Here is a 54,380-nt window from a genome sequence, read left to right on the forward strand (position 1 = left end):
GAGATCCCCGGCCTGATCGCGGCCTACGTCCATTCCGCGCGCTGCGCGGTCGAGGCCGGTTTCGACGCGGTGGAAGTCCACAGCGCGAACGGCTACCTGCTCGACCAGTTCCTGCGCGACAGCGTCAACGACCGCAAGGACGGCTATGGCGGCTCGATCGAGAACCGCGCCCGCCTGCTGGTCGAGGTGATGACGGCCGTGGCCGGCGCGATCGGTGCTGGCCGCACGGGCCTGCGCCTGTCGCCGGTGACACCGTCCAACGACATCGGCCAGGACAGCAACCCGCAAGCGCTGTTCGAGCATGTGGCGCGCCAGCTGGCGCCGTTGAAGCTGGCCTTCCTGCACGTGGTCGAAGGCCAGACCGGCGGCCCGCGCGACATCGCCCCGTTCGACTACGCGGCGCTGCGCCAGGCCTTCGGCGGCACCTACATCGCCAACAACGGCTACACCCGCGAGATGGCGATCGCTGCCGTGGCCGAGGGCAAGGCCGACCTGGTCGCCTTCGGCCGCGACTTCATCGCCAACCCGGACCTGGTGCGCCGCCTGAAGCTGAATGCGCCGCTGCAGAAGATCGACAGCGCCACGCTGTACGGCGGCGACGCCAAGGGCTATACGGACTATCCGGCGCTCGCGGCCTGACGACTTCTCGTCAGCGGATTTTCGAAGCCGTCCTGGCTTTAAATAAATCGCGGATGTTCACCTCGCGCGGCCCGGGGATCAGTTCGAAGCTGTCCCCGGCGCCCAGCACGCCGGGCCTGATCACGCTCAGGTAGAAACCGCACCAGCCGCTCTGCATCATCAGCTTGGCGGCCTGCTTGAAGCCCAGCACCGCATTGAGCTTGAAGCAGGGATAGCGCGGCTCGCTGACGGCGAGGTCGCAATCCGGGAAGCGCAACAGGTCGCCGACCCAGGCATCGCTCTCGGTCAGGCCCGCCAGGGTCAGGTTTTCGCCCAGGCTGCCGGGAGGCAGGTCCTGGCCCCAGTCGCCGGCGCGGGCCTGCGCGCGCACCGTCTGCCAGAACGGATAGTGTTCCGACGGATAGGCGTATACCGCCTTGGCCACGCCGCCGTGCACGTCCAAATCGGCCTGCTCGTCGCCCTCCAGCCCCAGCGGCTTCACCGTCACCGCGCCCTCGCGCGGCCGCTTGGCGATGCCGCTCATCACCGGCCCCTGGTCGGTCTGCAAGGTGCTGGCGCGGGCGGTGTTCAGGCTGAGAAGCTTCATCATTGCGTCGGATTGTCGCGTTGGCTGACAAGGCTGTGGGCAAGTTCGGAACAAGCGGGCACTTGTCCACAGTGCGGAAGCGCCCGGCAGAGTTGTTGTCGGCCCGCGTGCAGGCTCATGACTCTTGACCCACACGCTTGCACGCAAGGCAAGCGCTTGTCAGGCTTGAGAAAATCCGGCTTGTCCACAGAATGAGGCCCGGCCTATGACTACAACTACTCTTAAATAAGAAGAAATAGGAAGAGGAGTCGGGATGGTGAAATGCCGCTGCGCGGGCACGGCCGGCCCGTCCATGTCAAACTTCCGGCCCTTCCAGATTTCCGTTCCATGAGTTTTCCCACCCAAACGCTCTACAGCGCCTCCTGCGGCTTCGAGTCCGCCTGCCGGATTCCGGCGCTGCCCGAAGGTCACCGCAGCCGTGGCCTGCACGGGCACAGCTATTTCGCCACCGTGCGTGCGCTGCTGCCCGCGGGCTGGGCGCCGTTTCCGGGCGGTGAGGTGGAGGAACTGCGGCGTCGATTGGAAGAGGCCGTGGCGCCGCTGGACCATGCGCTGCTGAACGACACGGTCGAGCAGCCGACCGACGAGAACCTGGCTCGCTGGATCAGGCAACGCCTCACCTCGCTGGGCGTGCCGGGCATCCAGCAGGTGGGCATCCAGAGCACGCCGCAGATGGGCGTGGACCTGGACGCCGCGGGCGTCGCCCACGTCTGGCGCCGCTACCGCTTCCAGTCGGCGCACAAGCTGCCGAACGTGCCGCCCGGCCACAAGTGCGGGCGCATGCATGGCCATGGCTTCGAGGTGATCATCCATGCCAACCAGGATCTCGGCGAACGTGACGACATCTCGATCGACTACGACCACCTGGACGAAGTCTGGGCACCGTTCCATGCGCTGCTGAACTACCAGTGCCTGAACGGAATCGAAGGCCTAGAGAACCCGACCAGCGAGGTCATTTCGTCTTGGCTGTGGGAGCGGCTGAAGCCGCAGCTGCCGGAACTGTCCTGGATCACCGTCTACGAGACCGGCTCCTGCGGCGCCAACTACGACGGCGCCAACTACCGGATCTGGAAGGAACTGACCTTGGACAGCGCGATCCAGCTGAAGCGCGCGCCGGAAGGCAGCCCGCTGCGCGGCATCCATGGCCACACCTACACCTTGCGCCTGCACCTGAGCGCGCCGCTGGATGCGGTACAGGGCTGGACCGTCGACTTCGGCGACGTGAAGACCCTGTTCGATCCGATCTTCAAGGCGATCGATCACCGGCCTCTGTACGAGATCGCTGACCTGCCCGATGGCGACACGGCCAGCCTCGCTGCCTGGGTACTGGAGAAGGGCCGCGCGGCGCTGCCGCAGATCGATCGCGTGGACATGTACGAGACGCGTGGCTCGGGCTCGATCGTCAGCCTGGCTTCTTCTGAGGAACTCATCCCCGTATGACGTACGCCGTCAAAGAAATGTTCTACACCTTGCAGGGCGAGGGTGCGCAGGCGGGCCGGGCTTCGGTGTTCTGCCGCTTCGCCGGCTGCAATCTGTGGAACGGGCGCGAGGAAGACCGCGCCACGGCTGTCTGCACCTTCTGCGATACGGACTTCGTCGGCACCGATGGACACGGCGGCGGCAAGTTCGCCACGGCCGAGGCGCTGGCCGATGCCGTGGCGTCGAAGTGGCCGGCCCATGCCGGCGGCAAGCCCTACGTCGTCTGCACGGGCGGCGAGCCGCTGCTGCAGTTGGACAAACCTTTGATCGACGCGCTGCATGCACGCGGCTTCGAGATCGCTGTGGAGACCAATGGCACGCAGCCAGCGCCGGAGGGTCTGGACTGGATCTGCGTCAGCCCCAAGGCCGACAGCGAGATCGTGCTGACGAAGGGCAACGAGCTGAAGCTTGTCTGGCCCCAGCCGGCGGCCCGGCCCGAGCGCTTCGCCGGCCTGGATTTCCAGCACTTTTTCCTGCAGCCGATGGACAGCATCCTGAAGGCACAGAACACGAAGGAAGCGGTGGCCTACTGCATGGAGCATCCGCAGTGGCGGCTCTCGGTGCAGATGCACAAGGTCATCGGCATCGAGTAAGAGGATTGAGGAATGAAAAAGGGGCCCGCGAAGGGCCCCTTGTCATTTCAGCGGCTTGTGAGCCTCAAGCCATGTGAGCAGTGCGCTTGTCCAGCATCGCTTCCGGTTCCATTTCGGTCGGGTTGTCGAGCTGGCTCTTCATGCGCGCGACGTCCAGGTCGCCGGTCCACTTGGCGACCACGACGGTGGCCACGCCGTTGCCGACCAGGTTGGTCAGCGCGCGTGCTTCGCTCATGAAGCGGTCGATGCCCAGGATCAGCGCCAGGCCTTCGACCGGCACGTGGCCCACCGCGTTCAGCGAGGCGGCCAGCACGATGAAGCCGCTGCCGGTCACGCCGGAGGCACCCTTGGAGGTCAGCAGCAGCACGGCCAGCAGGGTCAGCTCCTGCATCAGCGACAGCGGCGTGTTGGTGGCCTGGGCGATGAAGATCGCGGCCATCGTCAGGTAGATCGAAGTGCCATCGAGGTTGAACGAGTAGCCGGTCGGGATCACCAGGCCCACGGTGCTCTTCTTGGCGCCGAGGTTCTCCAGCTTGGCCATCATTCGCGGCAGCACGGACTCGGAAGAAGACGTGCCCAGCACGATCAGCAGTTCTTCGCGGATGTACTTGACGAACTTCCAGATCGAGAAGCCGTGCGCCTTGGCGACGGCGCCCAGCACGACGAAGATGAACAACAGGCAGGTGATGTAGAAGCAGGCCATCAGCTGGCCCAACTGCACCAGCGAGCCGACGCCGTACTTGCCGATGGTGAAGGCCATCGCGCCGAAGGCGCCGATCGGGGCCAGCTTCATGATCATGCCGATGATCGAGAACAGAACGTGCGAGCTCTTCTCAATGAAGTCGAACACCAGCGTGCCGCGGCCGCCGAAGCGATGCAGCGCGAAGCCGAACAGCACGGCGATCAGCAGCACCTGCAGCATCTCGCCCTTGGCGAAGGCGTCGATGAAGGTGTTGGGGATGATGGCCATCAGGAAGTCGACCGTGGTGCCGAGCTTGCCCTTCTCGGTGAAGGAGGCGATGCCCTTGGTGTCGAGCGTGCTCGGGTCGATGTTCATGCCGGCGCCGGGCTGCACGACGTTGACAATGACCAGGCCGATGATCAGCGCCACCGTCGAGACGACCTCGAAGTACAGCAGCGCCAGGCCGCCGGTCTTGCCGACCTTCTTCATGTCCTCCATGCCGGCGATGCCGACGACGACGGTGCAGAAGATGATCGGCGCGATCAGCATCTTGATCAGCTTGATGAAGGCATCGCCGAGCGGCTTCATGTCCGCGCCGACCTTCGGATAGAAGTGGCCCAGCAGCACGCCGATGACGATGGCGGTCAGAACCTGGACATAAAGGGATTTGTAGAAGGGGGGTTTGGCAGCGGCCATGGAACGTCTCCGGTCGTTGTGCGATCTGCACCCATCTTCCGCTGCGATTGCACGCTTTGCGATACGGGGAATTGCATAAGTGGAATTGCCAACCTGGCATGAAAAAAGGAGCCCGAAGGCTCCTTTCGAGGGACGCGCCGAGCGCTTCGTCAGAAGGCGTAGCCGATACCGACCTGCACGGCCGTCGGGTTCAGCGTGGCGGGGATCGTCTGGCCAGTCGAGAGCTTGCCGGTGGTCTTGATGAAGACCTTCATCACCGACACGTCGGCCGTCCAGTGGCCACCCAGGTTCATCGCCGCGCCCAGCTGGATGCTGGCGCCGCCGGCGTTCTTCATCGACAAGGTCGTCGGGTTCGACGGCGTGCCGCCGGTCAGGCCCGACAGCGCAGCCGTCGCATGGGTATCGTAGAAGCGCGCGTAGGTGGCGCCAGCGCCGACGTAGGGGCGGAAGGTGCTCTTCGCATCGAAGAAGCGGTACTGCGCCAGCAGCGTGATCGGCAGCGACTTGACCGTGCCGAGCTTGCCAACACCGTCGATCGCGCCAGCGCCGACGACGTCATGCTTGAACGCCAGGCCGATCGGCAGGTCGATCGCAATGTTGTCGGTCCACATGTAGGTGATGCCGCCGGTGAACTGCGTGTCCTTGTGCACGTCGATCTTGGTGCCGGCCAGGCTGGGCGCGCTGAGGTCGCCGCTATCGACCTTGGGCGAGATCTGGGTCGCGCCCAGGCGAGCGATGAAAGTACCGGCCGATTGGGCCTGGGCGCCGGAGGCGGCGCAGGCCAGAGCCACGGCGGCAAGGCTGAGGAGAGTCGTTTTCTTCATGGATTTTTGCTCCTGAATGTCGCCGCGGCGATTACAGCCAGCCCTTGATGGACAGCGACTTGGAAATCAGCTGGGCGACCAGTTGATGGCCATAGGGCGTCGGGTGGAACTGGTTGGCGAAGGCGTAGTTCTTCCACCAGTCGGGGCTGCTGTGGCCAGATGCAGCCGACAGGTTTGCAGCGGTGCAGGCACGCCAGCCGGCGTAGGCCGTTGCCGGGTCGGTTGAATCGGCGGCCGGGCACAGCTCGGTAAACACGCCCTGAGCACCTTCGGTCGTGATGCCGTACTGGGCCGGGTTGGCGACCTGGTCGAGGAAGGCGTTGTAGAAGTCGACCACGACGACGCGGTCTTCGCTGGCGAACTTAGCCGCGAGTTCAGCGTTATAGGCTGCAAACCATTGCTGGAACAGACCCTCGGCCTGGGCAGCCGCGGTCGGCGTCATCGCGCCGAGGATCTTCTGGAATTGGGGCGTCTTGGTGACGGCCGGCAGGTTCAGGATTACGACGTGGGTGGCGCCCTTACCGAGCACATTGGTCGTCACCGAATTGGCGAACGCATCGGCCAGCGCCTTCATGTAGGCGCCGCCGATGGCTGCCGTGGTGGATGCGCCCCCGGCCAAGGCCGTTGCTACATCGGACGCAGGCAGCAGAGACGTCAGCAACGTGTACAGGGGAGTCGCGCTACCCGCCTGGGCCTGACTGAAGGCGGTCAGCAAGGCCGCAGCATCATTGCCGCCGCCATCAATCACGGCGAGGTCGGTCGCTGAGAAGCCCAGCGTGCCGGCCGTTGCCAGTTGCACCTGGATGCCGCGCGGATCGGCCGCAGACAGGCCGCTGCTCGCGCCATTGATTACGCCGCCGCCAATGGCAAAGTTCGTGCAGCCCGCCTTCGAATTGGCCGCGAAAGTCGTGCCAGTGAAAACATAAAAATTGCACAGTGCCGTGATGCCATAGCTGGCTGCCACGCGTTCGGGATAGACCTGCCCGTCCTGGACCGTGAACTTGCTGAAGCCCAGTGCTGCGCTGAAGGTCCCCGAGTCGGCCAGGCTGTCGCCGAAGACCTTGACCGAGGTGATGGCGGTGCGCGGTGTGGTGTCCGCGGAGCTGCCGCCGCCACAGGCGACGACTGCCAGGCTGGCAGCCAGCGCGAGCAGGCTGGATTTGAGATGACGCATCGGGTGTCTCCTGGGAATCAAATTAGTGCTGTCGGGAGAGAGCGATACCAGGTCGTTTGGAACCCTAGCGATCGCTACTGGTGCGAGTGTCGGGGGTTTTTGCCCCGTTGCAGCGCGTGAAAGTCCTTAGTTTGCACTGGTTTGTAGCGGCCGCGATACGTGAGGTGTCACGCGTGTGACAAGTGGTGCACGCCCGTGCGAACGTCGTTTCCGTGTCCAAAAGGACAAGGCTGTGGACAAGAAAAGGTCAACTGCCCTGTTTTCCACAGCGAATCTCGGTCTCCGCGACTTGTTGTTGTTTACTGCGCAGGCTGTGCAGGGCTTGACCCACATGCTTGTCGAGCTGGCAAGTGCCTGTCGCATCACGGGAAAATGGCCTTGTCCACAGCGGGCTGCGGGCTCTACTAAGACTATCTATTTAAAGAATTGAAAAGCATGGATATCGAGCAACTGCAGCAACGCCTGCGGGACTTCGCCGCGGAACGGGCCTGGCAGCCCTACCTGACGCCGAAGAACCTCGCGATGGCGATGGTGGTCGAAGCGGCGGAACTGGTGGAGATCTTCCAGTGGATGACGCCGGAGGAGTCGCAGGCCATCAAGGCCGACCCGCGCAAACATGAGCATCTGGGCGAAGAGATCGCGGACGTGCTGCTGTACCTGCTGCAGATTGCCGACTGCAGTGGTGTCGACGTCGAGGCGGCTGTCGAGCGCAAGCTGGCAATGAATGCCTTGAAGTACCCGCCGGGCATGCCCGATGCGACCGGTTGACCGAGCAGACAGAGGGCCGAAAAAATCGCGCTGTCAAGGGTGGCCGCTGTGGCATTTGGCGCGGCAAAATCTCGCCCTTCCCCGTTTTGATGCGTGTCTTCGCTTAGTTTTCCCGTATGAGTATTCAGGTTCGCCCCGCGACGTTGCGCGATGCCAAGGCCATTGCCCAGATCCATGTCTCGGCCTGGCAGGATGCCTACAAGGGCTTGCTGCCCGAAACTGCGCTGGACAGCCTGTCCGTGCAGAAGCGCCAGGCCTTCTGGCGCGAGGCCATCGATCTCTGCGAGCCGCAAGTGATGGTGGCGCACATCGACGGCGAGCTGATGGGTTTCGTCGGCTTCGATCGTTCGCGCGACAAGGGCACACCGTCCACGACCGGCGAAATCTGGGCGCTGTACGCCGATCCGGTCCACTGGGACAAGGGTGTGGGCCTGGCGCTGTGGGATGCCGCCCGCGACGGTCTGCAGGAAGAAGGCTGCACCAAGGTGACGCTCTGGACCTGGCTGCGCAACGAGCGCGGCCTGGGCTTCTTCGAGAAGGCAGGCTTCAAGCGCGAACTCGGCAGCGCCAAGACCACCGAGGTGGCAGGCACGCGGCTCGAAGAGCTGAGGCTGCAACGCTCGCTGGTGTAAGCCAGCGGGGTCGGGTCTTGCCTTCCCGATTCAGCGATTCCTCATTGGTGAGGAATTTTTCGCTCTGCTGAGGCGCTGACACCATCGGGCCACCTTGTTCGCTCGCTATATTGCGGGCGCACAACGGTGAACAAAATGATCAGAGGCCTGAGCGAAGGCATGTGGCGCGTCGTGTTCTACGAGCGCAAAGGTTTTCGGGTGGAAGTGGACCGCACCGGTCCGTGGTTGCCCAACAAGACGATGGCCCAGCATTGGGCCGATTGGTTCGGCGCGCGCGGCTATCACGTCGCCCTGCAGGACCAGAGCGGGACCCTGCAGCGCATCAGTGCCGGCCTGCCGGGCTGACGAATCCCCGGCGTTCCAGGGCCCAGCCCTCGGTGGCGTTCTTTTTCGGATGGCGCTGTACTCGCTGCGAGCTGGTCCACCCCTTCTCCGAGGCGCGCAGGACCAGGCTTTCGGCCTGAGCCGCGTTCAGCTGCAGCGCAAAACGGGTCCAGCGCTTCAGCACCAATTCCTGTTGCCAGGCATCTTCCAGGGCCCAGCGAACTTGCTGCGGGTCGGCCTGCTTGCTGGCAACGATCATCCGTGGCGCGAAGGCCAGTACGAAGCGGTCGAAATCGACCCGGCTCTGCTCGGTCGGCAGCAGCGCCTTCAGCCGCGCCAGCCGCGGGTGCCATTCGGGTGTCGAGAAATGGCGGGTCACCAGCGCCTGCAGCGCCTGGATCGGGTTGAACAGCCGCAGCCGGTTCGGCGGCAGCACGGTCATCGGCAATTGCGCGGCTTGCTCATGCGGCAGTTCGGTGACGAAGCTGCACAGCACGGCGATGCGCTGCCATTCGATCGGGCCGAGGCCGGCGATCTGCTGGATCGGGCCCAGGGCGACGCTCTGCGCGAGGGCCGTGGCACCGGCATGATCGTGCCCGGCCTTCGCGGCATTGGCGGCCCGGCTCAGCACGACGACGTTGCCTGCGGCGTAGCCGGCATCGGGGCGGACGCGGTCGATCGAGCGTGACTGGGCGTCGCCGCGGCGATCGTTCAACAGCTGGCGGGTGATGGGGCAGAAGGCGACGTCGATCTGCCGCAGGAAGTTCGGCGTGAGCTGCACGTCCTCGAAGCTGCGGCCGCGGGCCCAGGCATGCGTGCGCAGCTGCAGCCATAGCTGCGTGCAGCGCCGGGGCTTCAGTGTGCGCTTTTCGAATGATTGGCGGCCGGCCAGCCAGCCCTGGCGCAGCGGCGAGCCGACGAACAGGTGCTCGACCGGCGGGGTCAAGCCGTGCTCAGCGAAGGCCCGGCCGATGTCCCAGCCCAGGCCGGCATTGGCCGGCAGGGTCTGGACGGGCAGGGCCAGTTCGTACTGGGCCGATGCTGCGGTGATGGCTGCTGCTGCGATCATGGTTTGCTCCAGGTGGGCCGGCCGCCGATATCGGCGACTGTGTGGCACAGTCTGGCGCTCAGGTAGCTCAAGGCGTGAGCCAGTAAAAACGATGGATCGCACCGAACGTTTCTACAAGATCGAGATGCTGATTCGCTCGCGCGAGTGCGTGAGCTTTGCGGCCCTGCAGGAGGCGCTGGAGGTCTCGCCGGCGACGCTGAAGCGCGACCTGCAGTACCTGCGCGAGCGCATGGACGCACCGATCGAGTACGACGCCGATGCCAATGGCTATCGCTTCGGCAAGCAATGGGGCGGCAGCCAGCCGCACGAGCTGCCGGGCGTCTGGTTCAACGAGAAGGAGCTGCACGCGCTGCTGACGATGCACCAGATGCTTGCCGGCCTCGACGAGAACGGCCTGCTGAGCCGCCACCTGGCGCCGATGTTCGACAAGCTCACCGGCATGCTCGGTGCCGACGAGACCGAGGCGAAGGAGCTGACGCAACGCGTCAAGCTGATCAGCACGGCGCGGCGGCGCGTGCCTTCGGAGTATTTCGAGACGGTCGGCAGCGCGGTCGTCAAGCGCCAGCGGCTGCGGCTTGACTATCGCAAGCGTGGTTCCGCCAAGGCCGGCCCGCGCGTCGTCTCACCGCAGCGGCTGGTCCACTATCGCAACACCTGGTACCTGGATGCCTGGTGCCACCAGAGCGAGGGCTTCCGCCGATTTGCGCTGGACGCCCTGGAAGGCGCCGAGCTGCTGCCGGAGAAGGCCCGAACGGTGTCCACGAAGCAACTGGAGGCCGAGCTGGACCAGGGCTACGGCATCTTCGCCGGCAGCCAGGCGCGGCAGGCCTCGCTGGTGTTCAAGGCCGAGACGGCGCAATGGGTGTCGCACGAGGAATGGCACCCGGCGCAGACCAGCGAATGGCTGCCGGACGGCCGCTGGCGGCTCGACGTGCCCTTCATCGACTCGACCGAGCTGCTGATGGATCTGCTGCGCCATGCCGGGCAGGTCGAGGTGCTGGCGCCGGCGGACCTGCGGCGTGCCTACGCCAAGCGGCTGCGTGACGCGGTGGACGAGCTCAGTTAGTGCTCGGGTCTTCGTGGCGCTTGAGCCGCTCGCTCTGCCAGTAGACGTCGTCACCGCCCAGGCCGTCGAGGTTGGCGCGGTTCAGCACGCGGGCGAGGACGAACAGCAGGTCCGACAGCCGGTTCAGGTACTGGCGCGGGGCGGCGTTGATCGTCTCGCTGTGGGCCAGCGTGATCACGGCGCGTTCGGCGCGGCGCGCCACCGTGCGGCCGACGTGCGCGATCGCGGCGCTGCGCGTGCCCGCCGGCAGGATGAATTCCTTCAGGCGGGGCAGGGCGGCGTTGTAGTGGGCCAGCGCTTCGTCGAGACGGAGCACGGCTGCGGCCTTCAGCAGCTCGTAGCCCGGCATCGACAGCTCGCCGCCGAGGTTGAACAACTCGTGCTGGATCAGCACCAGCAGCTCGCGGATGTCGTCCGGCAACGGTTCCGCCAGCAGCACGCCGAGCTGCGAGTTCAGCTCGTCGACGTCGCCGATCGCCTGGATGCGCAGGTGGTCCTTGGGAACGCGGCTGCCGTCACCGAGGCCGGTCGTGCCGTCGTCGCCGGTGCGGGTTGCAATTTGGGAAAGTCGGTTGGCCATGCCCCGCATCTTGCCGCAAAGCGGCGGCCAGGCGCGTTCAGGCCCGACGGCCGCTGCGATGGAAGGCAGGTCGGCGCTGCAGCGTCGGGTGGTGGTGGGTGCCGGCGTGACGGGGAGCGGGAACACGCAGCACTGGCGGCTCCGAGGGTGGCGTAGGGGCCTCGAACAGGCTGCGCAGCCACAGCAGCAGCGCATCCCATCGCAGTGCGCCGAGCACGGCCAGCACCACCGCCGCCAGCAGGATCGTCATCGCGCCATGATCAGCAGCCATGATGTTTCTCCTTCTTGCCGAGGAATCCATCGTGTCACCGCGGGTCCTCGCCTGCAAGGGCTTGCTGCAGAATCAGACCCAGTTTTCCTGGAGAAGTACGCCATGACCGCAGCCGCCCTCGAGATCTCGCCCCGTCCGATGCCTGAATCGATGCTGGCGGCGCTGAAAGCCCGCTTCGGCGAGCGCTGTTCCACGGCCCTGGCGGTGCGCGAGCAGCACGGCCGCGATGAATCGGTGTTCGACGTGCCGCCGCCAGAGGCGGTGGTGTTCGCCCAGAGCAACGAGGACATCGCCTTCGTGCTGACGCAGGCGCACGAGCATCGAGTGCCGGTGATTCCCTACGGCGCCGGTTCCTCGCTGGAAGGCCATCTGCTGGCGGTGCAGGGCGGTGTCAGCCTGGACCTGTCGCGGATGAAGGAGATCCTGCGCGTCAATGCCGAGGACCTGACGGTGACGGTGCAGGCCGGCGTCACCCGCAACCAGCTGAACAACGAGCTGCGCCACCAGGGCCTCTTCTTCCCGATCGATCCCGGCGCGGATGCCAGCCTCGGCGGCATGGCGTCCACCCGTGCCAGCGGGACGAATGCGGTGCGCTACGGCACGATGCGCGAGAACGTGCTGGCGCTGACGGTGGTCACGCCGCAGGGCCAACTGCTGCACACCGGCAGCCGTGCGCGCAAGAGCAGCGCCGGCTATGACCTGACGCGGCTCTACGTCGGCAGCGAAGGCACCTTGGGCGTGATCTGCGAGGTGACCTTGCGGCTCTACCCGCTGCCGGAGGCGGTGTCGGCGGCCGTCTGCTTCTTCCCGAGCATCGACGCGGCGGTGCAGACCACGATCCAGATCATCCAGCTCGGCGTGCCCATCGCGCGCTGCGAACTGCTCGATGCGAACACGGTGCGCGCCGTCAATGCGCATGACCGACTGGGCCTGCGCGAAGCGCCGATGCTGCTGATGGAGTTCCATGGCACCGAGGCCAGCGTGGCCGAGCAGGCGAGCCTGGTGCAGGGCATTGCGCGCGAATTCGGCGGCGAAGACTTCGAATGGGCGACGACGCCGGAGGCACGCACGCGCCTGTGGACCGCGCGTCATCACGCCTACCTGTCGGCCCTGCAGACCAAGCCCGGCTGCCGCTGCGTGACGACGGACACCTGCGTGCCGATCTCGCGCCTGGCCGAGTCGATCGATGAATCGGTGAAGGAAGCCGATGAGGCCGGGCTGCCGTACTTCCTGGTCGGCCACGTCGGCGACGGCAACTTCCACCTCGGCTACCTGCTGGACCCGGCCAAGCCGGCCGAACGCGAGACCGCCGAGCGGCTCAGTCAGCAGATGGTGGCGCGCGCGCTGAAGCTGGAAGGCACCTGCACCGGCGAGCACGGCATCGGCCTGCACAAGCAGGGCTTCCTGCTCGACGAGGCCGGCCCCGCGGCCGTGGACCTGATGCGCACGCTGAAGGCCGCGATGGACCCGCACGACATCATGAACCCGGGGAAGATCTTCGCCGCTCAGTGATTCGGGGCGGGGACGCTCCAGCGCTGGGTGATGTCGCCGCGGTCGTTGGCGCTTTCCATCTGCACGCCGAAGCCCCAGAGCCGCGCGACGTGCTTCAGCACCTCCTGCGCTTCCTTGTTCAGCGGGCGATCGTTGTGCTGCGTGTGGCGCAAGGTCAGCGAGCGGTCTCCGCGCAGGTTGACGTTCCAGACCTGGATGTTGGGCTCGCGGGTGCTGAGGTCGTACTGGCGTGACAGGGCCTGGCGCACGTGCTGGTAGCCGGCCTCGTCGTGGATCGCGGAGATCAGGTACTCGCTCTCCTTCTCGTCGTCGAGGATGGAGAACAACCGGAACTCGCGCATCAGGTTCGGGCTCAGGTACTGGCCGATGAAGCTCTCGTCCTTGAAGTTGCGCATCGCGTGGTCGATGGTCGGCAGCCAGGGCTTGCCGGCGATGTCGGGGAACCAGTTGCGATCCTCGTCGGTCGGCTGCTCGCAGATACGCTTGATGTCCGTGTACATCGCGAAGCCGAGCGCGTAGGGGTTCAGGTTGGCCATCGGCTGCTGGGCGACGACGTTGGTGTGCGACTTCAGCCACTCGATCATCATGCCGTCGCTGAGATAGCCGTCGTCGTACATCGTGTTCAGCAGCCGGTGGTGCCAGAACGTGGCCCAGCCCTCGTTCATCACCTGGGTCTGGCGCTGTGGATAGAAATACTGCGCGATCTTGCGGACGATGCGCACCAGCTCGCGCTGCCAGGGTTCCAGCAGTGGCGCGTTTTTCTCGATGAAGTACAGCAGGTTCTCCTGCGGCTCCTCGGGGAAGCGGCGTGCGGACGAAGCGGCTTCGGCCTCGGCCGCCGCCTTCTTCGGCAGTGTGCGCCAGAGGTCGTTGACCTGCTGCTGCGCGTGGGCCTCGCGTTCCAGCAGGCGCGTGCGTTCCTGCGAGAGAGACAGCTTCGAAGGCCGGCGGTAGCGGTCCACGCCGTGGTTCATCAGCGCATGGCAGGAATCGAGGATCTGCTCGACGGCCTCCATGCCGTTCTGTTCCTCGCATTCGGCGACGAAGTTCTTCGCGTAGACCAGGTAGTCGATGATCGACGACGCATCGGTCCACATGCGGAACAGGTAGTTGCCCTTGAAGAAGCTGTTGTGGCCGTAGCAGGCATGGGCGATCACGAGGGCCTGCATGGCCATCGTGTTCTCCTCCATCAGGTAGGCGATGCAGGGGTCGGAGTTGATGACGATCTCGTAGGCCAGGCCCATCTGGCCGCGCTTGTAGTTGCGCTCGGTGGCGATGAACTCCTTGCCGTAGCTCCAGTGCCGGTAGTTGACCGGCATGCCGACGGAGGCATAGGCATCCATCATCTGCTCGGCGGTGATGATCTCCAGCTGGTTCGGGTAGGTGTCCAGGCCGTAGCTCTGCGCGGTGCGGCGGATCACCTCGTGGTAATCGTTGATCAGCTCGAAGGTCCAGTCGCTGGGCGAGGGCAGCGGCTGGCTGGCGCGGATGATCTTGGCCGGGTCGCGTTGTTCCAGGGTCATGCAGGCACTCCTTCCTTCTTGAACAACTCGCGGAAGACCGGGTAGATCTGTGCCACCTCGACAGCCTTGCGCATCGCGAAGTGCTTCACCTCGCCTTCGAGTTTGCTGTATTCCTCCCAGAGGTTCTGCTCCTGTTCGGCCACCTGCACGTAGGCGAAGTAGCGGCACAGCGGGAGGATCTTGTCGGCCAGCATCTCGCGGCAGCGGCCGCTGTCGTGGTGCCAGTTGTCGCCGTCGCTGGCCTGGGCACCGTAGATGTTCCATTCGCTGCGCGGATAGCGTGCGCGAATGATTTCCTCCATCAGCACCAGGGCCGAGGACACGACGGTGCCGCCGGTTTCGGTGGCGTGGAAGAAGTTCTGTTCGTCGACTTCCTGCGCCTGCGTGTGGTGGCGGATGAAGACGACCTCGATCTTCTCGTAGTGCCGGGTGAGGAACAGGTACAGCAGGATGAAGAAGCGTTTGGCGAGGTCCTTGCGGCTCTCGTCCATCGAGCCGGAGACGTCCATCAGGCAGAACATCACCGCGCGGCTCGTCGGCACCGGCACGCGCACGCGGTTGCGAAAGCGCAGGTCGATCGGATCGAGGAAGGGAATCGCGCCGATCTTGGCGCGCAGCACGGCGATGCGCTCCAGCGTCTCGGCGTGCATGCGCTTGACCTCGAAGTCCGTCGGGTCTTCGCGTTGCAGCAGCGCGAGTCGTTCCTCCAGCTCATGCAGCTCGTGCCGCTTGCTGGTGCCCAGCGCGATGCGGCGGCCCAGCGCGCCGCGCATCGAGCGCACCACGTGCAGGTTGGTGGGCGTGCCGTCGCTGGTGAAGCCGGCGCGGTGGCTTTTCCACTCGGGCGTTTCGGCGAGCTGCGTGCGTTCGAGGTTTGGCAGCGCCAGGTCGTCGAAGAAGACCTGCATGAACTCTTCCTTGCTCAGGTGGAAGACGAAATCGTCATCACCCTCGCCCGAATCGCTGGCTTTCCCGCCGCCACCACCGCCTCCGCCGCCCTGCGGCTTGGCAACGCGGTCGCCCTTGACGTGCTCGGTGTTGCCTGGCCGCACGACCTCGCGCACGCCGCCGTCGCCGTGGCCGAAGACGGGCTCGCTCAGGTCCTTCTTCGGAATGTGGACGTCCTCGCCGCGCTCCATGTCACGGATGCCGCGGCCGTCCACCGCGCGGCGCACTGCCTCACGGATCTGCTCCTTGTGCCGGCGCAGGAAGCGTTCACGGTTGCCGATCGACTTGTTCTTGCCGGACAGCCGGCGGTCGATGATTTGCTGAAGCATGCATGCTCCTTCAGCTGCTCTTGCGTACGCGGAGATACCACTCGCAGAGAAGTCGAACCTGCTTGGCCGTGTAGCCCTTCTCGACCATGCGGTTGACGAAGTCCTCGTGCTTCTTGGCCTCGTCCGCGCTGGCCTTGGCGTTGAAGCTGATCACCGGCAGCAGTTCCTCGGTGTTCGAGAACATCTTCTTCTCGATCACTGTGCGCAGCTTCTCGTACGAGGTCCAGGCCGGGTTCTTGCCGGCGTTGTTGGCGCGGGCACGCAGGACGAAGTTGACGATCTCGTTGCGGAAGTCCTTTGGGTTGCTGATGCCGGCGGGCTTCTCGATCTTCTCCAATTCACCGTTCAGTGCAGAGCGGTCGAAAACCTCGCCGGTGTCGGTGTCGCGGTACTCCTGGTCCTGAATCCAGTAGTCGGCGTAGGTGACGTAGCGGTCGAAGATGTTCTGGCCGTACTCGGAGTAGCTCTCCAGATACGCGGTCTGGATCTCCTTGCCGATGAACTCCGCGTAGCGCGGGGACAGCGCCTCCTTGATGAAGGCCACGTACTTCTGCTCGGTCTCGGCAGGGAACTGCTCGCGGGCGATCTGCTGCTCCAGCACGTACATCAGGTGGACCGGATTGGCGGCGACCTCGGCGCTGTCGAAGTTGAAGACCTTCGAGAGGATCTTGTAGGCAAAGCGCGTGGAGATGCCGCTCATGCCTTCGTCGACGCCGGCGTAGTCGCGGTACTCCTGGTAGCTCTTCGCGCGCGGGTCGGTGTCCTTCAGGTTCTCGCCGTCGTAGACCTGCATCTTGCTGAACAGCGATGAGTTCTCCGGCTCCTTCAGGCGCGTGAGGATGGCGAACTGGCTCATCATCTTCAGGGTGCCCGGTGCGCACTTGGCCGCGGCGAGGCTCGATCCGCGGACCAGCTTCTCGTAGATCTTGATCTCCTCGCTGACGCGCAGGCAGTAAGGCACCTTGACGATGTAGATGCGGTCGAGGAAGGCTTCGTTGTTCTTGTTGTTGCGGAAGGTCTTCCACTCGCTCTCGTTGCTGTGGGCGAGCACGATGCCGTCGAACGGGATTGCGCCGAAGCCTTCGGTGCCCTTGTAGTTGCCTTCCTGCGTGGCGGTCAGCAGCGGGTGCAGCACCTTGATCGGCGCCTTGAACATTTCCACGAACTCCAGCAGGCCCTGGTTGGCCAGGCACAGGCCGCCGGAGTAGCTGTAGGCATCGGGATCGTCCTGCGAATAGGTTTCGAGCTTGCGGATGTCGACCTTGCCGACGAGGCTGGAGATGTCCTGGTTGTTCTCGTCGCCCGGCTCGGTCTTGGCGACGCCCACTTGCTTGAGCACGCTGGGGTAGCGCTTGACCACCTTGAACTTGCGGATGTCGCCGCCGAACTCTTCCAGGCGCTTGACGGCCCAGGGGCTCAGGATGCGGTTCAGGTAGCGGCTCGGGATGCCGTAGGCCTGCTCCAGCAGCGGGCCGTCCTCGGCGGGGTCGAACAGGCCCAGCGGCGATTCATTGACCGGCGAGCCCTGCAGTGCGTAGAAGGGCACGTGCTCCATCAGCTGCTTCAGCCGCTCGGCGATCGAGCTCTTGCCGCCGCCAACCGGGCCCAGCAGGTAGAGGATCTGCTTCTTCTCTTCCAAGCCTTGCGCGGCATGGCGGAAGTAGCTGACGACCTGCTCGATCGCGTCCTCCATGCCGTAGAACTCGGCGAAGGCCGGATAGATCTTGATGGTCTTGTTGGCGAACAGCCGGGACAGGCGCTGGTCGTTGCGCGTGTCGACCATCTGCGGCTCGCCGATCGCCTTGAGCATGCGCTCGGCTGCGGTGGCGTAGGCGAGGGGATTTCGCTTGCACTCGGCCAGGTACTCCTCGAGCGTGAGTTCCTCGACGCGGGTGCGTTCGTAACGAGCGGCGAAATTGCTGATCACATCCATGCTGACCTCCGGTTGGCCCCGGCTCGGCGGGCCGCCTTCTGTGCGAAGACGACCTGCGTCTGCTGGGAAGTTGTGATGGCGCCCCTTCTCGTATTCGAGGCGTCATCAGAGCTTTCCGGGATCAGCGTGGTGATTGAGTGGTCTTTGCGTTATGTGTCGGTTGCAAGGCAAGCTTCGTACCAACAGCCTGCATCGGTCAATCGAAAAAGAGCCTCTTGGACCCTTAACTCGCGGGGTGCGTCGAAGGTTGACGTCACGTCCTACAGCGGGTGTGCGATTGATCCTACGCCCATCTGAGAATGTGCGTCAGGCAAGGCCTGACACCGCAGCGTGGTGATCTCGTGACCAAGTAGACGCCGTTGCGATTTGCGCGAAGATTTGACGGCAGACCGGCCTCCCGGCCGGTCTGCTGAGATATGCAGTTAGCCTCTTTACTGCTGCGTTCCGCGCAGCTTGGCGATCAGCCCGTCGAGCTCATCCAGCGAGCCGAACTGGATGCTCAGCTCGCCCTGTTCGCCACGCTTCGTGCGTTTCTTCACATGGATGGCTACCTGCGCGGCCAGCACGTCCGACAACTCTTCCTCCAGGCGCAGCAGGTCGCGGCTCTTCTCGCCCTTCACGCGCAACAGCGGCTTCTGGCGGCCGGCGCCCTGATGGCGTGCGACCAGCTTCTCCGCCTCTCGCACACTGAGCTTCTTCGCGGCGATCTCGGTGGCGGTGGTGATCTGGTGTGCACCATCGAGCGGCAGCAGCGCACGCGCATGGCCCATGTCCAGGTCGCCGGCCATCAGCATGTTCTGCACCGGCGCGGCAAGCTGCAGCAGGCGCAGCAGGTTGCTGGCGGCGCTGCGCGAGCGGCCCACGGCCTGCGCGGCCTGTTCGTGAGTGAGTCCGAACTCGCCGACCAGGCGCTGCAGGCCTTGCGCCTCTTCGAGCGGGTTCAGGTCTTCGCGCTGGATGTTCTCGATCAGGGCCATCGCCGCGGCGGCCTCGTCCGGTACCGCCTTGACCAGCACCGGCACTTCCCTCAACCCGGCCAGCTTGGCCGCGCGGAAGCGCCGCTCACCCGCGATGATCTCGAAGGCCACGTGCCCATTCGGTGCGATCGGGCGCACCAGGATCGGCTGCATGATGCCCTGGCTCTTGATGCTCTCGGCCAGCTCGTACAGCGAACCTTCGTCCATGCGCGTGCGTGGCTGGTACTTGCCGGCTTGCAGCTGCTCCAGCTTCAAGGTGCCGGGCTCGCCGTCGCGGCCGGAAGGCACCGGCGCGGGGTTTTCGCTGACCTTGGGGCCGAGCAGCGCTTCGAGGCCCAGGCCGAGGCCTTTGGGTTTTTTCGTGACCATAGCCGGCGATTGTCCCTTACGCGATCCAGGGTGCGATCAGGGCCTGACCCTCGGCCCAGTCGCCGAGGCCGGACTTGCCGTTCAGGTGGCCGCGCGGGCCCGCCAGCACGACGTCCGAGCCCCAGTCCGCCGCCATCTGCATGCCGCGCTCCAGCGAGCAGAACGGGTCGTTGCTGCTCAGCACGGCGATGCTGGGGAAGGGCAGGCGGCCGCGCCGAATGGGCCGCCAGTTGTGCAGCTGCGGCGGTGTGTCCTCGCGCTCGGTGTCCGGCGGTGCGACTAGCAGCGCGCCCTTGACGCGGGCGGTGTGCTGTGAATGCTCGGCCCACCCGGACACGAGCTGGCAGCCCAGGCTGTGGGCGACGAGCACCGTCGCGCGCTCGTCGCCCAGCAGCACCTCGTCCAGCCGGGCCATCCAGTCGCCCCGGCGCGGCCACTGCCAATCGGCCTGTTCGACCCGCTCGAAACCTAACTTCGATTCCCAGCGGCTTTGCCAGTACGAGGGATCGGAGTTCAGCCAGCCCGGGAGCAGCAGTACGCGCGTTGTTGTCATCATTTCGGCCTTATGCTTCGTCTCCCGATTTTGTGCTGGATGGAGAGGCGGTGATGGCTTACAAGGTGTACGTGGACGGCCAGGAAGGCACGACGGGCCTGCGCATCAACGAATACCTGGCGGCGCGCCAGGACGTGGAGGTGCTGCGCATCGATCCCGACAAGCGCAAGGACCCGGCCGAGCGCTCGCGGCTGCTGAACGCTGCCGACGTGGCCTTCCTCTGCCTGCCGGACGCCGCCTCGCGCGAGGCGGCCTTCATGGTCAACAATTCGAACACCTGCCTGATCGACGCCAGCACCGCACACCGCACCGCCGCGGGCTGGGCCTTTGGCTTGCCGGAGCTGGCCGCGGACCAGCGCGACAAGATCCGCGATAGCAAGCGCATCGCCAACCCGGGCTGCCACGCCAGCGCTTTCATCCTGGCTGCGCGGCCGCTGGTGGATGCGGGCCTGCTGACACCCGATTCGCTGGTCTCGGCCACGTCGATCACCGGCTACTCCGGCGGTGGCAAGAGCATGATCGCCGAGTACGAAAGCTCCGGCGATCCGAAACTGAATTCACCCCGGCCCTACGCGCTGGGCCTGGCGCACAAGCACCTGCCGGAGATGATGGCGCACACGGGCCTGAAGACCGCGCCGGTGTTCATGCCCATCGTCGGCAAGTTCTACAAGGGCCTGCTGGTGACCTTGCCGCTGCACCTGAGCACCTTGCGCGCCGGTGCCCGCGCCGAAGACCTGCACGAAGCACTGGCCGCGCGCTACGCGGGCGAGCGCTTCATCCGCGTGATGCCGCTGCGCGATGCGGACACGCTGGCCGAAGGCGCCGTCGATGTGCAGGCTTGCAACGATACCAATCGCGTGGACCTGTTCGTGTTCGCCAATGACACGCAGGCCCTCGTGATGGCGCGCCTGGACAACCTCGGCAAGGGTGCCAGCGGCGCGGCGGTGCAGTCGATGAACGTGCACCTGGGCCTCGACGAAGGTCTGGGTCTTTGACCGAGCGCCGCTGGCAGCAAGACCTGACCCCGGAGGACGCCGGGGTCGTCAGCGCTGGCGTGATCGCCTTCGGTCGTGCGCAGGCTGCGGGTGGCCAAGCGAGCGAGATCTCGTGCGGGCTCTATGAGGACGATCGTCTGATCGCCGGCGCTGTCGGCCGCACCGAGTTCCGGCGTCTCTTTGTCAGCTATCTCTGGGTGGATGAAGCGCTGCGCGGTCAGGGCTTGGGCACCGAAGTGCTGCGGCGGCTGGAAGCGCAGGCGCTGAAGCGCGGCTGCATCGACGCCTTGATCGAGACGCTGTCGGATCGAAACGCCGAGCTCTACGAGCATCTCGGCTACGCCATGATGAGCCACGTGCACGACTATGTGCCGGGCTTCACCCGCTACACGCTGATCAAGGTCTGGCGGCCGCGCGACTGACGATGGGTCAGTCCCGCGCCAGCGGGTCGATCGCGCGGTAGTGGTAGCGGTAGGCGAAGCGGAAGCCCAGTCGGGCGTAGACGCGCTGCGCGACCACGTTGTCCGAACCCACTTGCAGATAGGCCCGGCTGGCGCCTTCTGCCTTCGCCTGCAGCAGCAGTGCCGTGCACAGGGCCGCCGCGTGGCCGCGGCCGCGGCGCTCCGCGGGCGTGAAGATGTCGAACAGGCCCACGATGTCGTCTTCGCGTGCGTACTGGCCGCAGGCGAGCAGGGCGCCATCGCCCGATGCTCCATCGCGCAACGCAAAGCCGCGATAGGGCACTGGCGAGCCTTTCAGCCGCTCGGCATGGGCCTCGATCTCGCGTGCATTGGAGCCGCGCAGCTCGCCGACGATGCGGGCGTAGGCATCGGCATCGAGTGCGTCGATCTTCGGGGTTAGCGGTGATTCGGCGGGCAGCGAATCCAGCACCATCACGTCGGCCGCGTCGAAGCTGAACCAGCCGCGCGTCGCAAGCTGCGTGTCCAGGTCGGCCGGTTGGCTGAACGGCGTCACGCGCACGATCAGCGGCAGGCCAGCGGCGGCAAAGCTCTGCTGGCAGCGGCCGAGCAGATCGTCCAGCGGCAAGGTGCCGGCGGCCAGGGCATTGACGCAGCGCGAGCGCTTGGCCTTGCCGGGCGACAGGCGCAGCAGCCAGCCTTCGATCTGCGCCTGCTGAGGCGGCGTGGAGGCGTTGAGGCCGGCTTCCTCGGCCCGGCGGGCCAGCGCGTCGTCGTCGAGCAGCATCACATCGAATCGACACGCCGCACCATCTCGCGGGCGAAGTCGACGAAGGCCTGCGCGCCCTTGGAGGCCGGATCGAACACGACGCCAGGCAGGCCGTAGCTGGGCGCCTCGGCCAGGCGGACGTTGCGCGGGATAACCGTGTCGAACACCTTGTCGCCGAAGTGCGCCTTCAGCTGTTCGCTGACCTGCTGCTGCAAGGTGATTCGCGGATCGAACATCACGCGCAGCAGGCCGATGATCTGCAGGTCGGGATTCAGGTTGGCGTGGACCTGCTTGATCGTGTTGACTAGGTCGGACAAGCCCTCCAGCGCGAAGTACTCGCATTGCATCGGCACGACGACGCCATGCGCGCTGCACAGGCCGTTGAGCGTCAGCATCGACAGCGAAGGCGGGCAGTCGATCAAGACGAAGTCGTAATCCTTGGCTGCGTCGGCAAGGGCGCTCTTCAGCCGTCGCTCGCGGCGCTCCAGATCCACCAGCTCGACCTCCGCGCCGGCCAGCTCGCGGTTGGCGCCGAGCACGTCATAGCCGGCTTTCTCGCTGCGGGTCTTGGCCTCGGCGATCGTGGCCGATTCGAGCAGCACGTCGTAGACGGTCATCGCCAAGGCGCGCTTGTCGATGCCCGAGCCCATCGTCGCGTTGCCCTGCGGATCGAGGTCGATGACCAGCACCCTTTGGCCCACGGCGGCCAGGCCGGCGGCGAGGTTCACCGTCGTAGTCGTCTTGCCGACACCGCCCTTTTGGTTCGCAACGCAGAAGATCTTGGCCATGCCGGATTGTGGCATCAGCGTGGTCGAATCCAGACGAGACAGCGCTGTGCATCAAGGCCCGGAACGGCCAATTGTTCCACGTGAAACACATCCAGATCGGCCGGCAGGGCTGCCAGCTCCTCGGCCGGATGCTGGCCCTTCATCGCCAGCCAGATGCCGCCGGGCTTCAGGTGCTGACGTGTGAGCGTCGTAAAGTCGAGCAGCGAGGCGAAGGCGCGGGAGGTGATCAGGTCAAAGGGTTGCGTCTGCAGCGCCTCGACGCGGGAATGCTCGCCATGCAGATTGGGCAGTCGCAACTCCGCGGCAACCTGCTTGATGAAGGTGGCCTTCTTGGCGACGGCATCGACGCAGCTGATGTCGATGGCCGGCTCGCAGATCGCCACGACGACGCCGGGCAGGCCACCACCACTGCCCACATCCATTAGCCGCAGCGGCCGGCCGCCTGCGTGCCGGCGCAGGGCAGGGATCAGGCTGAGGCTGTCCACCAGATGCTGGGTCAGCATTGCCTGCGGATCGCGCACGGCGGTCAGGTTGTAGACCTTGTTCCACTTGGCGATCAGGCCTTGATAGGCCAACAGTCGATCGAGTTGCGAGTTGTCGAGATCCAGGCCCAGCTCGGCGGCGGCGGCGGCGAGCGCCAGCTTCAAATCAGGCTGCATCGGCGAATCCCTTGAAACGACCCTTCTTCAGATGGACCAGCAGCAGCGAGATCGCCGCTGGCGTGACACCGGAGATGCGCGAGGCCTGGCCCAACGTTTCGGGCTTGTGCTTGCCCAGCTTCTGCCGTACTTCGAAGGAGAGAGCTTGCACCTGGCCGTAGTCCAACTCCGCAGGAAGCTTCATGCTCTCGAAGCGGGAGGCGCGGGCGACATCCTCGACCTGCTTGTCGATGTAGCCCGCGTACTTCACGCCGACTTCGATCTGTTCGATCACCGCGGCAGCCAGAGACTCACCCAACTCGGTGCTCAAGGTTTCACGTGAAACACCGGCGTCCGGCTTGGCGATCGAAGCGACTTCGACCAGCGTGTCGAACTTGACCTCCGGCCGGCGCAGAAGATCGATCAGGTTGTACTCACGCTCCAGCGCCTTGCCGACCAGTCGCTCCGCATCGGCGGGCGGCAGCGTCGCCGGATGCACCCAGGTGGACTTCAGCTTCTCTGTTTCACGTGAAACAGCATCGCGCTTGCGGTTGAAAGCATCCCAGCGGACGTCATCGACGAGGCCCATCTGGCGGCCGACTTCGGTCAGGCGCTGGTCCGCGTTGTCCTCGCGCAGTTGCAGCCGGAACTCAGCGCGGCTGGTGAACATGCGATACGGCTCGGTCACGCCCTTGGTGATCAGGTCGTCCACCAGCACGCCCAGGTAGGCCTGGTCGCGGCCTGGCAGCCAGGGGCCCTGGCCCTTGACCTGCAGTGCAGCGTTCAAGCCAGCGAACAGGCCCTGGGCGGCGGCTTCCTCGTAGCCGGTCGTGCCATTGATCTGGCCGGCGAAGAACAAGCCGCCGATGTCGCGGGTCTCAAACGAAGACTTCAGCCCGCGCGGGTCGAAGTAGTCGTACTCGATCGCGTAGCCCGGCCGCAGGATGTGCGCATTCTCCAGGCCGGGGATCGAGCGCACGGCGGCGATCTGGATATCGAAGGGCAGGGAGGTGGAGATGCCGTTCGGGTAGAACTCGTGCGTCGTCAGGCCTTCGGGCTCCAGGAAGATCTGATGCGAATCCTTGTCGGCAAAGCGATTGATCTTGTCTTCGATCGACGGGCAGTAGCGCGGGCCCACACCTTCGATCACGCCGGTGAACATCGGGCTACGGTCGAAGCCGGAGCGGATGATCTCGTGCGTGCGTTCGTTCGTGTGCGTGATCCAGCAGGGCAGTTGCCGCGGATGCTGGGCGGCATTGCCGAGGAAGCTGAACACCGGTACCGGATCGAGGTCGCCGGGCTGCTCCTCGCACTTGGAGAAATCGATCGTGCGGCCGTCGATGCGCGGCGGCGTGCCGGTCTTCAGTCGGCCCTGCGGCAGCTTCAGCTCCTTCAGCCGGGCCGAGAGGCTCACCGCCGGCGGATCGCCGGCACGGCCGGCGCTGTAGTTCTCCAGGCCGACGTGGATGCGGCCATCGAGGAAAGTGCCCGCCGTCAGCACCATCGCACGCGAGCGAAAACGCAGACCCATCTGCGTGACCGCGCCGACGACGCGGTCGCCTTCGACCATCAGGTCATCCACCGCCTGCTGGAACAGCCACAGGTTCGGCTGGTTCTCCAGCCGCTGGCGAATCGCCGCCTTGTAGAGCACCCGGTCCGCCTGCGCGCGGGTGGCGCGCACGGCAGGACCCTTGGAACCATTGAGGATGCGGAACTGGATGCCCGCCTCGTCGGTGGCCGCGGCCATCGCGCCGCCCAGCGCATCGACCTCCTTGACCAGGTGGCCCTTGCCGATGCCGCCGATCGACGGGTTGCAGCTCATCTGGCCCAGCGTCTCGATGTTGTGCGTCAGCAGCAGCGTGGCGCAGCCCATCCGGGCGGCAGCGAGTGCGGCCTCGGTGCCGGCGTGGCCGCCGCCGACCACGATGACGTCGAATTCCTGGGGGTAGAGCATGGTTTGGGTCTTGAAAGATGCGCGCGGGCAAACCCTGAATTTTACGGGCGGGCTGTGGATAAGTCACGGCGCCCGACAAAGGGCGCACCGACAATATCGGCATGAATTGCCGAGACCACTGCGCTGCCTGCTGCATCGCGCCATCGATCAGCTCGCCCATCCCGGGCATGCCCGGCGGCAAGCCGGCCAGCGTGCGCTGCATCCAGCTCGACGACGAGGACCGTTGCCGCATCTTCGGCCGGCCGGAGCGCCCCGCCGTCTGCGGCTCCCTGCAGCCGAGCGAGATGATGTGCGGCGACAGCCGAGAACAGGCCATGCGCTGGCTCGGCTGGATGGAGGCCGAAACGGCCCCTCGCTGAGTCGCTATTTCTGACCCGCGACGGCCCCGCGCATCGAGCGCGCCACATAGCCCAGGCACAGCACCGCCAGGCCCACGCCGACGGCCACTGAAGGCAGCACCTTGGCCATCGTCAGCGCCTCGCCCTTGAGCACCAGCATCATCAGAGAGTTCTGCGCCAGGCCCGGCACCCACAGGTACCAGTCCGCCTCGCCGCCCGGGTTGAACAGGCCCACCATCGGCGCCAGGCCCACTAGCGTCATCACCAGCGCGCTGCCGGCCTGCGCCTCCTTCAGCGTCTTCGAGCGGATCGCCACGGCCATCAGCAGCGCGCCGAGGCCCGCGGCCAGCGGTAGTTGCAGCAGCAGGAAGGCGCCCACCTCGGGCATGCCGAACTGGAACATCGCCTGCAGGCTGTCGCTGCGCAGCAGCCACTGCGCCGGGATGAAGCTGAGGTTGGACAGCAACGCCACGGCCATGCCCAGCAGCGCCACCGCGCCCCATTTGCCGACCACCAGCGCCGTCTGCTGCACCGGGTTCATCAGCAGCGGCTCCAGCGATCCGCGCTCGCGTTCGCCGGCGGTGCTGTCCAGCGCCGCGGTCAGCGCGCCGTAGAGCACGGCCATGATGATGAACATCGGGATCATGGCCGTGATCCGCGTGGCCCGTGCCTGCACGCTGGCGAGGTCGCGCTCCTGCACGTCCAGCGGCCGCATCAGGTCACTGGCCGGCACGCCGCGCAGCGCCAGTGCCAGCGTGGCGCGTTCGCTGTTGAAGCCCGACAGCAGCCGGGAGAGGGTTCCCACGCCCGCGCCGGCACGCTGGTTGGCGCTGTCGCTGACGATCTCGACCGTCGGCTGCTCGCCCTCGCGCAGTGCCCGCTCGAAGTCCTTGTCGGCGATCACCAGCACCGGCTCCAACAGGGTCGTCGCGCGCAGCCGGGCCTCGTAGTCGGCCGGTGCGGTCTTGATCGTGTAGGTCTGGCGCTCGAGGTAGTTGCGCAGGGTCGGCGCGTTCTCGATGCCGGCCACCATGACCTCGCGCTTCTCCGCCCGGTCCTCCAGCGAGGAGATCAGGCTGGAGAGCGCCAGCAGCATCACCGGCCCCATCAGCACCGCGGGGATCAGCAGGCGCAGCAGCGTGCGGCGGTCGCGCAGCGCGTCCACCAGTTCCTTGCCGAAGACGACCAGGCTGTTTCTGATCAGGCTCATGCGGAGACTCCGGTTTCCGTTCCATACGCGAGCTTCACGAAGGCATCCTCGAAGCGGCGCTCGCCCGCCTGGGCCAGCAGTTCATCGACCGTGCCCTCGGCCACGTTGCGCCCCTGGGCGACGACGATCACGTGTTCGCAGAGCAGCTCGACCTCCTGCATGATGTGCGTGGAGAACACGATGCACTTGGCGCCGCCTTCCGGCGAGCGCAGATGGCGCAGCGCCTCGCGCAGCGAGCGGGTGGCGAGCACATCCAGGCCGTTGGTCGGCTCGTCCAGCACGATATTGGCCGGGTCGTGGACGAGCGCGCGGGCCAGCGCGGTCTTCATCCGCTCACCCTGGCTGAAGCCCTCGGCGCGGCGGTCCAGGATGGCACCCATGTCCAGCAGCCGCGCCAGTTCCTCGGCACGCGCATGAGCGGCGTCCGCCTCCATGCCCTGCAGCCGGCCGAAGTAGACGATGTTCTCGCGTGCCGAGAGCCGCGGGTACAAGCCATGCGCATCGCCGAGGATGCCCATGCGCGCCAACGCTTCGCGAGGCCGCTCGGCCACCGGGATGCCGTCCACCGCGATGCGGCCCGCGTCCGGCGGGAACAGCCCGCCGAGCATGCGCAGCGTCGTCGTCTTGCCGGCGCCGTTGGGCCCCAGCAGGCCGGTGATGCGGCCGTCCGGTGCATGCACGCTGACCTCCCGCACTGCCTGCACCGTCTTCTTCGGCGCGCGCTTGAACAGCGAGCCGCCGGCCCGCGCGCTGAAGGCCTTGCTGACCTTGTCGATCTCGATCATTTGTTGTCTGTCGCCTGAACGGGGATGAAGGCGGGCGGCCGCGGGATCTTCGTCGCGCAGGCCGCGTCGGGCGGCTGCAGCGCTTCGGCCTCGGTCTTCGCGTCGATGAAGCGGAACAGCACGTCGCGCATGCAGGCGAGGGCGCTCACGCCGTGGCCAGCCTGCGGCACGACGACGTGCAGCGCCTTCGGGCCCAGAGCGGCGGCGACGCGTGCGCCGTGCCGCGGTGGCGTCACCGGATCGGCGCCGCCGCTGAGCAGCAGCACCGGCGCCGGTGCGGGCGGCAGCGTGTAGAAGGCGGCGGGGACCTCGCCGCGGGGCCAGGTCTTGCACACCTGCGCGTACATCTCGGCATCGAGATTGCCGAAGTCGGCACCCCGCTTTGGATCGGCCGCCAGGCGCGGCGCGTCTTCCGCGCAGATGACCGAGAAGTGCATGCCGCCGGCCAACTGGCCCGCGCCCTTCTTGCCACCTGCGCCCAAGGCGCCGGCCAGGCCCAGCAGGCCCTCATAACGCTGGGACGCAGCGGCTTCATGGATCGCGGCCGGCAATGCCGCGGCGAGCATCGGCGCATACAGTGGCGCACGCACGCCGCGCAGCAGCATCTCGCGGCTCAAGGTGAAGGTCTCCGGCGCGCCAGTGCGCGGGTTGTTCGCGGTGACCTGGCGGGGCAGCCCGTGCAGCAGTTGCTCCCACTCGGCGCGCAGCCGCGGATAGGTCTTCGCGCAGCTCGCCGCATCGGCTTCGCAGGCGCTGAACACGGCGTCCAGCGCGGCCTGGTTGTCCACCGAGAAGCTGTCCGGCAGCACCATGTCCGGCGGGGCCACGCCGTCCAGGACCAATCGGCGCACGCGGCTCGGGTACTGGCGCAGGTACTCCAGCCCCGCGCGCGTGCCGTAGGACGCGCCGATGAGGTTCCACTGAGGCGCACCCAGCGCTTCGCGAACGGCCTCGAAGTCCTGCATCGCGATCGTCGTCGTGAAGAAGCGCAGTCCGCCGTCCCGGCCGTAAGGCAAGAGGGTCAGGTCTTGCTGGCACTTCGCGAGCCGGCGAATCTGCCCCTGCGGGTCCGCCGCTTCGGCCAGCGACAGCTTCTCCTCATCGTCCTTCGCACACTGCAGCGGCGCCGAGCGGCCGGTGCCGCGCTGGTCGATGAACACCAGGTCGCGCCGGTTGTTGAGCCGCGACAGCCGCGGAAGCACCGCCGGCGCCAGGTCGATCGCCCCCTGGCCCGGGCCGCCGGCCAGCAGCAGCACCGGGTCTGGCTGCTTGTTGCGCGCCATCGCCGGGACGACCATGAAGTGGATGCCGATCTGCACGCCCTGCGGATGCGCCGGGTCCAGCGGGCGCTGGATCACGCCGCACTGCAGTTCGTTGGGCATACCGTCGATGCGGCAGGGCTTCAGCAGCGGCGCCTGGGGCTCGGCGCCGTGCGCCTGAAAGGAAAGGCCCAGGGCCAGCAGCAGGCCCAGGGCGAGGGGCGTTCTTCGTCGATGCGGCGTCGATGGCATTCGGGCGGTCCTCCGTGATGGGCGCGATTATGGTCATCGCGCGGCACGGCGCCGCCCCCAAGCGACGGGCTGCAGATTCAGGCGTCAGCCTGCGGGAATCTCGCGTCGGCCGAACATGCCCCAGCCTTCCATGCTCATCACCTGCTCGTCGTGCTGGTTGAAGACTTCCCAGCTCGAACGCACCAGGCCGATCTCCGGCCGGCTCTTGCTGGCGCGCGCTTCCTGAACCGTCATCCGCACGCGCAGCGTGTCGCCATGGCGCACGGGCTTCAGCCAGCGCAGGTTGTCGATGCCGGGCGAGCCCTGGCTGGTGGAGTCCAGCAGGTATTCGTCGCACATCATCCGCATCACGATCGCGCAGGTCTGCCAGCCGCTGATCGACATGCCGCCCAGCACCGAGGCCTTGGCGGCCGCCTCGTCCAGGTGGATCGGCTGCGGGTCGTAAGCCGCAGCGAAGGCCAGCGCCTCGTCGCGGCCGATCACCCGGCCGCCGAATTCGCGCACGCGGCCGATGGGGAAGTCTTCGAAGGCGTAGGTCTTGGTGGTGGTGCTCATGCTCTGACTGTACGAGTCCGGCACGAGTGCTGCTGCCGCCTGCATGACAGCGCGGGCCTGATCAACCCGCCTCGCACAGCGCCTTCAGCCGCTCCAGCGCCAATGGCCAGGTCTTCTGCATGAAGTCGTCGTAGTGGGGCAGCGTGTCGCAGTCGACCTGCAGCTCGGTGCCGCCCGCGTGGTCGAGGAAGCGGTAGTTCTCGTAGACGGGCGCCCAGGCCTTTACCGCGTTGCTGGTGGTGTCGTCGATGCCGTTCGTCACCATGCCCAGGTGCTGGATCGAGATCGTCTCGTGCAGCTTGTTCTCGGCGATTCGCGCCACCATGCCGTCGCCGCCGGGCGCGAGGAAGCGGATCGTCTCGCCATGCTGCCAGGAGCCCTTGTAGTAGCAGCCGGGCGCGAAGGGCTCGGTCCATTGGCGATAGCTGTCGGGCGCGAGCATCGTGTCCCAGACGCGCGGACGCGGGGCCGCGATCACGATGGAGAATGACAGGGTCTTTTTCATCACCGGCTCCTTCGTCAGCGCCAAGGCTCTTGATCCTAGCGCCGGCGGGGCGGCATTCACCATCCATCCAGGAGACATCCCCATGAAGCTCTACTACAGCCCCGGCGCCTGTTCGCTGTCCCCGCACATCGCGCTGGTCGAAGCCGGCCTTGCCTTCGACGCCGTGCTTGCCAGCACGAAGACGCACAAGCTGCAGGACGGCACCGATTTCTACACGATCAATGCCAAGGGCTATGTGCCGCTGCTGGAGCTGAATGACGGCCAGCGCCTCAGCGAAGGGCCGGCGATCGTCCAGTACATCGCCGACCAGGCGCCGGAGAAGAAGCTGGCGCCCGCCGCCGGCACGATGGAGCGCTATCGCCTGCAGGAGTGGTTGAACTTCATCACCGCCGAGCTGCACAAGGGCTTCGGGCCGCTGTTCAACCCGGCCACGCCGGAGGAGTACAAGACGCTTGCCAAGGCCAAGCTCGGCGAGCGCCTGGCCTGGGTCGACAAGCAACTCGAGGGCAAGCAGTACCTGATGGGCGACACCTTCACCGTGGCCGACGGCTACCTGTTCACCGTCACCAACTGGGGCGCCCATGTGGGCGTGGACGTGTCGGGCTACCCGAACCTCGTCGCCTACCGCGCCCGCGTCGCCGCACGGCCCGCCGTGCAGCAGGCCATGAAGGCCGAAGGCCTCATCAAGTAAGAGCGGTTCAGCTCTTCTTCGCCGGCGCCTTGATCAGCGCATCACAGGTCGCCCGCTGCTGGTCGGCGGTGTCGACCTTGGCGCAGACGCCGTCCAGCTGTGCCCGTAGGCGGCCCATCGCGGCCGTGTGCTGGCCGGCGGCGTTCCAGCTGCCCAGCTTCATGCCGACCTTCTGCAGCGAGCGCGCGCTGCGCTCGTAGAAGGCGCTCTTGTCCTTGCTGGCCTCGTCGAACAGCTGGGCCGCGGTCTTCTCGATGCGGCCGCTGTCCTGTGGCGCGAGGTCGACCAGCGCGGCCAGGTAGTTCGAGCCCCATTGCAGGCGCGTGGCGGGGCCTTCGCTCTTGTTGAAGGCCTCCTCGTACCAGCGCAGCGCCTCGTCCTTGCGGCCCTGCTTGCGGGCGTTGTTACCGAGGTAGCTCATCAGGTAGTAGGGCGAGTGGCTCTTGGCCAGGCTGGACTTCAGCAGCGCGTCGCTGTCCTTCCAGAGGCCCGCCTCGCCCAGCGTGTAGGCCGCCTCGGTGATGACGGCCTGGCGCTCGTAGCCGTCGCTGATCTCGCGGTCGTCGCGGGCGGTGTGCTCGCGCACTTCCTGGGCCAGCGCGGGGCTGATCTTCGGATTCACCGTCTCCTTCGGCTGGCCGAGGCGGGCCAGGTCCACCCGGGCCTGCAGCGCGGTGATGCGGTCGGCGCGCGAGAGCGTCGTGTCCGCCGTCAGCTTCTTCAGCGCGGCGTCGTAGGCGGCGACCAGCTTGTCGCGCGCTGGGCCGGCATCGGGCGCCAGCACGGTGGCGATTTCGCCGGCGCTGTTGGTCAGCACGTCCATCTGCGCGCGGCTCTGCTCGGGGCTGGCCAGCACGGCCTCGACGCGCTGGCGCAGCGCGGCGTCCGGTTGCACGCCCTGGGCCTCGTTGCTGGCGGCCAGCGCCTTCAGCCACAGGCGCGTCGTCGTCTCCTCGTCCACACCCTTGGAGGCAGCCGCCAGCTGTGCCAGCAGGCCGGCGCGCTCCTGCTGCGGCACCAACTGCTGCTCGTCCGTGTCCCAGGAGTAGAAGGCCAGCATCCGCCACTCGTTGGCGCTCAGCTTCTTGCCGTTGCGCGCATCGGCCAGCACCGCCTTGACCGGGCGTCCGCCGGCCAGGCCCATCTGCAGCACCTTGACGACCTGCGGCGCATCGATCTCGCCGGGCAGGCGGGTGATCTCGGCGGCCTCGGGGTTAAACAGGATCATCGTCGGGTAGCCACGCACCTTGAAGCGCGTGCCCAGCTTCTGCGCGCCGGCCGAGTCGCCGTCGATATGGACGGCGACGAAGGCGCGCGACTGCTCGATGAAGTCCTGCCGGTTGAACAGGGTGGCCTTCAGCTGGTTGCAGGGCGGGCACCACTTGGCGCCCCAGTACAGCAGCAGCGGCTTCTTCTCGCTCTTCGCCTGGGCGAAGGCTCGGTCGACGTCGGCATCGCCGTTGGCCTCGAGCCAGGCGACCGCGGCGCTGTTGCCGGTGCTATTGCTCGCGGCGTGCGCGGCGGGACTTGCCAGCAGGGCCAGCGCAAGGCTGGCGGCGGCCAGGACGGAGAGCTTGGTGCGGAACGTTGTCATGGGAGCGAATTGTGGCGGCAAACAAAAAGCCCCGGGGCCGAGGCGCCCGGGGCTTTTCAGAGGACGGGTTCGCCGAGGATCAGCGGGCCGTGCGGAGGATCTTGACGTACTGGCTGCTGACCGCAGCGTCGCCCAGCATCATGACTTCATAGACCGAGCCCTGCTGCACCGTCAGCGTCGGCACGTCGTACAGCACGTTCGAGCCGGCCTGCACCTGCAGGTCCACCGAGACCGAGGACACGGTCAGCGGCTGGGCCGGCACGCCGGTGAAGCCCGGCAGCACGTTGCTCACCAGCGGGCTGTAGTTGACGGCCAGGTTCAGGCCACCGGCCTGGTTGGTCAGCGCATTGGTCAGACGGAACTTGGCGGTGCCGGCGGTCGTCGGCAGGCGGTTGTCGTCGGCGATCAGCTTGCTCTGGACGTTGCCCGGCACACCCCACAGCAACAGCGTGTAGTCGCCGCCGGAAGCCAGCGTCGGCTGCGACGGCAGCGTGAAGGGCGAACCGTTGATGTTGATGGTCACCGGATCGCTGCCCGGGGGCACCGTGGTGTAGTCACCGATCGCAGGCGAAATCAGCGCCGGATCCAGCAGGGTCAGGGCGTTGCGGTAGGCGCCGACGTTGCTCGGCGTCGTGCTGTTGACGCCGGTGATGCCGGAGACCACGCGCAGGCGGGCGTTCGTGCCCAGGTAGTTCGTGACGGCGCCGTTCTGGATCGCCATCATGCCGTTGACCAGCGTGCCGCCCGAGGTGGCCGTGGCGATGAACGTGGCGGTCTGCAGGGCCGGCAGGCTGATGCTGGGCACTTGCAGGCGCACGTCGTTCGGCTGGCCGGCACCGGTGATGGTCAGCGTGTAGTTGCTGCCGGCGGTGCCGATGGTTTGCACCGTGACGGCGCCCGTGCCGCCGGCGACGCTGGAAGCCACCGGGGTGGTCAGCGCTGCGGTGGGCGAAGCGGTCAGGTAGAAGTCCAGCGAGCCGGCGTCCGGGGCCAGGTTCAGCAGGTACAGGGTGCTGGTGCCGGCGGCGGGCTGGTCACGGTTTTCCTGGATGATGGTGCGGGCGATCGAGCCGTTCCAGCCGTAGGCCACCAGGCTGCAACGCGAGGGGCAGCTGACGGAGGACATCGTCGGCGCCAGCACGGTCGTGCCGTTGTTGGCGATCGTGGCCGTCGTGGCGTTGACGTTCTGGTTGCTGTAGTCGCTGGCCGCGCCGTAGGCGATGCCGGTGCCGACGGTATTGCCGTTGACGGTCAGGTCCAGCGTGCTGTAGCCGACGCTGGCATTGATCAGGCGAATAGCCGCATTGCTGTCGGAGCCACCACCGCCGCAACCGGAAACGAAAGCCGTCACTGCGACGACAGCTGCAGTCGCAGCCCACTTCATGAAGGTCATGAATCACTCCAACAGAAAAATCGGCGCACATGCGCCACAGGCCCGGGATTGTAGGGGTCGCGGGCGACACCCTTGCCACGGGCCTGCCACAAGCGTGTGAAGATTGATTTCCAAGCCGGGTTTGCCAGCAACGCACGTTCCCGTCGCGTGGCTACCATCGCCGGCCATGACACCCTATCCGCACCTGCTCGCGCCGCTGGACCTGGGCTTCACCACCTTGAGGAACCGCGTGCTGATGGGCAGCATGCACACCGGCCTGGAAGACGGCCGCAAGCACTTCGAGCGCATGGCCGCGTACTTCGCCGAGCGGGCGCGTGGCGAGGTCGGGCTGATCGTCACCGGCGGCTTCGCGCCGAACATCGAAGGTTGGGCCAAGCCTTTCGCCGGGACGCTGGCCACGCGTGGCGCGGCGCGGCGGCACACGGCGATCACGAAGGCCGTACATGCCGAGGGCGGCAAGATCGCGCTGCAGATCCTGCACACCGGGCGCTACGGCTACCAGCCCTTCTGCGTGGCGCCGTCGCGCATCCAGTCGCCGATCTCGCCGTTCACGCCACGCGAGCTGAGCGCGCGCGGCATCGAGCGCCAGATCAAGGCCTTCGTCCGCTGCGCGCAGCTGGCCCGCGAGGCCGGCTACGACGGCGTCGAGGTGATGGGCTCCGAGGGCTACTTCATCAACCAGTTCCTCGTCGCCCACACCAACCAGCGGACCGACGACTGGGGCGGCAGCTACGAGAACCGGATGCGCCTGCCGCTGGAGATCCTGGCGCGCACCCGCGAGGCGCTCGGACCGGACTTCATCATCATCTACCGCCTGTCGCTGCTGGATCTGGTGCCCAACGGCAGCAGCTGGGACGAGGTCCTCACGCTCGCCAAGCGCGTGGCCGCCGGCGGCGCGACGATCATCAACAGCGGCATCGGCTGGCACGAGGCCCGCATCCCGACCATCGCCACCAGCGTGCCGCGCGCCGGCTTCGCGTGGGTGACGAAGAAGCTGCGCGATGCCTTGCGCGCCGAGGGCATCACGACACCGCTGATCACCAGCAACCGCATCAATACGCCCGAGGTGGCCGAAGGCGTGCTGGCCGATGGCGCGGCCGACATGGTCAGCATGGCGCGACCCTTCCTGGCCGACCCAGACTTTGTCAAGAAGGCGCGCGAGAACCGCGCCGACGAGATCAATACCTGCATCGCCTGCAACCAGGCCTGCCTGGACCACACCTTCGCGCAGAAGATCTCTACCTGCCTGGTCAACCCGCGCGCCGCCTACGAGCAGGAGCTGGTGCTGCGCCCCACCACCCGGCGCAAGAAGATCGCCGTGGTTGGCGCCGGGCCGGCGGGCCTGGCCGCAGCCACGGCACTGGCCGAGCGCGGCCACGCGGTCGACCTGTTCGATTCGGCGGCCGAGATCGGCGGCCAGTTCAACATGGCGCGGCGCATCCCGGGCAAGGAGGAGTTCAGCGAGACGCTGCGCTACTTCCGCCGCCGCATCGAGGTGACCGGTGTGCAGCTCCATCTGAATCGACGAGTCGATGCCGCTCAACTAACGGGTTATGACGACGTGCTGCTCGCCACCGGCGTGACCCCGCGCGATCCGAAGATCAAAGGCCAGGACGACCCCGCGGTGGCCGGCATGGTGCTCGGCTACATCGACGTGCTGGCGCGCCGCGCGCCGGTCGGGCGGCGCGTGGCCATCGTCGGTGCTGGGGGCATCGGCTTCGACGTGGCCGAGTACCTGGCGGAGCACGAGGGCCAGTCGCTGGCGCTTGATGCCCCGGCCTGGCGGCGCGAATGGGGCGTGGCCGACCCGGTCGAGCAGCGCGCGGGCCTGGCGCGCCCGCAGCCGGCCGAGCCGGCGCGCGAGATCACGCTGCTGCAGCGCAAGAGCGGTAAGCTCGGCGCGGGCCTGGGCAAGACCACCGGGTGGATTCATCGCGCCGCGCTCAAGATGAAGCGCGTGGAGATGCTGTCCGGCGTCAACTACGAGGCGATCACGCCGGAGGGCCTGTGGGTCAGCTACGGCGAGAAGCGCACCGACACGCAACTGATCGCCGTGGACACCATCGTGCTGTGCGCCGGCCAGGAGCCGCTGCGCGAGCTGGAAGCACCGCTGCGTGCCGCTGGCATAACGGTCCATTTGATCGGAGGCGCGCAGGAGGCCGGCGAATTGGACGCAAAGCGTGCAATTTTGCAGGGAACCCGTGTTGCGGCGGCGCTCTAGACCTAGCCAAGACTAGCCCGTGTCCAGACACTAGCGCCGGAGTCGAAGGGGCCGCCGCGCGAAGTACATGGGCGTGGCGGTGACGAATAAAGAACCAGCGCAGCATCGCCACGCGAGCCGGGCCACCAGCCGGGCGGTACGCCATGGCGGCGTGCGCCACAAGGTCCGCAAGGCCATGAGCTTGTCACCGAGAAACATGTACCGTTCTTTTGCGGTGCCAGCGCTATTGCTGCTGGCGCCCACGGCGCGAGCGGATACCGCCGCTGCCGTCGATCTGCACAGCCCCGTGTTCTGGCTGGGCGCGTTCTGCGTCGTCGGCGCACTGGCCATGGGCCTGGTGCTGGGTGTGCTGCGGATGCAGCGCCAACGGCTGCGCCAGCGCCGTGCCGAGCTGCTGCGCGTGCGGCGCGAGCGCACCAAGCTCAGCGCGCTGCTGAACGCCATCCCCGACCCCGTCTTCTTCAAGGACGCCACCGGCGCCTACGAGGGCTGCAACCCCGCCTTCGAGCAGTGCCTGGGCGTCGCCGAGGGCGAGCTGCTGGGCCGCCGCGACGACCAGCTGCAGAACCGGCCCGAATGGGCGGGTGCGCTGCGCGACATGCACGCCACCCAGCGCACGCTCAGCTGGGCGCAGCAGCCCAATGGCGAGCGCGTCTGCCTGGACATCGTGCAGGCGCCGGTCTTCGACGAGGACCAGTGCCTCGGCGTCGTCGGCGTGGCGCGCGACGTCACGCCGCTGCGCGAGGCAATGAGCAAGCTGCACCGTGCCGTCACCGTGTTCGAGCACTGCGGCGAGGGCATCATGGTGATGGGCACCGACCTGCGCATCGAAGACGTCAACCCCGCGCTGTGCGCCATCACCGGCTACAGCCACGAGGAGCTGCTGGGCACCGTGCCGCGCTACCTGCGCGACGGCGAGCAGGATGCCGATGTGCTGAAGACCTTGTGGACCGAGGTGGCCGCCAAGGGCAAGTGGAGCGGCGAGCTGGTGGAGCGCCACAAGAGCGGCAACACCATCCCCGTCTGGGCCACCATCGTCTGCGTGCCGCCGACCGAGGCGGACGGCGATGCCCATTACCTGTCGGTGCTGACCGATATCTCCCGCATCAAGCAGACCGAGGCCGAGCTGCTGCACCAGTCGCTGCATGATCGCCTGACCGGCCTGCCCAACCTCTCGCTGCTGCGCGACCGCATCTCGCGCCAGGTCGGCATCGCCCAGCGCAACCACACCTGCGTGGCGGTGCTCTACATCGACCTGGACGGCTTCCGTGAGGTCAACGACATCGCCGGCCACGCCGCCGGCGACGCGGTGCTGCTGGAGACGACACAGCGCTTCATCAACGTCACGCGGGCCAGCGATGCGGTGGCGCGTGTCGGTGCCGACGAGTTCGTCGTCGTGCTCTCGGGCCTGGTCGACGAAGAGACCTCGATGCGCCTGGGCGACCGCCTGATCCAGGCGATGGACACGCCGATCCTCGTCGGCGAGGGCGAGGAGCGACGCCGCTTCACCCTCGGCGCCAGCATCGGCCTGGCGCTGTACCCGGCCGACGGCACCAGCGTCGACGAACTGCTGCGCAATGCCGAGGCCGCGATGTGCCGCGCCAAGGAGCATGCCCGCAATACCGTGCAGGCCTATCGCCCGGAACTGACCCATGCGGTGCAGAAGCGCTTCGAGCTGACCCACGCGCTGCGCCTGGCCAACGAGGCCGCGCAGTTCCGCCTCGAGTACCAGCCGCAGGTGCGCCTGTCCGACGGCGTGCTGATCGGCGCCGAGGCGCTGCTGCGCTGGCGCCACCCGAGCCGCGGCCCGATCTCGCCGGCCGAGTTCATCCCGCTGGCCGAGGACACCGGCCTGATCATCCCGATCGGCCGCTGGGTGCTGGAAACCGCCTGCCGCCAGGCCGCGCGCTGGCAGGGCCAGCCGGACAAGCCGCAGCAGGTGGCCGTCAACGTCTCGGCCCGCCAGCTGCGCCAGCCGGACTTCGTCGAGACCATCGACTACATCCTGGCCGAGACCGGCTGCCCGGCGCGCGCGCTGGAGCTGGAAGTCACCGAAAGCCTGCTGCTGGAAGACGCCGAGGCCGCCATCGAGCTGCTGGGCCGGCTGAGCCAGCGTGGCGTGCGCGTGGCCATCGACGACTTCGGCACCGGCTACTCCTCGCTCGCCTACCTGAAGCGCATGCCGGTGCAGACGCTGAAGATCGACCGCAGCTTCGTCTCCGAGCTGGGCAGCGATGCCAACGTCGCCGCCATCGCTCGCACCGTCATCGTGCTGGCCCGCAGCCTCGGCCTGGACGTGCTGGCCGAGGGTGTCGAGACGGCCGAGCAGGCCGCCTGGCTGAAGCGCGAGGGCTGCGACTGGGCGCAGGGCTGGTTCTACGGCCGGCCGATGGCAGCCGATGATTTCGTCGTCACCCCGCCGGTGCCGGCGGAGCCGGAGCCACAGCTCCAGCTGCTGCCCGCCTGACATCGCCCGAGGTCTGCGTGAGAAAGCGCCGATCCCCCGCGGGGCGATCGGCCGGCGGTCACCGCGCGGTCAGCCGCTGCGGCTAGGATGGGAGCCATGTCGATGTCATGGCACCTGTTCACCCGCCTGGGCGAAGCCCAGATCCTGCTGCCCCTCGATCTCGTCGCCATGGCCTGGCTGTGGCTCGGCGCGAAGCGGGGCGGCCTCGCGCTGCGCTGGCTCGCCTGCATGGGCACCGCCGCCACGCTGACGACGATCACCAAGCTGGCCTTCATCGGCTGGGGTGTCGGCAGCGCCGAGTGGGATTTCACCGGCATCTCCGGCCACGCGATGTTCGCCTCGGCCAGCTTCCCGATGCTGGCCTGGGTCTCGATGATGAACCGCAGCGAAGCCACCCAGCGCGCCGGCATCGTGACGGCTTTCGTGCTCGCTGCGGCCATCGCGTATTCGCGGCTGCCGGTCCATGCGCATTCGCCGTCCGAGGCGCTCGCCGGCTTCCTCGTCGGCTGCGTGGCGAGCGTCATGAGCCTGCGCGGACTCACCGGCTCGCACCCGGCCGTGCTGCCGTTGTGGCTGCCCACTGCACTGGCCGCCGCACTGCTGGCGCTGCCGGCCTCCGCGCCGGCGCCCCGCACGCACGAGTGGGTGACGCGGCTGTCGCTGGAACTTTCGGGCCGCGATCGGCCCTATGTGCGCAATGACCTGCACCGACGCGTTCGCGTCACCTCGCCGGAGCCGCTGTCGGCGATGTGAGCTGACACGAAGAGTACGTCCCGTCACCAGCCGGCTACTGTGGACGTGCTAGTGGCTGCGAACTTGGCTTCCGCCGAGGCTCAAGCCAATGCCACCGTGGATACGAGCGCCGCTTCAACTTCTTGGCGTCATTGCTGGCGGGTGAACTTCAATTGACGAGGACGCCAACCCAGCTTCCAATTTGCTGGCAGCCGCGAGGTTGCGTACCAAAAAAGCAGGGGAGGCAGCATGGGACGCAGGTCTGGGGTAGAGGGTTTCTTGCGCGCGGCGGGCCGGGCCATGGCCGCGGCAGAACGAGACCGGCAACGCTCGATTCGCATGGCGGCTACGCGGGCCAGGCAGGTTGAGCGGCAACAGCGGATGGCCTTCAACCAGCAGCGGCGAGCCGACCAAGCTGCGGCGAAGGAAGCAAAGGCGCAATACCTTGCTGATCGCCAAGCAGAGACTGAAGACCTGAATGCTGAAGTCGACGAGCAAGTCAACGCGCTTCAAAGCGTCCTCGAGCACACCCTGGGCGTGGACGACCGCATCAATTTCGACTCGCTGAGGAGTCGAGTCTCTTTTGAGGCGTTCAAGACACCGCCGGCGCTTGCGCCACGCTCCGCGCCGAGGCCTACCGTCGTAGAGCCGTTGACCTGGCTGCAAGGCCTGATACCGGGGGCGTCGGGGCGTCACGCGCGTGTGGTCGAAAAGGCTCGCGCCGAGGACGAAGTCGCGTTGAGTGATCACCAGAAGGCGGAAGCGGCTAAGGCGGTGGAACTCGCCAAGGCGGCGGACGAACACGCGCAGCGCAAGGCCGCATTTGACGGTGAGCAGCGCCGGAAAAATGCGGAGGTGGACGAGTTTGAGGCCGACTACCGCGCCAAAGATCCGGCGGCTGTCGTTGCCTACAACGAGATGGTTCTTACGCGGTCCGAGTACCCGGAGGAAGGCTTCCCTCAGAACTTCCGCTTGGCGTACAACACGGTGTCGAGCGAGTTGGTCGTCGAGTACGAGTTGCCGCTGCCGTCCGCCGTTCCTGCTGAAGCTGAGTACAAGTACGTCAAGACTCGAGACGAGATCGAGTCCAAGCCTCGGAAGGCGGCCGAGGTGAAGAAGCTCTACCAGGACCTGGTAGCCGCGGTCACACTTCGAACGCTTCACGAACTATTCGAAGCCGACCAGGCTGATGCTCTGAACGTCGTTACCTTTACGGGAGTTCTCGACACCATCGACCCGGCTAGCGGGCGCGAGACCCGGGTTCCCGTGGTCAGCGTACGTGCCTCCAAAGAAGAATTCGAGCAGCTTCGGCTGGACAAAGTCGACAAGGTTGTCTGCCTGCGAAACCTCGGTGCTCATGTCTCGAGCCGGCCGGATGAACTTCAGGCGGTAAAACCAATCATCGAATTCGATATGGTCGACAAGCGTTTCATCGAACAGGGTGACGCGCTGTCAGGTCTGGAGTCTCGGCCCAATTTGATGGACCTGACGCCCAGTGAGTTCGAGGTCCTGGTGTCGAATCTTTTCGGCAAGATGGGCCTTGAGACAAAGCTCACCCGAGCTTCCCGCGATGGCGGCGTGGACGCCGTCGCCTTTGATGCGCGCCCGGTACTTGGTGGCAAGGTTGTCATTCAGGCCAAGCGCTATCGAGACACCGTAGGCGTCAGCGCCGTGCGCGACCTGTACGGCACGATGCTCAATGAGGGTGCTAGCAAGGGCATCCTCGTGTGTACGAGCGGCTACGGTGCCGATGCCTACAACTTCTCGAAGGACAAGCCGTTGGAGTTGATCGACGGTGGTGGATTGCTCTATCTGCTGCGTGAACATGCGGGCACGCATGCCCGCATCGCCTCCTAAATACCGGACACAGGGGCGTGACGTAGCATGGCTCCCTGAACGGAGCAAATGACCCGCAGTCAGGCGTCATCGTCGGCGATCGACGAAGTTCAAATCTGGCTGCCTCATGGCATACCAACCCGTCTTCCCTCTTGCGCTTCAGCCGGCGGCATCGGCATTGCTAGGTGCGATGACCGCCTCTGCGCTTGCGCCGGCGCAACAGGGATTCCGAGTCACCGTGCAGGGAGAGTCGCTCTCCGCTCCTGCCCGGCTCTATTGCTCGCCAAGCGAGCTGCGGGCATTGATCGAACAGGCCGCGGGCGACAGCCGTACCCTCGCACTCTGCCTCGGGACGCGCCACTGGGATGGACATGTCCGAGAGGAGTGCTTGCGACGACTCATCTCGACGGATCGCCCTTGGGTCGCCCCGTTCTTCGTCCAGCTCCTGGGCGAATACGTCATCGAAATCGTCGAAGTGATCGCCGAAGCTGTTCGGCTGGCGACCGTTCAGGACCTGTGTGGATTCGCGAGGGAGAACCCAAAGTTCATGGCGCTCACCAGGCAGAGAGCTACGAGCTACTGGGACTGCTACTTCCGGCGCCGCTTCGGGTCGCTACAGACTTATCCCGCCATCGCCGTCTTGAACGCGATCGACGTGATGGCCCGATCCCAGTAGGGCCACTGCCAAGCTGGATTCGCTGGTCCACATCAAATAGGTTCTTCACCAGAAATTCTGGCTAAGTAAATGATTTACAAGAGAAATCCAGATTCCACGAAATTCACGAAAGTCAAAAGGTGCTTAACTGCTGCTTTTGCGGCAAGTTAAAAGTAGTTCTTAACTTGATCGACCCGCGCGGATTGCTTCTGCGGCTGACATGGTCGTTCACAACTTAGTGCCCGCGGTCCCGATGGGCCTGGCTCACCACTGACCGTGTACCAGAAGGTGTAACGGCGCGCCAGCGCGATGGCGGAAGCCGCCGACTCCACTGACTCCTACAGTCGGATTCGCAGGGGCAGCCAAAAGCCGGCGTACGTGGTCATTTCGGAGCTGCGCTGACGACGGCCTCGGTCGATCTTCATTTTCGGGGGGAGAACTTCAAGTCATCGGGCATGGCAGGCTTGTCCCGACTTGAAACCTCGACAAGTTCCAACTTGTAGCCGGCCTCGGACATGGTGCCTAGGGGAAGCTCAACATACGCGGACGAGTCGTTCCCGATGGGCTGCGGCCCCACGCCTTCCCAAGTCTTGTAAAGAATCCGGCATTCTTTTTCTGCACCGAAGTCCGCCTGGGGCAAGTAGAAAGCGCAAAGACGGGAGATGCCGCTCAGGATGAAATGCTTTTTGTGGAGTCTCATCAACTCGGACGACAGTTCAGCGAGCACCGGGATTGGCACGCCGGGCTTCGCCTGGTAGCGAATATCACGAAAGTTCGGGTTCGATGCCTCAAGGTCAAAGGTCAGCCGCACCCCGTCGCCCCCTGAAAAACGCCTCCAAAGCGGCTCCTGGTCGCCGCCGCTCAGGCTTGCATCGGTGAACGATGCATAAAAGGTGTTGGGCATCAAGAGGGTTCGATAGACCGGTTGGCCCTTGTCGTCCCGCTGCATATACCCCTCCAACTTGTGAGATGCGCTGAACGTGGACAACTCCCCCTCGCCATATCGTTTGGCAAGGTTGCCGAGTCGAAAAGCCCTGGACGCGATGATCGACTCCGCGGCTTCTTGCGTAGTGAAGTGGAAGACCTTCCGCCGGTGAATTCGTGGCCAGAGCTTCTCGATGAGGAGCTCCGACAGGTACGACTCTGGTTTGGCGAAGTCGCAAACAAGGCTGTCCGTAACGGTGATGTGTTCGTCGGTTATGACGTCTTTGATGCCGTGCTTCTGAAGCACTGCGTTGATGGTGCCGATGATTGAGGTCGTCATTCCCTGCGAAGCTCCCAGAATTGCATGGTTAGTGTCGGACGCAATTTGTGCACGAGCTTGAGCCAGCGCCGCACTGAATGCGCCGTTATGCCAGCTGTGCAGTCAGGAGGGCGTGGTGTCGGGCCAACATCCGCCCATGTCTTGTCGAATCCAAGATGGGCGCCTTAGCGGCACATCGAAACGATTCTTATCCGACTCGCCGAGGCTGATTGCTTCAGCCCCCGGGGTAGCGCGCACATCGCCCCTCAAACCAGCCTTCCCGATGCGCTTCAGCTGCGTCGCCCCGGGGCACTTGGCAGCCGGCAGGTTTCAAAATATACGGTTTAGCGCCATACTCTATTTATGGCGAAAGTTGCCAAACCCGCGCGTGAGCCTGCCGAGTTCTTCTCAGCAGGCCAGGCCGCGCAGCTCTCGGGCCTCACGTTGGCGATGGTGAATTACCTGTGCCGAAACGATGTGGTGGTCCCGTCAGGTGCAGCGCAGCGCGGTCATGGGCGGAGCCGCCAGTACACATTCGGTGACGTGGTCGCTCTCAGGCTCGTTGCGAAGCTGTCGGCTACCGGGGTGAGTCCGCTGAGGCTTCGACACGGGCTCTTGGGGTTGCGCAAGCACCATCCGGAAATCACCCTGACTTCGCTGCCTGGCAGCCACATCGTGACCAACGGGAGCGAGCTGTACCTGCGGCACAGCGACGCACCCATCGAGCGGGCGTTTGACGGACAGTTCGCTTTCGCATTCGTAGTGGAGTTGACGACGCTGCAGCGGGAGGTGGCCTCCCTGATGAGCCACGCCGCATAGCGGCAGGAAAGCTGGGTCTGACAAAATGGGCGCATTGCTTGATGCGTCGACCGGAAAGGCCGGCCGACATCAGGCGTACCTCTCGGCTCCGGGTCGAGGGATTCAGCTCACTTCAGGCCCTCGGTGCAAGACAACTGCCGAAGGGGGTGTCGACATGACGATTGGAATTTCAGGGCAAGCGTCGGCGTTCGAAAATGACGTCGCCGCATACCTGCAGGAACTGCCTAAGCTGTTGGGGACCGATGAGGGCAAGTTCGCGCTCATCGGCCACGCTCAGCTTGAGGGCGTCCACGACTCGCAAGAGCAAGCGATGCGCGAGGGGTACTCGCGCTTCGGCCTCGGCGGATTTCTGGTGCAAAAGATCGCCCAAAGCGACCTCGACATGGCGGTGCACTGGCATCAGGCATGCCAGTCCTGACCTTTTCGAAGTCGCAGTTAGGCCCAATTCTCGAAGTCTCAGTTTGGCCGGGCGCTGAAGCGGCCAATCAGTTGCGCCATGCCGGCAAGGACGTGCCACACCCAACGCAGCTCAAGATGCTCGTAGATAGCGGCTCTCAGTCGTCTGTGATTGATGAGTCACTGATCCATCCGTGGAACACGCCCTACGTCAGTTCAGCTTGGGCCGTGACCATTGCAGGGCGCAAGCCTGTTCAACAGTACGAGGTTGCCCTGTCGATCAGGGGGCAAGCCGGACAGCCTGCATGGGACATCCCTTCGCTGCTGGTGTGTTCCCGGCAATCACCGTTCGCGGGCATGCCCTACCAGGGATTGATTGGCCGGGACATCCTTGACCGGGCCGTCTTCGTCTTCAACGGCCCAGCGCACCACTGCACATTGGCCTACTAAAGCAAGCACGGTCGACCGCGTCGGCGCCCTGGAAGCAATCGGTCGACATGGCCAAAGACACCTACCCCAAGCGCTTCGCCATACTCGGACACCTTCGCGTGAGTCGATACGAGCTTGACGACATGCGTGCGTATGCCAGGTTGGCTACGGGGCTCATGTCGATGGAGTCGGACAAGCATGCCGCCCATGTAGACAGCGTCGTCGAAGGAATGTCCGAGGGCGAACGCGAGGCGTACTTCTTCAACAACCATGACACCCACGAGCTCATGCTGCGCCGCTTCCCGAATCAGCAGCAGCAGAGCTTGGTGGTGCTGACCTACACCGTCGTGGAGACCCGGCTCATCGCCATCGCGCGATCCCTCCTGAGGGACGCTCAGCCTGGGCTTGAGCTGAAGGACCTGGCGGGAGACTCCCCGTTCAAGAAGGCCCGCATGGTCATCACCAAGATCGCGGGTCTGGACATCGAGCAGAAGCTCTGGGATGCCGTGGAGCCCTACCGGCTCGTCCGAAACTCCATCGTGCACACCGCCGGCGAGTTGCCCTCCCCACCTCCGCAGCCGGTCCAACAGCTGCTCAAGAAGTACCCGGACGACATCCAGTACAGCGAAGGCAGTGGCTTGGTGGTGAGGCCGGCGCTGATCGTGACCTTCGCGGCCGTCTGTGAAGAGCTGCTGGAGGCTGTTTTCGCCAGGTGGCTCGCCCTGGAAGAGAGCCGGGAAGGTCTTAGCTCCAGACGAGTGTGACATTCCGACCTCGTTGTCGTGACTTCGCGTTGGAGTTAAGTCATTGATTTCATTGAGAGCATAGCCAGCCTTTGGCAAAAAAGAGGTCCCGAGCGAAATATCCGTATCTGTTATAAATAGCGCTGTGTGACATCCAGAACGGCGGACACATGAGCGTCGAGATTGCAGCCCTGTTGACGGCGAATGGACCGATGACCAGCGGCGCCCTGGCCACGGCGTTGGCAACGAACCTGAACATCACCCCCGCCACCGCTCGCAAGCGGATCGAGCGCCGGGTGCTGCCAGTCCGGGCCGTGAAGCTAGTTCTACCGCGAGGTGCCCAGTTTCTGTACCTTGAGAACCAGTACGGCAGTCCGAAGTTCTGGGATCGCCTTGCTGAGGCTCTGATGGAAGGCAACGGGGCGTACGCACGGGCTATCAGGGCGTTGACCGCCCGCGACGGGATCATTCCAGCCTCGCACTTCGCGGCCGCTGCGGGCACTTCCGATAGCCAACGCCAGATTCCTGGCGAGGAGGTCGTCAAGCGGCTCGTGGACGCCGAGCTGTTGCAGATCGTGGAGATGCCCGGGATCGGCCCATGCGTGGCGTTCGCCCGTGGCGAGCCCTACCTTGATGACCGCTTTTCCGAGGTGCGCGCGCGGCTGATTGCCGAGAAGGTGCTCCTGGAGTCCATCCAGGAATGGGCTGCGAAGCTCGGCTTCGGCAGCTTCCACTCGTTCAAGCTGCGGACCTCGGGGCCGGGCGACGCGCCGAAGGTCGGACAGTTCATCTGGGACTTGTCGGCGCCTTCCTTTCTTGGTCCTCTGGCCAACTGGTCCGACCCGGCGAAGCCGAAGCCGGGCTTCCTGGTGGTGGACGTGCTCTTGACTGAAGTGGTGGGCGTGGCCGAAATCAGCCCCTTCCTCTACAAGTGCACCTCGCTGCGGCAGTACCGCGGAGTGGGCCGCTGCTTGCAGTTCTTCGTCGCCAACCGCTATTCGCAGGAGGCGCTGAACCAAATCCGACGTGCTGGCATCGTGCCGGCAACACCTGAAAGCCTGTTCGGCACCGAGGTCGCGAAGGCGCTGCTGATGTTGCTGCGGACGCTCAGCGAAGCCGCGGATAAGGCGGTCGATCCGGTTCTGTTCAGCGAGTTGTTTGAGCGGCTCGGCAAGGCAGAAGGCGCTGTCGGCACCCTGCGCGGCGCGCTGTTCGAGTACATCGTTGCCGACGTTGTTCGGCAAACAGAGCCATCGACCGACATCACGATGAACCGGATTTACCGGGAAGGCGGGAAGGATGTGGCCGAGGTCGATGTGCAGGTCATCGTCAAGAACCGCTACATGCGCTTCATCGAGTGCAAGGGCATCCTGCCTGGCAATCTGCTCAGCGACGACGAAGTGGAGAAGTGGCTGCACAAGCGTATCCCGGTCGTGCTCGCGCAGACCCGGAAGGACAACGCCCTGTCGAAGCTCGAGCACCGGTTTGAGCTATGGGTGACCGGCGAGCTGACCGCAGAAGCCAAGGCGATGATTGCGACTGCGCAGGCTGTCGCCGACTTGAGGGGTTACTCCATCAGCGTGCTCTACGCCGCCGACATCGAACAAGAGGTCCGTTCGCTGAAAGACTTGGCGCTGCGGAAGGTGGTCGAACAGCACTTCCTCCACGCGCCAATGGCCTTCCCGGATGCGGTCATCAACCCGCTTAGCAAGCGCAGCATCCCGCAGGGCTTCCTCGGCTTCGAGGACGTGAGCACAGAGTCCCAGATCGCATTCCCAGCGACACATCTGCCTGCACTTCGAGCGCCTTGAACAACTTGATTGCAAGTGTCAACGCCCGCGGCGCGGCGACGGCGACTTCGCACCCCTAAGCATGACTATGAAGCAGGATCAACGGCCGAATCTCGTCAGAACCTTTGGGCTCCTTCACGGTGTCTGCAACATCTGCGGCCAGGAGGCCAAGCTCACCGAGGACCACACACCTCCAAAAGGCTGGGCTCGACCTAAGCAGGTTGAACTGCGACATGTTGTCGACAAGCTTGGCATGGAGGACGGCAATCGCAAGAGGGCCACGCGCTCACAAAACGGTTTGAAGTACCGCACGCTCTGCGGCCGGTGCAACAACGGGCTGTTGGGTGCACGGTACGACCCGGCCCTCATCACGTTCGCAAACGAGGTGGCTAGTACCCTGCAAACGACGGCCGTGCTTTCTTCACTGCAGTGGTTCAGCATCCAGCCGCAGGCGGTGATGCGTGCGGTCCTTGGCCACATGTGCGCACAGGGCGTCGGCCGGTATGCGAAGGGGCCGCTGACTGAGGCGGTGCGGCAATACATGTTGGACGAGAGCCTTCCGCTGCCAGACGGCCTGTCGTTCTACTACTGGGCCTATCCGTTCCGGCACCAAGTCATCATCCGCGACGCCGTGTTCACAGACTTCTCTGACCAAGGGCCGGTGATGTTCTGGTTGCTCAAGGCCTATCCTTTGGCCTTCATGCTGACTTGGACGCCGAGTCCTCGCTTGCCATTCAGCCTTCAAACGCTTGACCCGCTTAGGTCCGCCTCGTTCGGTGACATGGCCTCCGTTCCTCTCTATCTGTCGCCGCTCGTTCCAGAGCTCTGGCCGGAGGCTCCGCCCGATGACTACGCAGTGCTGTATGGACCAGAGGCAGTGACCGCCAGCAGCCTGTAGGCGTTCGGTCAACGCGGGCGCGCAGCGCTAGAACTTTGGCTCTTGCGAGGGGTCTGGCTTCACCACTCGGTGCCGCGCCACATCGTGTTTTGTGCTCCGCACGCTTACCCAGTCGATCCAGTGGACGCTCACCGAGGCGGGGTCAACTCGGAGCGCTGGCTCTCGGTCATCCCATCCGCTCTCAGAGGGGTAGTCGGAAAATAGGATGTCGTGCAGGAACTGGTCCTTGGTCGGCGTTTTTGAGCCGGACTCCTTGGGCACCTCTTCCCAGACCCAGTAGTCGACCTCCGGGCCGTCGTCCGAGTCGATGAAGCTGCGCGCACTGACGGTCGTTCCGTTCGGCAATTGAAGCTCTGCGACTCGCGCGGCCTTGTGGAACAAGACCACATTGCGGCCGCCTCTCGTCTGTACCGACCTGTAGATGATCCCGTCTAGCGGGGGCTCGTTCTCCGTTGCCAGAAAGTCTGCGACGGCCTGGGTGGCTAGGTAGTCCAGCGCCTCATCGTCAGGCATCACCGGCCGCGTCATCATCTGCCCCAACGACTGAAGGAAGGCGACCCGTTCAAGGCGGTTTTTGAAGGACGGATCGAAGATGCTGCCGAACACCTCAGCTTGCTCTATCGTCGTGAGGTCGAGCAAACGCAATGGCAGGACGATTTCGAACTGGGCGACTGCGACCTTGCTGCCTACCGGGGGGCGTACCTCAGCTATTGCTGCGCCGGGTGCCGTCGCGCCGTAGAAGACGGAGATGCCGCGCGCGTTCATCCGCCCCGAACTTGCAATGCGTCCGGGAGGCGACCCCAGGTGAATGTCCGGTCGGCACAGCGCCTCTTCCAAGCGGTTGTCCGAAAGGAAGACGCGAGCGCGGTACAGCCGTTTGATGCCGCGTCCTGGTCCGGCATTGACGACGATCCCCCGTCCGCCGCGCGTCCTGATCTTGTCGATGCCGCCGAAGACCGAGGACAGATGCCCCGCAGCCGCTTTGCTGAAGAAGCGTGCCTCTGACTTGAGCGAGCGCTCGAACCATCGCCACTCCCGCTGCCAACCTCCGGGGTCCACGCCCTTCTCCTCATAGTAGGAGCCGGCGCTGAACTCCGTCTCTACGCCTACGTAATCCTTGTCGTACCTGGCGTACTTGTTCGCCAGTCGCTCGAGGACATCCTCGGCGGCCTCCCTCGGAATGCTTGCAGCTCCCTCGATAGCGTCAACGACCGGATAGCCTTCTCTCTCCCACTCATAGTCAGACTCCTTGTCGGCCTGGAGCCGCTCTTGCCAGGACTCTGGGGAGGTCGACGTTCGGACGTAATGGTCCTCGAACGCCTTCTCGATGCTTTCGGCAAGGCCTTCGATGGACCAGCAGGGGCCGCGCTCAGAGCAGTACGAGCAGGTCATCTTGAAGCCTGATTGCTCGATTACGTTGGAGAGAAACGCCTCCCCTACGCATTGACTGCAGATGAGCTTGTCAGCTTCTTCACTTTCGTCCGCATGGACGGAGTGCTCGGTCGGTGCCATTGCGCTCCTGTTTGATGGCAAAGTAGTCGGGTTTGACATGCGAATGTCCACCTGCTCAATGCTCGAAGTTCACTCGCACGAGATGATGCAGCACTGAACAAGCTCGCAAGACGGTGATGCTCGCCCGCACAAACCGCTCGTCTCGGCCCGGCTCCTGTTCGCCGTTGGGCAGGTACTTCCCGCCATGGAAGAGGTTGTTTCTGACAGTGCGCACCATCAGCAGCAGCTGCTGGGTGCGCCGTTGCTTTGTATTGATGACCTGGTCGGCGAAGCGCACATGACCGTCGAGCAGGACTTGCTTGCGCGGCGGCGACTGCAGCAGGAGTTCGCGCGCTTCGACAACGGCCTCATCAGCAATCGCGAGGAAGTCGTCGTTGACGGCGTTGGCAAAGGCATCCCAGTTGGGGGCAACCGTTTTGTCGTCGCCGACCGCGAAGTCGCTCACCTTGAGCGCGTATTCCATCCGAGAGAAGAGCGCCAGGAGCTCGACGGCCAGCTCGGGCTCGACATGGAGATGTCGGAACAGGTTCTGCATCGCTCACCTCAGGTTGGCTTCTTCGGCAGCAGCGTCGCCTCACTCGCTGACGCCCAATCATCCATCGACCGTGCAATTTCTTGCCAGTGCTCGCGCAGCGCTGGCAGCGTCTCCGGCAGGCACCACGGCTGATCCAAGTGTTCCAGCACGTCGAACTGCGGCGTTGCGACCACCGAGCTGAACCCGCCTTCGGCCAGGAGGTTCCAAGAAACGAACTGGCACACCCGCACGATGATGCTCAGTGCTTCGTCGACGTCGTTGTAGGTGGCCACGGGGACCGCGGGCGCGCCGGTGGGGATGCGCTCTGCGTGCGCCACGGTCTTGTCGACCATCGTGCACACTTTCTCGATGGCCGGGTGCTTCAGTTGGGCGCGCAGCGTCGCGAAGAAGGCTGCGTCGATGCGATCCAAGGGCTTGCGCACCTGCGGGTAGCCGCAGAGGCCATCGAACGCCTCATGCATGCGAGCCGCTGTGTCGAATGCCTCCGGGCCCGTGGTCTCCAGCCACTGCGGCCCTGGATCGGACTTGGACGTCTCCAGGTGCGCCTTGAAGACCGCCTGGTCGTCGAACGGCAGGCCGTCGTGGCACACGTAGAACTCGCGGGTGAGCAGTTCGGGTCGCCGCTCGATCCGCCCGATGACGTTCAAGACTGAGTCTGCGTTTGGGTGGTTGTCGACCAGCCGCCGAATGCCAAGCGTGATGATGTTCGAGTAGCCAGCCGTCATCAGCTCCCATGTCGCCCCGTTGACGCTGCGCTGCGGCTCCAGGCGCCGGGCCTCGTTCATGGTGCGGAAGACCGCTGTGTGCCAGGTCAGGTTCAGCACCTGGTTCAGCACTGACGTGTCGGCTTCTCCTTGCAGCCGTTCCAGGCAGTCACGCCGGAGGGTTCTGTACGCCTCAAGCGCAGGCCGCCGAACGGCTGGCACGCTGCATTGATCGACTGGGTATTTGTAGTCTGGTATTCGCACGTTCGCAGGATAAGTGAAGCTTTGGCCAGTCGGTCGCCCAACTTGAAGACTGTGAAGGATGGAATTTGTCGCGCTTATTAACTCTGTGTCGCCCGTCGCTCTTCATTGCGTCCATAACATCGCGAACTCGAGTTGCGCATCCCGGCAATTCATAGTTCAAGTTGGAAGTTTCAGCACTCAATGCGTTCCCTTTTCCCGTGCCAGTTCCGGCCGAATGCCGAAGAACTCGACAAGCTTTGGAATACCTGCATCTTCGTGGTCGACGCGAACGTGCTCCTCAATCTGTATCGCTATTCCGTTGACACGCGCCAAGCACTCCAGCACGCGCTCACCTCAGTCCAAACGCGTCTGTTCATTCCGCACCAAGCCGCCAAGGAGTTCTTGAAGCATCGCCTCGGCGTGACTGCGGGACAGGCCAGCGAGTACGCCACCGCAATTCGTTCGCTCCAAGACCTCATGTCGGCGCTCTCGAACACGAAGAAGCATCCCTTTTTGCCAGAGGCGGAGCTGCCGAAGTTCTTGTCTCACGCGAAGGAGGTCGTTGCCCACCTTGAGACCCAAAAGGCAGCGCTGCACAACCGGCTGACCAACGACGAAATCCTCGACTACGTGCAGGAGACCTTTGAGGGCAGGACTGGGCAGCCATTCACGGACGCCGAGTTGACCGCATTGGCTGCTGAGGGGGCCACGCGCTATCAGAACCAGGTTCCCCCTGGGTACAAGGATGGCAAGAAGGACACGTCGACTGACCCATACAAGAAGTACGGTGACCTGATCGTTTGGAAGCAGCTCATTGCCCAAGCGAAGGCAGAGGAAAAGCCGGTGGTGTTCATCACCGATGACCAGAAGGAAGACTGGTGGCTTGAGCAGTCCGGTCGCAAGATCGGTCCGCGCATCGAGTTGCGGGAGGAGTTCCTCAGCGAAGTTCAAGCTGGCTTCTGGATGTATACCGTGGACAAGTTCGTCGAGATGTCCGCCCGCAGAAGCAATACCAAGGTGAGTAGCGATGCCATCGCGGAAATCATTGAGGTCCGCCAACACGATTGGGAGTACAACGACAGCTTCGAGGCCTTCATGAGCATCCCGCGCGAAGAGTTGCTGGAACGCCTCGCCGGTGTGGAGTATTCGGCCGAAGCTGAGGGTGGGCGCATCGTAGGCGTGAACGCATTTGTGGATGGCCATCTGAAGAACGTCGGCTACGACCCGGATTACTCATATCACGTCCTGGAGCAACTGGAAGTCGAAGGTCTCGTTGAGATTTATGAACACGACATGGATGGAAAGGAGCCGCCGATTCGTGCCGTACGACTGGTTCGCCATCCGCGGCAGGTTGGACGGCCGCATCGTGCTGTCGGCGCGCTCGTCAACTAGCGTCCAGCGGTTGCCGCAGACTTAGCCAACACGCCCCTGCCGCGGCGTCGCGAATTCCTCCGGCTCCTTGCCGCGGCGGAACGTCACCACGTACAGCACCGACGCGCGCATCGGCTCGGCACCAGGCTCGGCGTTGACCTTGAGCGCTACCTTGCGCTGGGCGTAGCGAAGACTGACCCCCAGGTCCTTGAGCTGGTCGATGTACCCCTGGAGCTCGTCGTGGAGGTCCAGCTTGTCGGTCGAGCTGTAGAGCTCGTGCGAATCGCGGTACTCGTTGATGTAGTCGGTGAGTACCGCGAAGACCTCTTCGGCCGGCCGATCCATGTCGAACCCGGGTGTCGTCAAGCCCATCTCGTGCTGCTCGACGAGTCCGGCGAGCTGCCGGCCGGTTTCGAGCGGCAAGGCCTTGAGCCGTATGTGATCCCGCTCAAAGGCAGCCCGCTGCGCGGTCAGCTCCTCGGCGGTCGGAATCTTGAACGGCTTGTTCAGGACGTCAATGTCATCGAACTCGAAGGCCCTGGCTAGGGCGCGTCGGGTGTCGGTGCCACTGGGCTCGCCGTTCTCGACGCGCTGGACCGTCCGCGTGCTCAGGCCAGCAATCTCTGCCAGTTGTTCCTGGGACCATTTGCGAACCTCACGGGCGACCTTGATGAAGGCGCCGAGCTCTCCGGGGCTCAGCATGCGGGGCGGGTTGGCGGTTGCTACCATGATTCGATCCAGTAGTTGCAGTGGTTCGAAGGATGCCGACGGCGCCGCTTTCGCAACACGACAGCAGCCCGACAGTACGCCGACACGGCCGAGCGTGCCTCAGCTGATGAATCCGATGAACGGCGTTCCGGGAGGAATCTTCACAGCGGGTCCGTGTTGGCGCTTGTGATGTGCATCGAGCCAAGAGAACCGTAGCTCTTGGCAATCCCGCAGACCTTGAAAGCCGCCAGCTCTGGAGACCAGTACAGAGGTCTCGATGGTTGAGGTGGGACCCATGTTGAGTGGGAATCGGCTTCCTGCCGGAAAGCTAGGGAACGGACTCTCCCCGGCAGGCTCATACCAAATGGGCCTAAGGGCGACCCGCTTGTCCGCGGTCGTGCATTCGAACGCCGGCTCGCTCAAGCTGTCGCCCTTGGCGGATGGGTTGCTAACGCGCACTTCAACAATGTCGAAGTTACGGTCTTGGAAGCTGGCTTTGACGATCCGGGCGTCGATGTCGGCAGCAGTCATCTTGGACAAGAGGTCCAGTGAAGTGTTGCTGGAGGCGATGACAGCTCCAACGCCTCCGCCGATAGCCGCTATGAAGGCCGCAACTTTCTTCCACGGTATGCCGCCCGCCGCCTTGGTCGCAGCCCCTGTCGGCACTTGCTCGTTGCTTGGTTTGACCACGGCGTTGCTTCGCTTCTGCATCCTTCGATTTCCTCAAAAGTTGTTGACGAAGCGAATGCTGCCATTGGTGCGACAGCACCCCTGAGAGACGCACCTTTGGTGCGATGGGCGAACACCGCGCCGCGGTTGGTGGGTCAGTTTTGCGTGGAAACCGTGGGTCAGTTTTCGGTGGAAATTGATGCCGCGCACGTCGCTACTCAGCGATACGCCGCAACTTGCCCTCCAGAGTAGTCGCCGATCCAGGCGTGCGGGCTCAATCCTTTGAGGCACCTTGCCATTGAGTGCGAAAACTCTCGGCTGCAGCGTGCCTTTCGTTCGGTAGCATCCCCGCCTTCCGGGGTGAACCGTACTCTGGACGGCAAGTTCGTTACTCAAGCTGAGTACGACCAAGCCTGCTGTCCCAATCGCGTGTAACCCGCGCCTCCTCGAACCGGCGAACCCACCGAATCCTTTGCCTCGCATGTCGTCAACTGCCTCTCCTTCACTGGTCCAACTGCATGGTCTCGACCGCTCGGATCGTGTCCAGAACTACGCGAGCGTCGCGAAGGACGTGCAGCGAGTTCAAGCTGCGCTTGAGGCGAGGGGCTTTAAGTGCCGGCCGAGCAGCGCCGTGGGAGCGCTCTTTCGGAAGGCCCTCGTCCTGAGCGAGCAGTGGGAGGCGAAGACCGCGGCCCAGGACGTCTTAGCTCTCATGCACGCCGATGAGGCTCTTCGTA

At 65.2% G+C, this 54,380-nt stretch carries 54 protein-coding genes (2 of these 54 only partly in view); 25 read left to right on the plus strand and 29 right to left on the minus strand.

All coding sequences use genetic code 11. The features are described from left to right. Positions 1–639, plus strand: the 3' portion of a protein-coding gene (locus tag SNE35_RS09405; RefSeq protein ID WP_320422637.1) for an alkene reductase. The gene continues 441 nt to the left of window position 1, outside the view; the window shows 639 of its 1,080 coding nt (coding positions 442–1,080); the start codon falls outside the window, past its left edge; its stop codon occupies positions 637–639. Between the two features lie 10 nt (positions 640–649). Here SNE35_RS09405 and SNE35_RS09410 read toward each other — a convergent pair whose 3' ends face one another. Continuing rightward, positions 650–1,228 (minus strand): MOSC domain-containing protein, encoded by a 579-nt coding sequence (locus tag SNE35_RS09410; RefSeq protein WP_320422638.1) that lies wholly within the window; start codon positions 1,226–1,228, stop codon positions 650–652. 324 nt (positions 1,229–1,552) lie between these two features. Here SNE35_RS09410 and SNE35_RS09415 point away from each other — a divergent pair, with 324 nt between their 5' ends. Together SNE35_RS09415 and queE are read left to right on the plus strand one after the other, a co-directional pair. Then, a complete protein-coding gene (locus tag SNE35_RS09415; protein WP_320422639.1) occupies positions 1,553–2,665 on the plus strand; it encodes a 6-carboxytetrahydropterin synthase in 1,113 nt (370 codons plus the stop codon). After that, positions 2,662–3,297 carry a 7-carboxy-7-deazaguanine synthase gene (queE, locus tag SNE35_RS09420; protein WP_320422640.1) on the plus strand — a complete coding sequence of 212 codons (636 nt, stop codon included), beginning with the start codon at positions 2,662–2,664 and terminating at the stop codon, positions 3,295–3,297. Before SNE35_RS09415 ends, queE begins: the two co-directional genes overlap by 4 nt. Positions 3,298–3,361: 64 nt before the next feature. Here the strand turns inward: queE and SNE35_RS09425 are convergent, their stop codons facing one another. The 3 genes from SNE35_RS09425 to SNE35_RS09435 all read right to left on the minus strand — a co-directional run bounded on the left by SNE35_RS09425 (position 3,362) and on the right by SNE35_RS09435 (position 6,673). After that, positions 3,362–4,675 (minus strand): dicarboxylate/amino acid:cation symporter, encoded by a 1,314-nt coding sequence (locus SNE35_RS09425; RefSeq protein ID WP_320422641.1) that lies wholly within the window; start codon positions 4,673–4,675, stop codon positions 3,362–3,364. A gap of 149 nt (positions 4,676–4,824) precedes the next feature. Next, complete coding sequence (locus SNE35_RS09430; RefSeq protein WP_320422642.1) at positions 4,825–5,499, minus strand: OmpW/AlkL family protein; 675 nt, start codon at positions 5,497–5,499, stop codon at positions 4,825–4,827. 31 nt (positions 5,500–5,530) lie between these two features. Beyond that, the gene (locus SNE35_RS09435) at positions 5,531–6,673 is read right to left on the minus strand and encodes an SGNH/GDSL hydrolase family protein (protein ID WP_320422643.1); all 1,143 of its coding nucleotides are present in this window, start codon (positions 6,671–6,673) and stop codon (positions 5,531–5,533) included. Positions 6,674–7,108: 435 nt separating this feature from the next. Here SNE35_RS09435 and SNE35_RS09440 point away from each other — a divergent pair, with 435 nt between their 5' ends. The 3 genes from SNE35_RS09440 to SNE35_RS09450 all read left to right on the plus strand — a co-directional run bounded on the left by SNE35_RS09440 (position 7,109) and on the right by SNE35_RS09450 (position 8,418). Then, a complete protein-coding gene (locus SNE35_RS09440) occupies positions 7,109–7,441 on the plus strand; it encodes a nucleotide pyrophosphohydrolase (protein ID WP_320422644.1) in 333 nt (110 codons plus the stop codon). Positions 7,442–7,557: 116 nt separating this feature from the next. Next, the gene (locus SNE35_RS09445; protein WP_320422645.1) at positions 7,558–8,073 is read left to right on the plus strand and encodes a GNAT family N-acetyltransferase; all 516 of its coding nucleotides are present in this window, start codon (positions 7,558–7,560) and stop codon (positions 8,071–8,073) included. A gap of 135 nt (positions 8,074–8,208) precedes the next feature. Further along, the gene (locus SNE35_RS09450; protein ID WP_320422646.1) at positions 8,209–8,418 is read left to right on the plus strand and encodes a hypothetical protein; all 210 of its coding nucleotides are present in this window, start codon (positions 8,209–8,211) and stop codon (positions 8,416–8,418) included. Here SNE35_RS09450 and SNE35_RS09455 read toward each other — a convergent pair. After that, on the minus strand, positions 8,396–9,466 hold the full coding sequence (locus tag SNE35_RS09455) for a hypothetical protein (RefSeq protein ID WP_320422647.1): 1,071 nt from the start codon (positions 9,464–9,466) through the stop codon (positions 8,396–8,398). The two genes, SNE35_RS09450 and SNE35_RS09455, sit on opposite strands and share 23 nt — an antisense overlap. A 91-nt stretch (positions 9,467–9,557) precedes the next feature. On the opposite strand from SNE35_RS09455, the gene SNE35_RS09460 reads away from it, so the two are divergent. After that, on the plus strand, positions 9,558–10,532 hold the full coding sequence (locus SNE35_RS09460) for a helix-turn-helix transcriptional regulator (RefSeq protein ID WP_320422648.1): 975 nt from the start codon (positions 9,558–9,560) through the stop codon (positions 10,530–10,532). Here SNE35_RS09460 and SNE35_RS09465 read toward each other — a convergent pair. Beyond that, positions 10,525–11,112, minus strand: coding sequence for a cob(I)yrinic acid a,c-diamide adenosyltransferase (locus SNE35_RS09465; protein ID WP_320422649.1), 588 nt, complete (start codon positions 11,110–11,112; stop codon positions 10,525–10,527). The two genes, SNE35_RS09460 and SNE35_RS09465, sit on opposite strands and share 8 nt — an antisense overlap. A gap of 37 nt (positions 11,113–11,149) precedes the next feature. After that, positions 11,150–11,383, minus strand: a complete 234-nt coding sequence (locus SNE35_RS09470) for a hypothetical protein (RefSeq protein ID WP_320422650.1) — start codon at positions 11,381–11,383, stop codon at positions 11,150–11,152. Between the two features lie 102 nt (positions 11,384–11,485). On the opposite strand from SNE35_RS09470, the gene SNE35_RS09475 reads away from it, so the two are divergent. Beyond that, positions 11,486–12,895 carry an FAD-binding oxidoreductase gene (locus SNE35_RS09475; protein WP_320422651.1) on the plus strand — a complete coding sequence of 470 codons (1,410 nt, stop codon included), beginning with the start codon at positions 11,486–11,488 and terminating at the stop codon, positions 12,893–12,895. On the opposite strand, the gene SNE35_RS09480 is transcribed toward SNE35_RS09475, so the two are convergent. From SNE35_RS09480 to SNE35_RS09500, 5 genes are all read right to left on the minus strand, one after another. After that, positions 12,889–14,418, minus strand: coding sequence for a SpoVR family protein (locus SNE35_RS09480; protein ID WP_320422652.1), 1,530 nt, complete (start codon positions 14,416–14,418; stop codon positions 12,889–12,891). The genes SNE35_RS09475 and SNE35_RS09480 overlap by 7 nt on opposite strands. Next, positions 14,415–15,695: a YeaH/YhbH family protein gene (locus SNE35_RS09485; protein WP_320422653.1), complete on the minus strand. Its 1,281-nt coding sequence runs from the start codon at positions 15,693–15,695 to the stop codon at positions 14,415–14,417. The genes SNE35_RS09480 and SNE35_RS09485 overlap by 4 nt, the downstream gene beginning before the upstream one ends. Positions 15,696–15,705: 10 nt before the next feature. Further along, complete coding sequence (locus tag SNE35_RS09490; RefSeq protein WP_320422654.1) at positions 15,706–17,628, minus strand: PrkA family serine protein kinase; 1,923 nt, start codon at positions 17,626–17,628, stop codon at positions 15,706–15,708. A 431-nt stretch (positions 17,629–18,059) separates the two neighbouring features. Continuing rightward, a complete protein-coding gene (locus SNE35_RS09495; RefSeq protein WP_320422655.1) occupies positions 18,060–18,974 on the minus strand; it encodes a ParB/RepB/Spo0J family partition protein in 915 nt (304 codons plus the stop codon). Between the two features lie 16 nt (positions 18,975–18,990). Then, positions 18,991–19,530 carry an RBBP9/YdeN family alpha/beta hydrolase gene (locus tag SNE35_RS09500; protein WP_320422656.1) on the minus strand — a complete coding sequence of 180 codons (540 nt, stop codon included), beginning with the start codon at positions 19,528–19,530 and terminating at the stop codon, positions 18,991–18,993. Between the two features lie 50 nt (positions 19,531–19,580). Between SNE35_RS09500 and argC the strand changes: the two genes are divergently transcribed. Then, a complete protein-coding gene (gene argC, locus SNE35_RS09505; protein WP_320422657.1) occupies positions 19,581–20,522 on the plus strand; it encodes an N-acetyl-gamma-glutamyl-phosphate reductase in 942 nt (313 codons plus the stop codon). Beyond that, positions 20,519–20,944, plus strand: a complete 426-nt coding sequence (locus tag SNE35_RS09510; RefSeq protein ID WP_320422658.1) for a GNAT family N-acetyltransferase — start codon at positions 20,519–20,521, stop codon at positions 20,942–20,944. The genes argC and SNE35_RS09510 overlap by 4 nt, the downstream gene beginning before the upstream one ends. A 7-nt stretch (positions 20,945–20,951) precedes the next feature. Here the strand turns inward: SNE35_RS09510 and SNE35_RS09515 are convergent, their stop codons facing one another. From SNE35_RS09515 to mnmG, 4 genes are read right to left on the minus strand one after another with little or no spacing between them, the layout of a single operon-like run. Next, positions 20,952–21,728 carry a GNAT family N-acetyltransferase gene (locus SNE35_RS09515; protein WP_320422659.1) on the minus strand — a complete coding sequence of 259 codons (777 nt, stop codon included), beginning with the start codon at positions 21,726–21,728 and terminating at the stop codon, positions 20,952–20,954. Continuing rightward, positions 21,728–22,498 carry a ParA family protein gene (locus tag SNE35_RS09520; RefSeq protein WP_320422660.1) on the minus strand — a complete coding sequence of 257 codons (771 nt, stop codon included), beginning with the start codon at positions 22,496–22,498 and terminating at the stop codon, positions 21,728–21,730. The genes SNE35_RS09515 and SNE35_RS09520 overlap by 1 nt, the downstream gene beginning before the upstream one ends. A gap of 14 nt (positions 22,499–22,512) precedes the next feature. Further along, a complete protein-coding gene (gene rsmG / locus SNE35_RS09525) occupies positions 22,513–23,157 on the minus strand; it encodes a 16S rRNA (guanine(527)-N(7))-methyltransferase RsmG (protein ID WP_320422661.1) in 645 nt (214 codons plus the stop codon). Next, positions 23,147–25,090, minus strand: coding sequence for a tRNA uridine-5-carboxymethylaminomethyl(34) synthesis enzyme MnmG (gene mnmG, locus SNE35_RS09530; RefSeq protein ID WP_320422662.1), 1,944 nt, complete (start codon positions 25,088–25,090; stop codon positions 23,147–23,149). The genes rsmG and mnmG overlap by 11 nt, the downstream gene beginning before the upstream one ends. Positions 25,091–25,191: 101 nt before the next feature. Between mnmG and SNE35_RS09535 the strand changes: the two genes are divergently transcribed. Further along, on the plus strand, positions 25,192–25,449 hold the full coding sequence (locus tag SNE35_RS09535) for a YkgJ family cysteine cluster protein (protein ID WP_320422663.1): 258 nt from the start codon (positions 25,192–25,194) through the stop codon (positions 25,447–25,449). Positions 25,450–25,453: 4 nt separating this feature from the next. Here SNE35_RS09535 and SNE35_RS09540 read toward each other — a convergent pair whose 3' ends face one another. From SNE35_RS09540 to SNE35_RS09560, 5 genes are all read right to left on the minus strand, one after another. Further along, complete coding sequence (locus tag SNE35_RS09540) at positions 25,454–26,638, minus strand: ABC transporter permease (RefSeq protein ID WP_320422664.1); 1,185 nt, start codon at positions 26,636–26,638, stop codon at positions 25,454–25,456. Beyond that, on the minus strand, positions 26,635–27,423 hold the full coding sequence (locus tag SNE35_RS09545; protein ID WP_320422665.1) for an ABC transporter ATP-binding protein: 789 nt from the start codon (positions 27,421–27,423) through the stop codon (positions 26,635–26,637). Before SNE35_RS09545 ends, SNE35_RS09540 begins: the two co-directional genes overlap by 4 nt. Beyond that, the gene (locus tag SNE35_RS09550; protein WP_320422666.1) at positions 27,420–28,934 is read right to left on the minus strand and encodes an alpha/beta fold hydrolase; all 1,515 of its coding nucleotides are present in this window, start codon (positions 28,932–28,934) and stop codon (positions 27,420–27,422) included. Before SNE35_RS09550 ends, SNE35_RS09545 begins: the two co-directional genes overlap by 4 nt. Positions 28,935–29,018: 84 nt before the next feature. After that, positions 29,019–29,489, minus strand: a complete 471-nt coding sequence (locus SNE35_RS09555) for a MaoC family dehydratase (RefSeq protein WP_320422667.1) — start codon at positions 29,487–29,489, stop codon at positions 29,019–29,021. Positions 29,490–29,550: 61 nt separating this feature from the next. Then, positions 29,551–29,994, minus strand: coding sequence for an SRPBCC domain-containing protein (locus SNE35_RS09560; RefSeq protein ID WP_320422668.1), 444 nt, complete (start codon positions 29,992–29,994; stop codon positions 29,551–29,553). Positions 29,995–30,076: 82 nt separating this feature from the next. On the opposite strand from SNE35_RS09560, the gene gstA reads away from it, so the two are divergent. Beyond that, on the plus strand, positions 30,077–30,685 hold the full coding sequence (gene gstA / locus SNE35_RS09565) for a glutathione transferase GstA (protein WP_320422669.1): 609 nt from the start codon (positions 30,077–30,079) through the stop codon (positions 30,683–30,685). Positions 30,686–30,692: 7 nt separating this feature from the next. Here the strand turns inward: gstA and SNE35_RS09570 are convergent, their stop codons facing one another. After that, entirely contained in the window at positions 30,693–32,279 is a 1,587-nt protein-coding gene (locus tag SNE35_RS09570) for a thioredoxin family protein (RefSeq protein ID WP_320422670.1), read from the minus strand. Positions 32,280–32,358: 79 nt separating this feature from the next. After that, positions 32,359–33,672: a DUF4397 domain-containing protein gene (locus SNE35_RS09575; protein ID WP_320422671.1), complete on the minus strand. Its 1,314-nt coding sequence runs from the start codon at positions 33,670–33,672 to the stop codon at positions 32,359–32,361. Between the two features lie 166 nt (positions 33,673–33,838). On the opposite strand from SNE35_RS09575, the gene SNE35_RS09580 reads away from it, so the two are divergent. The 5 genes from SNE35_RS09580 to SNE35_RS09600 all read left to right on the plus strand — a co-directional run bounded on the left by SNE35_RS09580 (position 33,839) and on the right by SNE35_RS09600 (position 41,604). Beyond that, positions 33,839–35,893, plus strand: a complete 2,055-nt coding sequence (locus tag SNE35_RS09580) for an NADPH-dependent 2,4-dienoyl-CoA reductase (protein ID WP_320422672.1) — start codon at positions 33,839–33,841, stop codon at positions 35,891–35,893. Positions 35,894–36,089: 196 nt separating this feature from the next. Then, positions 36,090–38,360: a sensor domain-containing protein gene (locus tag SNE35_RS09585; protein ID WP_320422673.1), complete on the plus strand. Its 2,271-nt coding sequence runs from the start codon at positions 36,090–36,092 to the stop codon at positions 38,358–38,360. A 96-nt stretch (positions 38,361–38,456) separates the two neighbouring features. Next, positions 38,457–39,113, plus strand: a complete 657-nt coding sequence (locus SNE35_RS09590; RefSeq protein ID WP_320422674.1) for a phosphatase PAP2 family protein — start codon at positions 38,457–38,459, stop codon at positions 39,111–39,113. 279 nt (positions 39,114–39,392) lie between these two features. Continuing rightward, a complete protein-coding gene (locus SNE35_RS09595) occupies positions 39,393–40,949 on the plus strand; it encodes a restriction endonuclease (RefSeq protein ID WP_320422675.1) in 1,557 nt (518 codons plus the stop codon). A 106-nt stretch (positions 40,950–41,055) separates the two neighbouring features. Continuing rightward, positions 41,056–41,604, plus strand: coding sequence for a hypothetical protein (locus SNE35_RS09600; RefSeq protein WP_320422676.1), 549 nt, complete (start codon positions 41,056–41,058; stop codon positions 41,602–41,604). A gap of 400 nt (positions 41,605–42,004) precedes the next feature. On the opposite strand, the gene SNE35_RS09605 is transcribed toward SNE35_RS09600, so the two are convergent. After that, complete coding sequence (locus tag SNE35_RS09605; RefSeq protein WP_320422677.1) at positions 42,005–42,847, minus strand: hypothetical protein; 843 nt, start codon at positions 42,845–42,847, stop codon at positions 42,005–42,007. A 342-nt stretch (positions 42,848–43,189) separates the two neighbouring features. Between SNE35_RS09605 and SNE35_RS09610 the strand changes: the two genes are divergently transcribed. The 6 genes from SNE35_RS09610 to SNE35_RS09635 all read left to right on the plus strand — a co-directional run bounded on the left by SNE35_RS09610 (position 43,190) and on the right by SNE35_RS09635 (position 47,901). Then, a complete protein-coding gene (locus tag SNE35_RS09610) occupies positions 43,190–43,645 on the plus strand; it encodes a hypothetical protein (protein ID WP_320422678.1) in 456 nt (151 codons plus the stop codon). Between the two features lie 154 nt (positions 43,646–43,799). Then, complete coding sequence (locus tag SNE35_RS09615) at positions 43,800–44,063, plus strand: hypothetical protein (protein ID WP_320422679.1); 264 nt, start codon at positions 43,800–43,802, stop codon at positions 44,061–44,063. Next, the gene (locus SNE35_RS09620) at positions 44,051–44,491 is read left to right on the plus strand and encodes a hypothetical protein (RefSeq protein ID WP_320422680.1); all 441 of its coding nucleotides are present in this window, start codon (positions 44,051–44,053) and stop codon (positions 44,489–44,491) included. Before SNE35_RS09615 ends, SNE35_RS09620 begins: the two co-directional genes overlap by 13 nt. Before the next feature lie 47 nt (positions 44,492–44,538). Beyond that, the gene (locus SNE35_RS09625; RefSeq protein ID WP_320422681.1) at positions 44,539–45,234 is read left to right on the plus strand and encodes a hypothetical protein; all 696 of its coding nucleotides are present in this window, start codon (positions 44,539–44,541) and stop codon (positions 45,232–45,234) included. A 149-nt stretch (positions 45,235–45,383) separates the two neighbouring features. After that, positions 45,384–47,024, plus strand: coding sequence for a hypothetical protein (locus SNE35_RS09630; RefSeq protein WP_320422682.1), 1,641 nt, complete (start codon positions 45,384–45,386; stop codon positions 47,022–47,024). Between the two features lie 67 nt (positions 47,025–47,091). Then, complete coding sequence (locus SNE35_RS09635) at positions 47,092–47,901, plus strand: hypothetical protein (RefSeq protein ID WP_320422683.1); 810 nt, start codon at positions 47,092–47,094, stop codon at positions 47,899–47,901. A gap of 27 nt (positions 47,902–47,928) precedes the next feature. Here SNE35_RS09635 and SNE35_RS09640 read toward each other — a convergent pair whose 3' ends face one another. From SNE35_RS09640 to SNE35_RS09650, 3 genes are read right to left on the minus strand one after another with little or no spacing between them, the layout of a single operon-like run. Next, the gene (locus tag SNE35_RS09640; protein ID WP_320422684.1) at positions 47,929–49,413 is read right to left on the minus strand and encodes an RES family NAD+ phosphorylase; all 1,485 of its coding nucleotides are present in this window, start codon (positions 49,411–49,413) and stop codon (positions 47,929–47,931) included. A gap of 55 nt (positions 49,414–49,468) precedes the next feature. Continuing rightward, entirely contained in the window at positions 49,469–49,948 is a 480-nt protein-coding gene (locus tag SNE35_RS09645) for a hypothetical protein (protein WP_320422685.1), read from the minus strand. A gap of 8 nt (positions 49,949–49,956) precedes the next feature. Further along, entirely contained in the window at positions 49,957–50,784 is an 828-nt protein-coding gene (locus SNE35_RS09650; RefSeq protein WP_320422686.1) for an AbiU2 domain-containing protein, read from the minus strand. Positions 50,785–51,096: 312 nt separating this feature from the next. Here SNE35_RS09650 and SNE35_RS09655 point away from each other — a divergent pair, with 312 nt between their 5' ends. Next, positions 51,097–52,287 (plus strand): PIN-like domain-containing protein, encoded by a 1,191-nt coding sequence (locus tag SNE35_RS09655; RefSeq protein WP_320422687.1) that lies wholly within the window; start codon positions 51,097–51,099, stop codon positions 52,285–52,287. Positions 52,288–52,308: 21 nt separating this feature from the next. Here SNE35_RS09655 and SNE35_RS09660 read toward each other — a convergent pair whose 3' ends face one another. Next, the gene (locus tag SNE35_RS09660) at positions 52,309–52,995 is read right to left on the minus strand and encodes a helix-turn-helix domain-containing protein (RefSeq protein WP_320422688.1); all 687 of its coding nucleotides are present in this window, start codon (positions 52,993–52,995) and stop codon (positions 52,309–52,311) included. A gap of 99 nt (positions 52,996–53,094) precedes the next feature. Then, a complete protein-coding gene (locus SNE35_RS09665; RefSeq protein WP_320422689.1) occupies positions 53,095–53,685 on the minus strand; it encodes a hypothetical protein in 591 nt (196 codons plus the stop codon). Positions 53,686–54,124: 439 nt separating this feature from the next. Between SNE35_RS09665 and SNE35_RS09670 the strand changes: the two genes are divergently transcribed. Next, positions 54,125–54,380: the 5' portion of a hypothetical protein gene (locus SNE35_RS09670; RefSeq protein ID WP_320422690.1), read on the plus strand. It continues 650 nt past the right edge of the window; 256 of the gene's 906 nt are visible here — the first part of the coding sequence; the start codon lies at positions 54,125–54,127; the stop codon falls past the right edge of the window.

Source organism: Roseateles agri (assembly GCF_034043675.1).
Taxonomy (GTDB): domain Bacteria; phylum Pseudomonadota; class Gammaproteobacteria; order Burkholderiales; family Burkholderiaceae_C; genus KK5.

What these genes read in the sequence shown, in the direction of transcription:
- SNE35_RS09475 (WP_320422651.1), top strand. Translation starts at nt 11,486, where the DNA reads ATGACCGCAGCCGCCCTCGAGATCTCGCCCCGTCCGATGCCTGAATCG.
- SNE35_RS09540 (WP_320422664.1), bottom strand. Translation starts at nt 26,638, where the DNA reads ATGAGCCTGATCAGAAACAGCCTGGTCGTCTTCGGCAAGGAACTGGTG.
- SNE35_RS09590 (WP_320422674.1), top strand. Translation starts at nt 38,457, where the DNA reads ATGTCGATGTCATGGCACCTGTTCACCCGCCTGGGCGAAGCCCAGATC.
- SNE35_RS09620 (WP_320422680.1), top strand. Translation starts at nt 44,051, where the DNA reads ATGCCAGTCCTGACCTTTTCGAAGTCGCAGTTAGGCCCAATTCTCGAA.
- SNE35_RS09625 (WP_320422681.1), top strand. Translation starts at nt 44,539, where the DNA reads ATGGCCAAAGACACCTACCCCAAGCGCTTCGCCATACTCGGACACCTT.
- SNE35_RS09515 (WP_320422659.1), bottom strand. Translation starts at nt 21,728, where the DNA reads ATGCTGCTCGACGACGACGCGCTGGCCCGCCGGGCCGAGGAAGCCGGC.
- SNE35_RS09605 (WP_320422677.1), bottom strand. Translation starts at nt 42,847, where the DNA reads ATGACGACCTCAATCATCGGCACCATCAACGCAGTGCTTCAGAAGCAC.
- SNE35_RS09665 (WP_320422689.1), bottom strand. Translation starts at nt 53,685, where the DNA reads ATGCAGAAGCGAAGCAACGCCGTGGTCAAACCAAGCAACGAGCAAGTG.
- SNE35_RS09585 (WP_320422673.1), top strand. Translation starts at nt 36,090, where the DNA reads ATGTACCGTTCTTTTGCGGTGCCAGCGCTATTGCTGCTGGCGCCCACG.
- SNE35_RS09465 (WP_320422649.1), bottom strand. Translation starts at nt 11,112, where the DNA reads ATGGCCAACCGACTTTCCCAAATTGCAACCCGCACCGGCGACGACGGC.
- SNE35_RS09490 (WP_320422654.1), bottom strand. Translation starts at nt 17,628, where the DNA reads ATGGATGTGATCAGCAATTTCGCCGCTCGTTACGAACGCACCCGCGTC.
- SNE35_RS09435 (WP_320422643.1), bottom strand. Translation starts at nt 6,673, where the DNA reads ATGCGTCATCTCAAATCCAGCCTGCTCGCGCTGGCTGCCAGCCTGGCA.
- SNE35_RS09470 (WP_320422650.1), bottom strand. Translation starts at nt 11,383, where the DNA reads ATGGCTGCTGATCATGGCGCGATGACGATCCTGCTGGCGGCGGTGGTG.
- SNE35_RS09545 (WP_320422665.1), bottom strand. Translation starts at nt 27,423, where the DNA reads ATGATCGAGATCGACAAGGTCAGCAAGGCCTTCAGCGCGCGGGCCGGC.
- rsmG (WP_320422661.1), bottom strand. Translation starts at nt 23,157, where the DNA reads ATGCAGCCTGATTTGAAGCTGGCGCTCGCCGCCGCCGCCGCCGAGCTG.
- SNE35_RS09575 (WP_320422671.1), bottom strand. Translation starts at nt 33,672, where the DNA reads ATGACCTTCATGAAGTGGGCTGCGACTGCAGCTGTCGTCGCAGTGACG.
- SNE35_RS09615 (WP_320422679.1), top strand. Translation starts at nt 43,800, where the DNA reads ATGACGATTGGAATTTCAGGGCAAGCGTCGGCGTTCGAAAATGACGTC.
- SNE35_RS09500 (WP_320422656.1), bottom strand. Translation starts at nt 19,530, where the DNA reads ATGATGACAACAACGCGCGTACTGCTGCTCCCGGGCTGGCTGAACTCC.
- SNE35_RS09535 (WP_320422663.1), top strand. Translation starts at nt 25,192, where the DNA reads ATGAATTGCCGAGACCACTGCGCTGCCTGCTGCATCGCGCCATCGATC.
- SNE35_RS09455 (WP_320422647.1), bottom strand. Translation starts at nt 9,466, where the DNA reads ATGATCGCAGCAGCAGCCATCACCGCAGCATCGGCCCAGTACGAACTG.
- SNE35_RS09610 (WP_320422678.1), top strand. Translation starts at nt 43,190, where the DNA reads ATGGCGAAAGTTGCCAAACCCGCGCGTGAGCCTGCCGAGTTCTTCTCA.
- mnmG (WP_320422662.1), bottom strand. Translation starts at nt 25,090, where the DNA reads ATGCTCTACCCCCAGGAATTCGACGTCATCGTGGTCGGCGGCGGCCAC.
- SNE35_RS09430 (WP_320422642.1), bottom strand. Translation starts at nt 5,499, where the DNA reads ATGAAGAAAACGACTCTCCTCAGCCTTGCCGCCGTGGCTCTGGCCTGC.
- SNE35_RS09580 (WP_320422672.1), top strand. Translation starts at nt 33,839, where the DNA reads ATGACACCCTATCCGCACCTGCTCGCGCCGCTGGACCTGGGCTTCACC.
- SNE35_RS09460 (WP_320422648.1), top strand. Translation starts at nt 9,558, where the DNA reads ATGGATCGCACCGAACGTTTCTACAAGATCGAGATGCTGATTCGCTCG.
- queE (WP_320422640.1), top strand. Translation starts at nt 2,662, where the DNA reads ATGACGTACGCCGTCAAAGAAATGTTCTACACCTTGCAGGGCGAGGGT.
- SNE35_RS09635 (WP_320422683.1), top strand. Translation starts at nt 47,092, where the DNA reads ATGAAGCAGGATCAACGGCCGAATCTCGTCAGAACCTTTGGGCTCCTT.
- SNE35_RS09485 (WP_320422653.1), bottom strand. Translation starts at nt 15,695, where the DNA reads ATGCTTCAGCAAATCATCGACCGCCGGCTGTCCGGCAAGAACAAGTCG.
- SNE35_RS09655 (WP_320422687.1), top strand. Translation starts at nt 51,097, where the DNA reads ATGCGTTCCCTTTTCCCGTGCCAGTTCCGGCCGAATGCCGAAGAACTC.
- SNE35_RS09660 (WP_320422688.1), bottom strand. Translation starts at nt 52,995, where the DNA reads ATGGTAGCAACCGCCAACCCGCCCCGCATGCTGAGCCCCGGAGAGCTC.
- argC (WP_320422657.1), top strand. Translation starts at nt 19,581, where the DNA reads ATGGCTTACAAGGTGTACGTGGACGGCCAGGAAGGCACGACGGGCCTG.
- SNE35_RS09645 (WP_320422685.1), bottom strand. Translation starts at nt 49,948, where the DNA reads ATGCAGAACCTGTTCCGACATCTCCATGTCGAGCCCGAGCTGGCCGTC.
- SNE35_RS09560 (WP_320422668.1), bottom strand. Translation starts at nt 29,994, where the DNA reads ATGAAAAAGACCCTGTCATTCTCCATCGTGATCGCGGCCCCGCGTCCG.
- SNE35_RS09440 (WP_320422644.1), top strand. Translation starts at nt 7,109, where the DNA reads ATGGATATCGAGCAACTGCAGCAACGCCTGCGGGACTTCGCCGCGGAA.
- gstA (WP_320422669.1), top strand. Translation starts at nt 30,077, where the DNA reads ATGAAGCTCTACTACAGCCCCGGCGCCTGTTCGCTGTCCCCGCACATC.
- SNE35_RS09415 (WP_320422639.1), top strand. Translation starts at nt 1,553, where the DNA reads ATGAGTTTTCCCACCCAAACGCTCTACAGCGCCTCCTGCGGCTTCGAG.
- SNE35_RS09595 (WP_320422675.1), top strand. Translation starts at nt 39,393, where the DNA reads ATGGCCGCGGCAGAACGAGACCGGCAACGCTCGATTCGCATGGCGGCT.
- SNE35_RS09495 (WP_320422655.1), bottom strand. Translation starts at nt 18,974, where the DNA reads ATGGTCACGAAAAAACCCAAAGGCCTCGGCCTGGGCCTCGAAGCGCTG.
- SNE35_RS09450 (WP_320422646.1), top strand. Translation starts at nt 8,209, where the DNA reads ATGATCAGAGGCCTGAGCGAAGGCATGTGGCGCGTCGTGTTCTACGAG.
- SNE35_RS09555 (WP_320422667.1), bottom strand. Translation starts at nt 29,489, where the DNA reads ATGAGCACCACCACCAAGACCTACGCCTTCGAAGACTTCCCCATCGGC.
- SNE35_RS09570 (WP_320422670.1), bottom strand. Translation starts at nt 32,279, where the DNA reads ATGACAACGTTCCGCACCAAGCTCTCCGTCCTGGCCGCCGCCAGCCTT.
- SNE35_RS09630 (WP_320422682.1), top strand. Translation starts at nt 45,384, where the DNA reads ATGAGCGTCGAGATTGCAGCCCTGTTGACGGCGAATGGACCGATGACC.
- SNE35_RS09445 (WP_320422645.1), top strand. Translation starts at nt 7,558, where the DNA reads ATGAGTATTCAGGTTCGCCCCGCGACGTTGCGCGATGCCAAGGCCATT.
- SNE35_RS09640 (WP_320422684.1), bottom strand. Translation starts at nt 49,413, where the DNA reads ATGGCACCGACCGAGCACTCCGTCCATGCGGACGAAAGTGAAGAAGCT.
- SNE35_RS09425 (WP_320422641.1), bottom strand. Translation starts at nt 4,675, where the DNA reads ATGGCCGCTGCCAAACCCCCCTTCTACAAATCCCTTTATGTCCAGGTT.
- SNE35_RS09520 (WP_320422660.1), bottom strand. Translation starts at nt 22,498, where the DNA reads ATGGCCAAGATCTTCTGCGTTGCGAACCAAAAGGGCGGTGTCGGCAAG.
- SNE35_RS09600 (WP_320422676.1), top strand. Translation starts at nt 41,056, where the DNA reads ATGGCATACCAACCCGTCTTCCCTCTTGCGCTTCAGCCGGCGGCATCG.
- SNE35_RS09550 (WP_320422666.1), bottom strand. Translation starts at nt 28,934, where the DNA reads ATGCCATCGACGCCGCATCGACGAAGAACGCCCCTCGCCCTGGGCCTG.
- SNE35_RS09410 (WP_320422638.1), bottom strand. Translation starts at nt 1,228, where the DNA reads ATGATGAAGCTTCTCAGCCTGAACACCGCCCGCGCCAGCACCTTGCAG.
- SNE35_RS09480 (WP_320422652.1), bottom strand. Translation starts at nt 14,418, where the DNA reads ATGACCCTGGAACAACGCGACCCGGCCAAGATCATCCGCGCCAGCCAG.